The organism is Glutamicibacter halophytocola, assembly GCF_001302565.1.
Taxonomy (GTDB): Bacteria; Actinomycetota; Actinomycetes; order Actinomycetales; family Micrococcaceae; genus Glutamicibacter; species Glutamicibacter halophytocola.
Genome location: NZ_CP012750.1, coordinates 2,004,184 through 2,060,848, shown reverse-complemented (window position 1 = coordinate 2,060,848; position 56,665 = coordinate 2,004,184). Strand labels below are relative to the sequence as shown.

The 56,665-nt window shown below is 58.1% G+C and carries 55 protein-coding genes and 1 tRNA gene (1 of these 56 cut by a window edge); 38 read left to right on the top strand and 18 right to left on the bottom strand.

Features of this window, described 5'->3' with window-relative positions:
• The 3 genes in view from AOZ07_RS09490 to ndk are tightly spaced (at most 39 nt apart) and all read left to right on the top strand, a layout consistent with a single transcriptional unit that may run on beyond the window.
• Positions 1-352 carry the end of a bifunctional folylpolyglutamate synthase/dihydrofolate synthase gene (locus tag AOZ07_RS09490; protein WP_244652681.1) on the top strand. It extends 944 nt beyond the left edge of the window, so only the last 352 of its 1,296 coding nucleotides appear in the window; its start codon lies off the left edge, out of view; the stop codon is at positions 350-352.
• The gene (locus tag AOZ07_RS09485; protein WP_060701777.1) at positions 352-786 is read left to right on the top strand and encodes a DUF4233 domain-containing protein; all 435 of its coding nucleotides are present in this window, start codon (positions 352-354) and stop codon (positions 784-786) included. The genes AOZ07_RS09490 and AOZ07_RS09485 overlap by 1 nt, the downstream gene beginning before the upstream one ends.
• 39 nt (positions 787-825) lie before the next feature.
• A complete protein-coding gene (gene ndk, locus AOZ07_RS09480) occupies positions 826-1,242 on the top strand; it encodes a nucleoside-diphosphate kinase (protein WP_060701776.1) in 417 nt (138 codons plus the stop codon).
• 64 nt (positions 1,243-1,306) lie between these two features.
• Here ndk and AOZ07_RS09475 read toward each other — a convergent pair whose 3' ends face one another.
• The 4 genes from AOZ07_RS09475 to AOZ07_RS09460 all read right to left on the bottom strand — a co-directional run bounded on the left by AOZ07_RS09475 (position 1,307) and on the right by AOZ07_RS09460 (position 4,723).
• On the bottom strand, positions 1,307-1,513 hold the full coding sequence (locus AOZ07_RS09475; protein WP_060701775.1) for a hypothetical protein: 207 nt from the start codon (positions 1,511-1,513) through the stop codon (positions 1,307-1,309).
• A gap of 348 nt (positions 1,514-1,861) precedes the next feature.
• Positions 1,862-3,148 (bottom strand): AI-2E family transporter, encoded by a 1,287-nt coding sequence (locus tag AOZ07_RS09470; RefSeq protein WP_060701774.1) that lies wholly within the window; start codon positions 3,146-3,148, stop codon positions 1,862-1,864.
• 204 nt (positions 3,149-3,352) lie between these two features.
• A complete protein-coding gene (locus tag AOZ07_RS09465; protein ID WP_060701773.1) occupies positions 3,353-3,937 on the bottom strand; it encodes a GNAT family N-acetyltransferase in 585 nt (194 codons plus the stop codon).
• Between the two features lie 162 nt (positions 3,938-4,099).
• Positions 4,100-4,723 carry a vitamin K epoxide reductase family protein gene (locus AOZ07_RS09460; RefSeq protein ID WP_060701772.1) on the bottom strand — a complete coding sequence of 208 codons (624 nt, stop codon included), beginning with the start codon at positions 4,721-4,723 and terminating at the stop codon, positions 4,100-4,102.
• A gap of 604 nt (positions 4,724-5,327) precedes the next feature.
• On the opposite strand from AOZ07_RS09460, the gene AOZ07_RS09455 reads away from it, so the two are divergent.
• From AOZ07_RS09455 to AOZ07_RS09390, 14 genes are all read left to right on the top strand, one after another.
• Positions 5,328-8,168, top strand: a complete 2,841-nt coding sequence (locus AOZ07_RS09455) for an Rne/Rng family ribonuclease (protein WP_060701771.1) — start codon at positions 5,328-5,330, stop codon at positions 8,166-8,168.
• Between the two features lie 228 nt (positions 8,169-8,396).
• Positions 8,397-8,705, top strand: coding sequence for a 50S ribosomal protein L21 (gene rplU / locus AOZ07_RS09450; RefSeq protein WP_013349163.1), 309 nt, complete (start codon positions 8,397-8,399; stop codon positions 8,703-8,705).
• A gap of 49 nt (positions 8,706-8,754) precedes the next feature.
• Positions 8,755-9,009, top strand: coding sequence for a 50S ribosomal protein L27 (gene rpmA / locus AOZ07_RS18190; protein WP_022875303.1), 255 nt, complete (start codon positions 8,755-8,757; stop codon positions 9,007-9,009).
• 126 nt (positions 9,010-9,135) lie between these two features.
• Positions 9,136-10,725 (top strand): GTPase ObgE, encoded by a 1,590-nt coding sequence (gene obgE / locus AOZ07_RS09440; RefSeq protein ID WP_060701769.1) that lies wholly within the window; start codon positions 9,136-9,138, stop codon positions 10,723-10,725.
• 3 nt (positions 10,726-10,728) lie between these two features.
• A complete protein-coding gene (proB, locus tag AOZ07_RS09435) occupies positions 10,729-11,886 on the top strand; it encodes a glutamate 5-kinase (RefSeq protein WP_060701768.1) in 1,158 nt (385 codons plus the stop codon).
• Between the two features lie 10 nt (positions 11,887-11,896).
• Positions 11,897-13,189, top strand: a complete 1,293-nt coding sequence (locus tag AOZ07_RS09430; protein WP_236995160.1) for a glutamate-5-semialdehyde dehydrogenase — start codon at positions 11,897-11,899, stop codon at positions 13,187-13,189.
• Between the two features lie 118 nt (positions 13,190-13,307).
• Entirely contained in the window at positions 13,308-13,520 is a 213-nt protein-coding gene (locus tag AOZ07_RS09425) for a hypothetical protein (RefSeq protein WP_060701766.1), read from the top strand.
• A gap of 2 nt (positions 13,521-13,522) precedes the next feature.
• Entirely contained in the window at positions 13,523-14,128 is a 606-nt protein-coding gene (gene nadD / locus AOZ07_RS09420) for a nicotinate-nucleotide adenylyltransferase (RefSeq protein ID WP_075972469.1), read from the top strand.
• Positions 14,129-14,210: 82 nt separating this feature from the next.
• Positions 14,211-15,704, top strand: a complete 1,494-nt coding sequence (locus AOZ07_RS18795) for a hypothetical protein (RefSeq protein WP_194943634.1) — start codon at positions 14,211-14,213, stop codon at positions 15,702-15,704.
• Positions 15,705-15,761: 57 nt separating this feature from the next.
• Positions 15,762-16,142, top strand: a complete 381-nt coding sequence (rsfS, locus tag AOZ07_RS09410) for a ribosome silencing factor (protein WP_060701764.1) — start codon at positions 15,762-15,764, stop codon at positions 16,140-16,142.
• A gap of 72 nt (positions 16,143-16,214) precedes the next feature.
• A tRNA-Ala gene (locus AOZ07_RS09405) sits at positions 16,215-16,287 on the top strand.
• Positions 16,288-16,594: 307 nt separating this feature from the next.
• Complete coding sequence (locus AOZ07_RS09400) at positions 16,595-17,686, top strand: magnesium and cobalt transport protein CorA (protein WP_060701763.1); 1,092 nt, start codon at positions 16,595-16,597, stop codon at positions 17,684-17,686.
• 30 nt (positions 17,687-17,716) lie between these two features.
• Positions 17,717-18,334, top strand: a complete 618-nt coding sequence (locus AOZ07_RS09395; protein ID WP_060701762.1) for a GyrI-like domain-containing protein — start codon at positions 17,717-17,719, stop codon at positions 18,332-18,334.
• An 8-nt stretch (positions 18,335-18,342) separates the two neighbouring features.
• Positions 18,343-19,044: a DNA alkylation repair protein gene (locus AOZ07_RS09390; RefSeq protein ID WP_060701761.1), complete on the top strand. Its 702-nt coding sequence runs from the start codon at positions 18,343-18,345 to the stop codon at positions 19,042-19,044.
• 48 nt (positions 19,045-19,092) lie between these two features.
• On the opposite strand, the gene AOZ07_RS09385 is transcribed toward AOZ07_RS09390, so the two are convergent.
• The 3 genes from AOZ07_RS09385 to AOZ07_RS09375 form a co-directional block, all read right to left on the bottom strand.
• A complete protein-coding gene (locus tag AOZ07_RS09385) occupies positions 19,093-20,478 on the bottom strand; it encodes an amino acid permease (RefSeq protein ID WP_060701760.1) in 1,386 nt (461 codons plus the stop codon).
• A complete protein-coding gene (hisC, locus tag AOZ07_RS09380) occupies positions 20,475-21,548 on the bottom strand; it encodes a histidinol-phosphate transaminase (protein ID WP_060701759.1) in 1,074 nt (357 codons plus the stop codon). The genes AOZ07_RS09385 and hisC overlap by 4 nt, the downstream gene beginning before the upstream one ends.
• 208 nt (positions 21,549-21,756) lie before the next feature.
• Positions 21,757-22,266 carry an Lrp/AsnC family transcriptional regulator gene (locus AOZ07_RS09375; protein ID WP_060701758.1) on the bottom strand — a complete coding sequence of 170 codons (510 nt, stop codon included), beginning with the start codon at positions 22,264-22,266 and terminating at the stop codon, positions 21,757-21,759.
• 660 nt (positions 22,267-22,926) lie between these two features.
• Between AOZ07_RS09375 and AOZ07_RS09370 the strand changes: the two genes are divergently transcribed.
• Genes AOZ07_RS09370 through AOZ07_RS09360 form a run of 3 tightly spaced genes read left to right on the top strand, consistent with a single transcriptional unit; the run spans position 22,927 to position 25,465 of the window.
• Positions 22,927-23,802, top strand: a complete 876-nt coding sequence (locus AOZ07_RS09370) for a VOC family protein (protein WP_060701757.1) — start codon at positions 22,927-22,929, stop codon at positions 23,800-23,802.
• Positions 23,803-23,816: 14 nt separating this feature from the next.
• Positions 23,817-24,824, top strand: coding sequence for an epimerase (locus tag AOZ07_RS09365; protein WP_060701756.1), 1,008 nt, complete (start codon positions 23,817-23,819; stop codon positions 24,822-24,824).
• Positions 24,825-24,835: 11 nt separating this feature from the next.
• The gene (locus AOZ07_RS09360; RefSeq protein WP_194943633.1) at positions 24,836-25,465 is read left to right on the top strand and encodes a pentapeptide repeat-containing protein; all 630 of its coding nucleotides are present in this window, start codon (positions 24,836-24,838) and stop codon (positions 25,463-25,465) included.
• On the opposite strand, the gene AOZ07_RS09355 is transcribed toward AOZ07_RS09360, so the two are convergent.
• Positions 25,449-26,375, bottom strand: a complete 927-nt coding sequence (locus tag AOZ07_RS09355) for a LysR family transcriptional regulator (RefSeq protein ID WP_060703397.1) — start codon at positions 26,373-26,375, stop codon at positions 25,449-25,451. The two genes, AOZ07_RS09360 and AOZ07_RS09355, sit on opposite strands and share 17 nt — an antisense overlap.
• A gap of 77 nt (positions 26,376-26,452) precedes the next feature.
• Between AOZ07_RS09355 and AOZ07_RS09350 the strand changes: the two genes are divergently transcribed.
• The 8 genes from AOZ07_RS09350 to AOZ07_RS09315 all read left to right on the top strand — a co-directional run bounded on the left by AOZ07_RS09350 (position 26,453) and on the right by AOZ07_RS09315 (position 33,648).
• Positions 26,453-28,177 (top strand): FAD-dependent oxidoreductase, encoded by a 1,725-nt coding sequence (locus AOZ07_RS09350; RefSeq protein WP_060703396.1) that lies wholly within the window; start codon positions 26,453-26,455, stop codon positions 28,175-28,177.
• A gap of 402 nt (positions 28,178-28,579) precedes the next feature.
• Positions 28,580-28,882 carry an urease subunit gamma gene (locus AOZ07_RS09345; RefSeq protein WP_060703395.1) on the top strand — a complete coding sequence of 101 codons (303 nt, stop codon included), beginning with the start codon at positions 28,580-28,582 and terminating at the stop codon, positions 28,880-28,882.
• A 27-nt stretch (positions 28,883-28,909) separates the two neighbouring features.
• On the top strand, positions 28,910-29,245 hold the full coding sequence (locus AOZ07_RS09340) for an urease subunit beta (RefSeq protein ID WP_060701754.1): 336 nt from the start codon (positions 28,910-28,912) through the stop codon (positions 29,243-29,245).
• A 2-nt stretch (positions 29,246-29,247) separates the two neighbouring features.
• Complete coding sequence (gene ureC / locus AOZ07_RS09335; RefSeq protein ID WP_060701753.1) at positions 29,248-30,960, top strand: urease subunit alpha; 1,713 nt, start codon at positions 29,248-29,250, stop codon at positions 30,958-30,960.
• 33 nt (positions 30,961-30,993) lie between these two features.
• The gene (gene ureE / locus AOZ07_RS09330) at positions 30,994-31,467 is read left to right on the top strand and encodes an urease accessory protein UreE (RefSeq protein WP_060701752.1); all 474 of its coding nucleotides are present in this window, start codon (positions 30,994-30,996) and stop codon (positions 31,465-31,467) included.
• 76 nt (positions 31,468-31,543) lie between these two features.
• A complete protein-coding gene (locus AOZ07_RS09325) occupies positions 31,544-32,143 on the top strand; it encodes an urease accessory protein UreF (protein WP_335334205.1) in 600 nt (199 codons plus the stop codon).
• A gap of 51 nt (positions 32,144-32,194) precedes the next feature.
• Positions 32,195-32,806 carry an urease accessory protein UreG gene (ureG, locus tag AOZ07_RS09320; RefSeq protein ID WP_060701750.1) on the top strand — a complete coding sequence of 204 codons (612 nt, stop codon included), beginning with the start codon at positions 32,195-32,197 and terminating at the stop codon, positions 32,804-32,806.
• Positions 32,767-33,648, top strand: coding sequence for an urease accessory protein UreD (locus AOZ07_RS09315; protein ID WP_075972467.1), 882 nt, complete (start codon positions 32,767-32,769; stop codon positions 33,646-33,648). The genes ureG and AOZ07_RS09315 overlap by 40 nt, the downstream gene beginning before the upstream one ends.
• Here AOZ07_RS09315 and AOZ07_RS09310 read toward each other — a convergent pair.
• Genes AOZ07_RS09310 through AOZ07_RS09295 form a run of 4 tightly spaced genes read right to left on the bottom strand, consistent with a single transcriptional unit; the run spans position 33,645 to position 38,473 of the window.
• Positions 33,645-34,319, bottom strand: coding sequence for an ATP-binding cassette domain-containing protein (locus AOZ07_RS09310; RefSeq protein ID WP_257720405.1), 675 nt, complete (start codon positions 34,317-34,319; stop codon positions 33,645-33,647). The two genes, AOZ07_RS09315 and AOZ07_RS09310, sit on opposite strands and share 4 nt — an antisense overlap.
• 8 nt (positions 34,320-34,327) lie before the next feature.
• A complete protein-coding gene (locus AOZ07_RS09305) occupies positions 34,328-35,887 on the bottom strand; it encodes an ABC transporter permease subunit (protein ID WP_194943632.1) in 1,560 nt (519 codons plus the stop codon).
• Positions 35,880-36,878 carry an ABC transporter permease gene (locus AOZ07_RS09300; RefSeq protein ID WP_060701747.1) on the bottom strand — a complete coding sequence of 333 codons (999 nt, stop codon included), beginning with the start codon at positions 36,876-36,878 and terminating at the stop codon, positions 35,880-35,882. The genes AOZ07_RS09305 and AOZ07_RS09300 overlap by 8 nt, the downstream gene beginning before the upstream one ends.
• A complete protein-coding gene (locus AOZ07_RS09295; RefSeq protein ID WP_060701746.1) occupies positions 36,863-38,473 on the bottom strand; it encodes an ABC transporter substrate-binding protein in 1,611 nt (536 codons plus the stop codon). The genes AOZ07_RS09300 and AOZ07_RS09295 overlap by 16 nt, the downstream gene beginning before the upstream one ends.
• Before the next feature lie 117 nt (positions 38,474-38,590).
• Between AOZ07_RS09295 and AOZ07_RS09290 the strand changes: the two genes are divergently transcribed.
• Entirely contained in the window at positions 38,591-38,935 is a 345-nt protein-coding gene (locus tag AOZ07_RS09290) for an ArsR/SmtB family transcription factor (RefSeq protein WP_060701745.1), read from the top strand.
• Positions 38,936-39,066: 131 nt separating this feature from the next.
• Here AOZ07_RS09290 and AOZ07_RS09285 read toward each other — a convergent pair whose 3' ends face one another.
• Together AOZ07_RS09285 and AOZ07_RS09280 are read right to left on the bottom strand one after the other, a co-directional pair.
• Positions 39,067-40,749 (bottom strand): ABC-F family ATP-binding cassette domain-containing protein, encoded by a 1,683-nt coding sequence (locus AOZ07_RS09285; RefSeq protein WP_060701744.1) that lies wholly within the window; start codon positions 40,747-40,749, stop codon positions 39,067-39,069.
• Positions 40,750-40,803: 54 nt separating this feature from the next.
• Positions 40,804-41,649 (bottom strand): 3-hydroxyacyl-CoA dehydrogenase, encoded by an 846-nt coding sequence (locus AOZ07_RS09280; protein ID WP_060701743.1) that lies wholly within the window; start codon positions 41,647-41,649, stop codon positions 40,804-40,806.
• Between the two features lie 310 nt (positions 41,650-41,959).
• Between AOZ07_RS09280 and AOZ07_RS09275 the strand changes: the two genes are divergently transcribed.
• Positions 41,960-44,377: an esterase-like activity of phytase family protein gene (locus tag AOZ07_RS09275; RefSeq protein ID WP_236995158.1), complete on the top strand. Its 2,418-nt coding sequence runs from the start codon at positions 41,960-41,962 to the stop codon at positions 44,375-44,377.
• Between the two features lie 87 nt (positions 44,378-44,464).
• Here the strand turns inward: AOZ07_RS09275 and AOZ07_RS09270 are convergent, their stop codons facing one another.
• Both AOZ07_RS09270 and AOZ07_RS09265 read right to left on the bottom strand, forming a co-directional pair.
• On the bottom strand, positions 44,465-44,815 hold the full coding sequence (locus tag AOZ07_RS09270) for a hypothetical protein (RefSeq protein WP_060701741.1): 351 nt from the start codon (positions 44,813-44,815) through the stop codon (positions 44,465-44,467).
• Positions 44,816-44,897: 82 nt separating this feature from the next.
• Entirely contained in the window at positions 44,898-45,638 is a 741-nt protein-coding gene (locus AOZ07_RS09265; protein WP_060701740.1) for a hypothetical protein, read from the bottom strand.
• Between the two features lie 98 nt (positions 45,639-45,736).
• Here AOZ07_RS09265 and AOZ07_RS09260 point away from each other — a divergent pair, with 98 nt between their 5' ends.
• Positions 45,737-46,810: a PLP-dependent cysteine synthase family protein gene (locus tag AOZ07_RS09260; protein ID WP_060701739.1), complete on the top strand. Its 1,074-nt coding sequence runs from the start codon at positions 45,737-45,739 to the stop codon at positions 46,808-46,810.
• On the opposite strand, the gene AOZ07_RS09255 is transcribed toward AOZ07_RS09260, so the two are convergent.
• The gene (locus AOZ07_RS09255; RefSeq protein ID WP_060701738.1) at positions 46,811-47,173 is read right to left on the bottom strand and encodes a cupin domain-containing protein; all 363 of its coding nucleotides are present in this window, start codon (positions 47,171-47,173) and stop codon (positions 46,811-46,813) included.
• 201 nt (positions 47,174-47,374) lie between these two features.
• On the opposite strand from AOZ07_RS09255, the gene poxB reads away from it, so the two are divergent.
• From poxB to AOZ07_RS09220, 7 genes are all read left to right on the top strand, one after another.
• Positions 47,375-49,099: a ubiquinone-dependent pyruvate dehydrogenase gene (gene poxB, locus AOZ07_RS09250; RefSeq protein ID WP_060701737.1), complete on the top strand. Its 1,725-nt coding sequence runs from the start codon at positions 47,375-47,377 to the stop codon at positions 49,097-49,099.
• Between the two features lie 75 nt (positions 49,100-49,174).
• Complete coding sequence (locus AOZ07_RS09245) at positions 49,175-49,909, top strand: YggS family pyridoxal phosphate-dependent enzyme (protein WP_060703393.1); 735 nt, start codon at positions 49,175-49,177, stop codon at positions 49,907-49,909.
• Between the two features lie 525 nt (positions 49,910-50,434).
• Entirely contained in the window at positions 50,435-50,665 is a 231-nt protein-coding gene (nrdH, locus tag AOZ07_RS09240) for a glutaredoxin-like protein NrdH (RefSeq protein ID WP_060703392.1), read from the top strand.
• Positions 50,666-50,709: 44 nt separating this feature from the next.
• Positions 50,710-51,195 carry a class Ib ribonucleoside-diphosphate reductase assembly flavoprotein NrdI gene (gene nrdI / locus AOZ07_RS09235; RefSeq protein WP_060701736.1) on the top strand — a complete coding sequence of 162 codons (486 nt, stop codon included), beginning with the start codon at positions 50,710-50,712 and terminating at the stop codon, positions 51,193-51,195.
• Entirely contained in the window at positions 51,192-53,330 is a 2,139-nt protein-coding gene (gene nrdE / locus AOZ07_RS09230) for a class 1b ribonucleoside-diphosphate reductase subunit alpha (RefSeq protein WP_060701735.1), read from the top strand. The genes nrdI and nrdE overlap by 4 nt, the downstream gene beginning before the upstream one ends.
• 222 nt (positions 53,331-53,552) lie before the next feature.
• Positions 53,553-54,527 (top strand): class 1b ribonucleoside-diphosphate reductase subunit beta, encoded by a 975-nt coding sequence (nrdF, locus tag AOZ07_RS09225; protein ID WP_060701734.1) that lies wholly within the window; start codon positions 53,553-53,555, stop codon positions 54,525-54,527.
• Between the two features lie 581 nt (positions 54,528-55,108).
• The gene (locus AOZ07_RS09220; protein ID WP_060701733.1) at positions 55,109-56,326 is read left to right on the top strand and encodes an FAD-dependent oxidoreductase; all 1,218 of its coding nucleotides are present in this window, start codon (positions 55,109-55,111) and stop codon (positions 56,324-56,326) included.
• A 77-nt stretch (positions 56,327-56,403) separates the two neighbouring features.
• On the opposite strand, the gene AOZ07_RS09215 is transcribed toward AOZ07_RS09220, so the two are convergent.
• On the bottom strand, positions 56,404-56,607 hold the full coding sequence (locus AOZ07_RS09215) for a cold-shock protein (RefSeq protein ID WP_013349123.1): 204 nt from the start codon (positions 56,605-56,607) through the stop codon (positions 56,404-56,406).
• Positions 56,608-56,665 lie beyond the last annotated feature (58 nt).

Here is a 56,665-nt window from a genome sequence, read left to right as displayed (position 1 = left end):
GGAATCCTTCGGCTTTACCCGGCTGGTTCTGATGGTTGGCATCCTGGCGGAGAAGGACGCAGAAGCAATGCTCTACACCATGCGCGAGGAGTACGGCGATATGGTCGAAGATCTGTGCATCACCCAGTCCTCGTCGCCGCGAGCTATCCCTGCCGGCGAATTGGCCAATCTGGCCATGAATGCCGGATGGCCTGAAGAAGATATCCACGTGACCGAGGATCTGGAAGACGCGGTGGAGTGGTCGGTGGGCCGAGCCGAAGCTGGCGAGGACCTCGGTGGGGGCGTGCTGGTCACCGGTTCGATTACACTGGTGGGCGAGATTTCCCTGCTGCTCAAGAAAGGCGACTCCTAATGGCCAAACTCACCCGTGCCCAGCGCGAGTGGCGTCCGGGCATGAAAAAGAAGCTGCGCTCGACCAAGATGATGTTCGCGTCAACCGTCCTGGTCTGCGAGGCGCTCCTGGCAGTATTCGTCACGCTTGCTGCCTTTGGGCTGAAGCGCGGGGGAGAGCCGGTGGTCGTCCTCGCCCTCGGCGCTGTGGTTGCACTGTTGTGCATCCTGAACTGTGCCTTGCTCGGCAAGAAAATCGGCTACATCATCGGCTGGATTCTGCAGGCGGTCTTCTTCCTCACGGGATTCATTCTCGTGGACATGTTCTACCTGGCCGCCGCCTTTGCGCTGTGCTGGTGGTACGCCTTGTACAAGGGCGAAGAAATCGACGTGGAAAATAAGCGCCGTGCCGCAGCCCAGGAAGCCTGGGAACAAGCCCATCCCGAACAAGCCTGAAAACCTAGAAATACATCAACGATACGAAGAGGTAGTCAAATGACTGAACGTACCCTGATCCTGGTCAAGCCAGATGGCGTCAAGCGCGCCCTGACCGGCCAGATTCTCGCCCGCATTGAAGCCAAGGGCTACACCATTGCCAAGCTGCAGCAGCTGGAAGCAACTCGTGAGCTCCTGGCCGAGCACTACGCCGAGCACGAGGGCAAGCCATTCTACGAGCCGCTGGTCGAGTTCATGCTCTCCGGCCCGGTTGTCGCCATCGTCGCAGAGGGCCAGGGCGTTATCCCGGGCTTCCGCTCGCTGGCTGGCACGACCGATCCAACCACCGCAGCTCCAGGCACCATCCGTGGCGACTTCGGCCGCGACTGGGGCCTGAAGGTGCAGCAGAACCTGGTGCATGGTTCAGACTCGGCTGAGTCCGCAGAGCGCGAGATTGCGATCTGGTTCGGCAAGTAAGCCAAAAGCCGAAGAACCCCGACAGTTTAAAACTGTCGGGGTTCTTCGCGCGTTAATGCCGGTTTCAGTACCAGTCATCCAGGCTTTCGGCATCTGGCCCAGGAGCCTGGGCCGCGCGGTCCACAAGCGGGTAGGAAGTTTGAGGATCATGAACCGAATTTCGTCCGAGGTCTTCGACCGAGCCGATCCTGACGACCTGATGATGCCCTGCCGTTGCGTCGACCAGGTGCGACAAATCATCGTCCATGTTCTCGTTGCTGAAACTCAACATTCTCAGTCCTTCCAGGCTTGTTGCGTATCGGCCGCTATTTTGCGGGGCTATGGGTCCGGGGTGAGAGCTCGTCCCGGCAGAAGACCGGGTGCTGCCGGTCAACCGTTTTCACTTCAGTCACATTAAACACACTGGGCACTTCCGTGACAACGCCATCCAGCTGATTTCGAGCTGTGACAGCGAATGAATCGAAAGCCGATCAGCCGCAAATTACGCTGGATCAGCCCGTTTCGAAATCATGCTAGCAATCGCATCTGGCGTTTTAAAGAATTTGCTCCACAGAAACAAGCCGGGTGTCTGCTGTGAATCTGTGGAGCACCATATTCTTCAAGCTATCGAGGGCCGCGGCTAGCCTTTGCCTTCCCCAGAAGTGCTGTCCTGGCCAGCCTCGAGCTTTTCGAGGGCCTTCTCGTCTTGGTCGGATTCAACTTCCGACTTGATCTCGGCACTGGCATCAGGGACCGGATCATTTCTTTCCCGACCCGTCCAGACCTTGATCACTGCCCACGATGCGGCAACCAGCGGAACCGAAAGCACGGCGCCAACGATGCCGGCCAGGACAGTGCCTGCGGTCAAGGCCATCAAGACCACCAATGCGTGCAGGTTCAGGGCGCTGGCCATGACGACCGGCTGCAGGAAGTTTCCTTCAAGCTGGTTCACCAGAATCACGGACGCCAGGACAATCAAGGCAACGATGGGCCCGTTGGTTACCAGGGCAATCAAGGTCGCAAGAACACCGGCGACCGTGGCTCCAACCATGGGCACGAACGAACCGAGGAACACGATAATGCCCAACGGAATCGCCAGCGGCACGCGGACGATCAGCAGGGTCGCCGTGATGCCAATGGCGTCTACGGCAGCAACGGTAGCGGTGCCGCGAATGTACCCGCCAAAGGTGCGCAGGGCCCGGTCTCCTGAGAGGATCCACTTGTGGCGGTAATGCTCAGGAGTCCATGAAACAGCAAAGGCCCAAATCTTGTCGCCGTCCTTCAAGAAGAAGAACAGGATGACCAGCAGCAGTACCAGGCCTGTGAGGAAGCTTCCGGCTGCGCTAAGGGTGTTCAGCGCACCAGTTCCGAACTGCGAGCTGGTCAAGAAGCCGGTGACCGTGTCAACAACGCTATCGATCTGCGCTTGGTCAATCGCGATCGGCAAATTGCCCATCAGGTCCTGGACCATGTCGTTGAGCTGATTGAAACCCTGGACGGCTTTGTCAACGAGTTTTGGCCACTCGTTAATAACGGAGAAGACCAATCCGGTGCCGATTCCACCGAGAATCAGCAATGAACCGAGGAACACGATCCAGGCCGAGAGCATCGGCGAGAAAACCTTGCGCAGTTTCACTACCAGCGGCCACAGGGCGCAGGAGATGATCACGGCGAGCAGGGTGGGGATGACGATCATCGTCAAGCGCAGCATTCCGATGACGAGGAAGGCGCCCAATGCGCCGACAACGAGCAGCTGGGCGCTGCGGATCCCCAGCCGGCCGAGAAGATCAGTCCACAGCCCGCTGACCGTGAAGTCAGGTTTTGCCTCCGTGCCGGCCAGCGTGGAGCCCGTTGCCGAAGCTGGAATGGCTTCCGGTGCGTGCTGTTTCTTCGGCGCTTGGGATTTACCCTTGCGGAAAAGGGCCATGGTTACTCCTTGTCGCTAGTAATAATTAGTTCTAAGACTAGGCTAGCTAGTTCGGCTGCTGCGCAGGCAACACCGAAAGGATGATTTAATCCAGCTCAAGGCTGAATATCGGCTTCCAGTGCCGAGGTTCCCCAGCCGTGCCAAAAAGAAGTGGCCGCCCGCGATCGCGGACGGCCAGCACGCCCGAACGGCGTGAGCTAGGCGCTACTTTCTGAAATATTCCTCGGCGAGCAGCCCCATGATGATCTTGTCGTGGAACGATCCGTCATGGAAGCCGGCTTGCCGAATGCGCCCTTCTTCCCGGAAACCGGAACGGATGAACGTGCGCAGCGCCCTTTCGTTGTAGGCCCAGACGGTCAATCCAATGCGGTTCAATCCCATTTCACGGAAGCCGTAGTCAATGATCATCTTGGCGGCCAGGGTTCCATAGCCCTGTCCGACATTTGATCCGCCAATCATGATCATGAGTTCTGCGGACCGGGCAGGCGCGTTGTAGTCATATAGCGCGGTGTGCCCGATCAACGTGTCGTCGGGCAGGGTGATCGATAGGCCAACACCGTCGGTGGTGCCACGATTCAGGCTTCGGGACTTGAAGAGGGCGGCCGCTTCGTTGACCGGATGGGGGAGCACCAGGCTTCCCTGCAGTGCCATGAATTCCGGGCTGTTCCACCATTGCGTGAGGAAAGGCAGATCATCTTCCTGGAGTTCGCGCAGGCGCAGTTGTTCCGAGATCAGAAGATCGATCCCGTAGTTTTGGGCATTTTCTGTGTTCCATTTGTCACTTGCCATGTTCCCAATCTAGCGGTCTTAGCTGGGCAAGGACGGCAAAATCGCGACGCGCGCAGCCAAATCACTGGAAATCAAACGCGCTGGCACAGCTATCCGATGGCTGCAGGCAAAAGAAAAGCCGGTTCGTTCCCAAGGCAACGAACCGGCAATCGATAGCGGGGCTTAGCCGAAAAATGCGTTCGGGAAGCGAAGCACCACTGTAGCTGCAACCAAGAGCCACAGGATGGCAGTGACAATCCAGCTCCACTCGGTGAAGAACTTTTTCACCGCTGCGCCAGCGGGGATCACGCCCGTGACCACATTGCGAGCCGTAGTGAAGACAAAGAGCGGTATGGTCATGGCCCACACGACCATGCAGTAGGGGCACAGCGCGTTGATCTCGTAGAGGGCTTGCGACCAGAACCAGATGACCAGGCCCATGGCGGCGGTAACACCAATCTGGAAGCAGATCCAGAACCAGCGCTGCAGCTTGTTCGCGCCGGCAAGCAGCACCACGCCGATGGTGATGACGATCGCGAAGCAGACGATGCCGAAGAACGGGTTGGGGAATCCGAAGATTCCAGCCTGCTCCGACCTCATCACGGTGCCGCAAGAGATCCATGGATTGATATCGCAGCTGGTGACGTAGTCGGGGTTCTTGTAGAGCTCGATGCGTTCCAAAACGAGAGTTCCGGCTGCGAGCCACGAAATGAAACCTGTGGCGATGAGAACCAGCCCGAAACCGCGATCCTTTGCCCACCATGGCAACACGCCCGGGTTGGGGCTCTTTTCTAGTGATGAAACCATGTTTCGACTATTCCATAAATTTGTAGGAAAGCGGGAGATTCCGCTTCGAGCGTTTTCATCTTAGGAAGCAATTCTGTGCAACGGATGAGAAGCAATGAACAAGGCATGAACTAAATATGAGAGAATGGAAATGGTTGTTCGCGGATCCACAGTCTGCTTTCAACCCGACGACAGACTTTTGAAACAACAGATCGCCAGGCGATGCATCGCTTCGGTTGAGTGCCCAATATGTGCGCCTCCCGAGGGAATACCGCGGATCGTAGGGCTGCAAAGGAAAGCAGCCGGTTTTCTTAGGCCACGTTGATCCGCAGGAATTGCGTCCGGCTCAGTCATATGAGCCAGTGGCAATCTTGCGGAAAATAGCGAGCTTTTGTGTCTGGCCGATTTAAAGCAATCGGCCAAGGGACACGTGATGATTGTAGTTTCAGCTGAGGCGCCGTCTGTGGAGGATGCCAAAGCGGGACAAAGTAGGAGTACGCGAATTTAAATGAGCGCAGCAAATCAACGAAAGGGTGGGGCGCAAGGTAGCAAGCGAGGCAATCGTTCAACGCGAGCCCGTCGTACCAGCGTTTCAACCACCCCTGCGCGGCCATTGCGCCGCGCCATGACCCTGGCTGAACTCAATGCCGCAGCCGGCATTGAAGAAAGCCCATACCGTTGGCGAGCTACACGCCGCACCCAGGTTTCCACCCCTGATTCAGCCCAGCGCGCCAGCCGCCAGGCAGAGCGCCGTGCGCAGGTGGCACGCCATGCTGCCAGCGACGAAGCAGTCGAGCAGGCAGCTGCCAAGCAGGAGACCACCGAACAGGCCAGCGAAGAAATCGCCAACCCGGTGGCAGAAGAGAACACTGAGCCGCAGGACGCCCCAGAGGTTGTAGAAGACCACACCGGCCAGCTGCTGGCCGAGCACGGCAGCTCGATGATCTTGAACCCTTTTGCCATTCCAGAAACCGCTCAGGCGGTTCTGGCGCAGGTCGTTGCCAAGAAGCACGAACCAGCGCGCAAGGAAACTCCTGAAGCCGAGAGCGATGACGTGACCTCGCGCCGTCGCCGTCGCCGCCGCCGCGGCGATGTTGATCTGGAACTTGAGGGCGGCTCGCAGGACGATCCACCCAACACCGTGACCCGCGTTCGCGCACCGCGCGGCAGCGTCGAAAGCCATGGCTCGGTCAGCGACAAGGTGGCCTCCGTGCGCGGTTCGACCCGCCTGGAAGCCAAGCGCCAGCGCCGCCGCGAATCACGCGAGACCGGCCGCCGCCGCCAGGTGATCACCGAGGCAGAGTTCTTGGCCCGCCGCGAATCCGTGGAGCGCAAGATGATCGTGCGCCAGCGCGAAGACCGCATCCAGATTGGCGTCCTGGAAGATGGGGTGCTCGCCGAGCACTTCGTGTCCAAGACCCAGCAGGATTCGCTGATCGGCAACGTGTACGTCGGCAAGGTGCAGAACGTGCTGCCTTCCATGGAAGCTGCTTTCGTGGATATCGGACGCGGCCGCAACGCCGTGTTGTACGCAGGCGAAGTCAACTGGGATGTTGCTGCCCTCGAAGGCCAGCCGCGCCGCATCGAGAACGCGCTGAAGGCTGGCGACTCGGTGCTCGTGCAGGTCACCAAGGACCCCGTAGGACACAAGGGTGCCCGCCTGACCAGCCAGATCTCCCTGCCGGGCCGCTACCTGGTCTACGTGCCGGGCGGCTCGATGACCGGCATCTCCCGCAAGCTGCCCGACGTTGAGCGCCAGCGCCTGAAGAAGATCCTGAAGGACCACCTTCCGGAAAACGCAGGCGTGATCGTGCGCACCGCCGCCGAAGGCGCCTCCGAGGAAGAGCTGACCAACGATATCAACCGGCTGCGCGCGCAGTGGGAAGGCATCGAAGAACAGGCCAACTCCACCAAGACCCTGGCTCCGGAACTGCTGTACTCCGAGCCGGACCTGACCATCAAGGTGGTCCGCGACGTCTTCAACGAAGACTTCACCAAGCTGATTGTCTCCGGCGAGCATGCCTGGGACACCATTGAGGCCTATGTCATGTATGTGGCGCCGGACTTGATGGGGCGCCTGGAGAAGTGGGAATCCGACGAGGACATCTTCGCCGACTTCCGCGTCGACGAGCAGATCGCCAAGGCGCTGGACCGCAAGGTCTTCCTGCCATCGGGTGGTTCGCTGGTGATCGACCGCACCGAAGCGATGACGGTCATCGACGTGAACACCGGCAAGTTCACCGGCTCGGGCGGCAACCTCGAAGAGACCGTGACCAAGAACAACTTGGAAGCGGCCGAGGAAGTCGTGCGCCAGCTGCGCCTGCGCGATATCGGCGGCATCATCGTCATCGACTTCATCGACATGGTCCTGGAGTCCAACCGCGATCTGGTGCTGCGCCGACTGGTTGAGTGCCTGGGCCGCGACCGGACCAAGCACCAGGTGGCCGAGGTCACGTCGCTGGGCCTGGTCCAGATGACGCGCAAGCGCATGGGCACCGGTTTGCTGGAAGTCTTCGGCGAAGAGTGCGAGCACTGTGCTGGAGCCGGTGTGATCACCCACGAAGAGCCGGTGGAATCCCGCCGCACCTTCAATTCGGCCGGTGAACCGCACGCCAAGAAGTTCAACGAGAAGCCATCTCGCAATTCCCGCCGCCGCCGCGGTGGCGAGAAGGACGAGGCCAAGCCGGTTGCCAAGCAGGAGGCTGCCGCCACGGGCGAGAAGGATGAAGCCACCCGCAATGCGCTGGCAAGTATTGCTGCCGCATCGCATTTGGAGCCACACGCTGAGAACGCTGTGAGCATCGAAGGCGAGCAGATTCCAGTGCTGAAGACCGGCACGCCAGTGGCCGCCGACGTCTCCGTCACCCTCGAAGCGCTCGAAGCTGCCCTGCCGGGCAAGGACGAGACCGAGGATGAGGGTGGCGAGGGCAACCGCAAGCCGCGCCGCCGTTCGCGCTCCCGTGGACGCAACCGTTCACAGGCAGACGCCGAGCAGCAGGGCGCCAAGGCTGAGGAAGCTGGCCAGGACATCGAAGCGGAGCAGCCAGCGGCTGTTGCCGTGGAGGATGAGCCGAAGCAGGTTGAGCAGCCGCGCAAGCGTTCCCGCCGGGCATCACGTCCACAGGGCTCGGGAGCTGCCTCAGCGCAGGACCAGCCGGTACTCACCGGCCTGGCCATGCCTGCATCGAGCGCTCCAGCAGCTGCAGAGGCCACGGCCCCTGCAGCAGCATCGGCTGCCGCTAGCGCGGTGGCCCCACAGAGTTCCACGAAGCCAAAGCGGCGCAGTCGTCGAGCCACCTCGGCTCAGGGCGACGCAACCGCAGAGGTTCTCGTGGCAGAGGTATCCGCTGCTACCGGTTCGGTAGTTCAAATGGATGCCTCCAGTTCGCACAACGAAAAGCCAGCTGAGCCTGCCGGGCAACCGGTAATGTTCGGTGTCGGCGTTCCGGTGCGCGAACTGAAATAGATGAACTTGATCACGCTTCACCCGCTGGGGCAGTTTGTATTTGCCCCAGTGGTGTGGACTAGCGTAATCTAGTTGATCGGTGCTAAACGCCAAGATCACGGACTTTCCGTCCGCTCGGCGTCAAGGCACAAGCGCATGAGATCCCCGTTCATTGCACTCATTTATGGGTGTTCGGGTCGATATCTGCGCCGGTAAGACAATAAACGTCGAGTAGAAGTGAGTACCCACGTGGTGTACGCAATTGTCCGCGCAGGCGGCCACCAGGAGAAGGTTTCCGTTGGAGACCTCATCACCGTTGACCGTCTTCAGGCTGCCCCAGGTAGCTCCATCGAGCTTCCTGCTTTGCTGTTGGTAGATGGCGAGAAGGTAACTTCCGCAGCTGCCGATCTGGCTAAGGTCACGGTTACCGCTGAGGTTGTAGAAAACCTTCGCGGCGAGAAGATCGTTATCCAGAAGTACAAGAACAAGACCGGTTACAAGAAGCGCCAGGGCTTCCGTGCCGCTCTGACCAAGGTCAAGGTCACCTCGATCGCCTAATTCAGGCTGATCGTAATATCCATTTTTGTAGCGAAAGAGGCTAAAAGGCATGGCACATAAGAAAGGTGCGAGTTCCACTCGCAACGGTCGCGATTCCAACGCACAGTACCTAGGCGTAAAGCGCTTTGGTGGTCAGGAAGTCAAGGCAGGCGAAATCATCGTTCGCCAGCGTGGCACCCACTTCCACCCAGGCGCCGGCGTAGGCCGTGGCAAGGATGACACCCTGTTCGCCCTGGCTGCTGGTGCAGTCGAGTTCGGCACCCGTCGTGGTCGCCGCGTGGTGAACATTGTTGCTGCTGCCTAATTCAGGCATCAGGCAAATTTTTTAGTACAGAAGGGGTGGGCCGTTATTCGGTCCGCCCCTTGTGTGCGTAGATAGACTTTTTCTGCGAGAGCTTCTCGCAACCCCGTTCTAGGAGAAGATGGCCCCGTGGCTGCATTCGTTGATCGCGTAACCCTTCATGTCACCGCAGGTAATGGTGGCCACGGTTGTGTGTCCATCAAGCGCGAGAAATTCAAGCCGCTTGGCGGACCCGATGGCGGCAACGGTGGCAAGGGCGGCGACATTATCTTGCGCGTTGACCCGCAGGTCACCACGCTGCTGGACTTCCACCACCTGCCGCACCGCAAGGCCGGCAACGGCGAACCCGGAAAGGGCGGACTGCACCCAGGCAAGCACGGCGAAGACCTGATCCTCGGCGTGCCCGCAGGCACCGTGGTGAAGACCAAGGACGGGGACATCCTGGGGGACCTGGTCAACACCGGCGACGAATACATTGCCGCCATCGGCGGCATGGGCGGCCTGGGCAACGCGGCGATCTCCTCGGACAAGCGCAAGGCCCCGGGCTTCGCGCTGCTCGGTATTCCCGGAACCAGCCAGGACATCGTCCTGGAGCTGAAGTCCATGGCCGATATCGCGCTGGTGGGCTACCCTTCGGCTGGCAAGTCCTCCCTGATTGCCGCGGTCTCCGCAGCGCGTCCGAAGATCGCGGACTACCCGTTCACCACCCTGGTGCCGAACCTCGGCGTGGTACAGGCTGGCGAGACCCGCTTCACCGTAGCCGACGTCCCAGGGCTGATTCCTGGCGCTTCCGAGGGCAAGGGCCTGGGCCACGAGTTCCTGCGCCACGTTGAGCGCTGTGCCGCGATTGTGCACGTGCTGGACTGCGCATCGCTGGAGTCCGACCGCGATCCGATCAGCGACCTGGACACCATCGAAGCCGAGCTGGCGAACTACGAAGCCGACTCGACCTTCGCGGGCACCGACGGGACGATCGTCCCGCTGATCGAACGCCCCAAGCTGATCGCCCTGAACAAGGTCGACATGCCAGACGGTGCGGAAATGGCCGAATTCGTGCGTCCTGAACTCGAACAGCGCGGATATCGCGTCTTCGAGATCTCAGCCCTGTCACGTAACGGATTGCGTGAACTGTCCTTCGCTATGGCTGAATTGGTAGAACAAGCGCGAGCCGAACAGGTCGTTGAAGCACCGGTAGTCGAGGTGCCTGTGATCCGTCCGCGCTATAGCAACAAGGAAGAGTTCTACATTCGCCGCGAGGAACAAAACCTTGAGCCTCTGTGGCGCGTTATTGGCGAAAAGCCAGAACGCTGGATCATGCAGACCGACTTCCGTAATGATGAGGCCGTCGGCTACCTCGCTGACCGACTGGCCAAACTGGGGGTAGAAAACAAGCTATTCAAGGCCGGGGCCAAGCCGGGCGACGCTGTCGTCATTGGTTCCGAAGAAGATTCGGTGGTCTTTGACTGGGAGCCAACCATGGCTGCCGGCGCTGAATTGCTCGGCGGCAGCCGCCGTGGCGAAGACGTGCGACTCGAAGACCGCGGCAATCGAAAGACCCGCGAAGAAAAGCGTGCCGAACACGAAGACCGGAAGTCCGCCAAGGCTGCCGCTCGAGCAGAGCTGGAAGCCGAACGCAAGGCTGGCATCTGGACTGAATCGGTCAACGCCAAGAACGCAAAAAAAGCTGCTGGGAAGAAGGCAGCACAGGAGGAAGAATAAAGTATGAGTGAAAGTGCCACCAAGACTATTTCAGCCATTGCCTCTCCTCACGAATTGCCGGATGCACGGCGGCTCGTTGTAAAGGTTGGATCCAGCTCGCTGACCACGGTCAGCGGGGGGATATCCCATGAGAGACTGAAGTTTTTGGTGGACACTCTCGCCGAAACCGTGAACAACGGCACCGAGGTCATCCTCGTTTCCTCCGGCGCAATTGCCGCCGGCCTGGCCCCGCTGGGTTTGCCCAAGCGTCCCAAGGACTTGGCAACCCAGCAGGCCGCCGCGGCCGTCGGCCAGGGGCTGTTGCTGGCCCAATACACGCAGCTCTTTGAAGAACATGACCTGCGTGTTGGCCAGGTATTGCTCACGGCAGATGACTTGATGCGCCGTTCCTCCTATACCAACGCATTGCGTTCCCTGGTCAGGCTCTTGAACCTTGGCGTGCTGCCCATCGTCAACGAAAACGATGCGGTCGCAACCCGTGAAATCCGCTTCGGCGATAACGACCGCCTTGCATCTTTGGTAGCGCACCTTGTTAAAGCTGATGCGCTGCTGCTTTTCTCAGACGTCGATTCCGTTTATGACGCGCATCCTGAAGAGGGCGGAAGCCGCATTACCACCATCGAGCACCCCGATGAGCTTGAAGCGGTAGACCTGGGGACGCCTGGTGCTGCTGGCGTGGGCACCGGCGGCATGATCACCAAGGTTGACGCCGCAACCATGAGTTCTTCGGCCGGCATCCCTACCCTGGTGACCAGCACCGACAACGCCGCCAAGGCGCTGCGGGGCGAAGACGTGGGTACCTGGTTTGCCGCTAGAAACTCCCGCCGCTCTGCACGCGATGTATGGCTTGCCTACTTGGCAAGCATTGAAGGCCGCCTGATCCTTGACGAAGGCGCGGTCCAAGCAATTTCCCGAGGCACCAACTCGCTGCTTGCCGCCGGCATCATCGATGTAGAGGGGGCCTTCGAGCCCGGAGATGCCGTGGAAATCTGCGGTTCAGACCGCGTGCCTTTCGCCCGCGGCCTGGTGAATTACAGCTCTGAAGAGCTGCCGGAGATGCTTGGGCAGAACACCGGCGACCTGGTTGAGCAACTTGGCGAAGGTTACGATAAGTCGGTCGTGCATGTCGATGACCTAGCTTTGATCGAACCTATTTTCTAGGATGGAAACTATGAGTATCGACGCAGTACGAACAGAAGAACACCTCTCCGACGTCACTGGTTCGGTTTATCAGCTCGCTGATCGAGCACGCCGTGCCTCGCGAGTGCTCAAGCGCGCCAATCGCGACTGGAAAGACCGTGCACTGCTTGCGATCGCAGCAGGAATCCATGAGAACCGCTCCAAGATCTTCCTGGAAAATAAAAAGGACTTGGAGGCGGGGCAGGCTAATGGTACATCCGTGGCCATGCTGGATCGCCTGAAGCTTGATGACAAGCGCGTTGACGGCTTGGTTTCCGCATTGCATGAACTCGCAGGCCTACCGGATCCTGTCGGTCGCGTGGTTCGCGGCGAGACCTTGCCTAATGGTTTGCGGATGCGGCAGATCAATGTCCCGATGGGCGTCATCGGAACCATTTATGAAGCCCGTCCCAACGTCACGGTTGATATCGCCGGCTTGTCGCTGAAGAGCGGCAACGCAGTCTTGCTACGTGGCGGAACTGCTGCATTGCACTCGAACCAAGTCCTCGTTTCGATCATTCGAGACGCCTTGGAATCCGTTTCGCTTCCGCGAGATCTGGTGACCTCAATCGATCAGTTCGGTCGCGAGGGCGCCGACGCCATGATGGGTGCTCGCGGCAAGATCGACGTGCTGATCCCTCGCGGCGGCCGCGACTTGATTCAGCGTGTTGTCACCACCGCCAAGGTGCCGGTGATTGAGACCGGTGAGGGAAATGTCCACATTTTCTTGGATTCCTCGGCTGAAGAGCAAATGGCTATCGATATCTTGATGAACGCCAAGACCCAGCGCCCAAGCGTGTGCAATACCGTGGAAACCCTGCTGATTCATAAGGACTCGAAGGTTGCCTCGCCAGTTCTCAAGGCGCTTTCCGATGCAGGTGTCACTTTGCATGTGGATGCACGCGCTGCAGCCCTGGTACCTGATCTCAAGACCGTTCCAGCTCAGGACGAAGACTGGCGCGTTGAATACATGGATATGGATCTCGCAGTCAAGGTCGTCGACGACATTGACGAGGCCTTGGATCATATCCGCCAATACTCAACCGGGCACACCGAGGCGATCGTTACGTCGTCCTTGGCTGCTGCTGAGCTCTTCATTGCCGAGATCGAGTCGGCTGCTGTCATTGTGAATGCGTCGACCCGCTTCACCGATGGCGGACAGCTGGGCCTTGGCGCCGAAGTAGGCATCTCCACACAGAAGATGCATGCGCGAGGTCCTATGGGTTTGACCGAACTTACGACCACCAAGTGGATTGTTCAGGGCGACGGGCACGTTCGCAAATAGTTTCTGACCGCCGTTTTCGGTAGGATGTAGAAGAAACGTACCGTTACTTTTCGGACCGCTGGATCTTCGATAGAAATTGAAGATCCGGTGTCTTCCGTGGATACGACTGGAGATTTACTTGAACGCGCTGATTATGGCCTCCGAAGCCGCTGCCCCTGGCTTGAGTGCACACACTTGGTCCCTGCTGATCGGTGGCGGCATTTTTGTTGCATTGATGATCTTGCTATTGATCACCGTTTCCTACACCAATGTTGGCAACCGCCACTCGGTCAAGGACGAAGAACAAGATATTCACCGCCAGTTCAAGACGCACCAACCACATAGCCACTAGTCTTGAGCGAGCGGCAGCACAGTGACCGCCCATTACGCCTCGGCGTGATGGGCGGTACTTTTGACCCCATCCATAATGGCCACTTGGTCGCCGCGAGCGAAGTTGCGGCCGAGTACGACTTGGATGAGGTAGTTTTTGTACCCACCGGGCATCCTTGGCAGAAGGCCGACAAACAGGTTACCAGCGCGGAACACCGCTACCTGATGACCGTCATTGCCACGGCTTCCAATCCCCGGTTTACGGTAAGCCGGGTCGATATTGACCGTGAAGGTGCCACCTTCACTCGGGACACCTTGCTTGATCTGCGGGCACAACGGCCTGATGCGGAATTGTTCTTCATCACCGGTGCCGATGCGATGAGCCAGATCATGAGCTGGCGCGACATCGACCAGGTCTGGGACCTCGCTCATTTTGTTGGCGTGAGCCGTCCTGGGTACGTAATGAGCGATCTTGGCAGGGACAATGTTTCCCAGTTGGAGATCCCGGCGCTGGCGATTTCGTCGACGGATTGCCGAGTACGAGTCGCTCAGGATAAGCCAGTTTGGTACCTTGTGCCCGATGGTGTGGTGCAGTACATTGCAAAATATGGGCTGTATACCGAGTCGTAACCTCACATTAGGTGACGTAACACGGCATAATCTCTAGGTAAGGGTGACGGTATTTGTCTATGCGGTCGGGGAGAAGTACAGGATGAGCGATAACTCGCAGCCGGTTTCTAGCAGGCGAGCTCTGCGCGAAAAGCGACGTGCCGAAATGGAAGCATTGCTGGCAAGCAGCAAGGCAGAACAAGAAGCAAAAGAACTCGCAAGTGAGAAAAAGGCGGGAGAACCCGAGCAATCGGCAACGCCAGCGAAAGCTGATGCCGCTCCCGCAGCAAAGCCAACTCCGAAACCGGAAGCGGCCAAGCCACAGGCCGCAAAACCGACCCCGAAACCCGCACCGGCAGCTAAGACCAGCGCAGCAGCCCAGAAGCCTGCTCAGCAGCCCACTTCAAAGCAAGCCGATGAAGCGCCGCAAAGCCCAGGCAAGCCTGCAGCAGCGCCTGGCGTTCAAAAGCCAGCTCCGTCGAAGGACAATGACGAGCAGGCGGCCAAGCCTAAGCCAGCGCCGCAGGCCAAGGCTGCTGCGAAGAATGATTCGCCGGCCACTGAGCCGGCTAATGAGGAACCGGTGGGGGAGCGCGCATCGCTTCGTCGTGCCCGGAATCGTGAAGCTTTGCGTGAGCGCCGTCGTCTTGAAGGCGAAGTAGATGCGTTGACTAGCCACATTCCAACGGTTGAACCTGCGGACGACCCCAAGCCCCTGACTCGTCGCCAGCTTCGGTTGCAGGCATTGGCCGAACAAGGCAAAGCCGATCCGGCAGTCGCGCCAAAACCGGCAGCGAAGCCAGTCAATAAACCAGCTGCTGACGAAGATTCACCCGAAACTACGGTGATGAGCGTTGAGCAAGCACTTGCAGCGCGACGCGCGCATGCTCCGAAAGCGCCAATCGACCCGAACCTCTTGGGCGAAGATGACTCCGAGATTGATCTCGAAGTACTTGCCCATCAGCGTGAAATGGCAGCTCGTGCCGCCATTATTTCCCGCCGTGCCGCAGAACGCGAGCGCTTGCGTGTAGAAAACGCCAAGCAGGGCAAGGATGACAAGTCATCTGATCCTTTCACCGGCGCAATGGGGAATATTCGCGAGGTAGAAGACCGCATTGCCAAGACTGGCGTCCAGGGCCCCAAGACGCAAAGCGTGTCTCTCAATCTTGATTCTGACGGCAAAATCAGTTCCAAGAAGGATGAAGCTGCACCGGCTGCAAAAAAGCCTTCGGCTAAAACGGCTGACCCTGCCAAGCCAGCGCCAAAGCCAGCTGCGGCGAAGCCGGCGCCCAAGCCCTCTGCCAAGACTGCACCTAAACCTGCACCGAAGGCAGCTCCCAAAGTGGCCGCCAAGCCGGCAGCCAAAGCGCCAGCTAAGCCAGTTGCGGAGGCAAAAAAGCCAGCCGCGGCTCCTGAAGCCTCCCCAGAAGTTCAGATGCCGCGAATTGATGCTGTGAATGCCCAGGGGCTTGAGCCGTTGGATGTTCAAACACATGGCGTTCGTCGCGCCAACAATATGCTTATCGCCATGATCGTGGCACTGAGCGTCGGCGGTGCAGCGCTGATCGCCGGGCTGATCATGTTGCTCGGCAACTAGTTTCGTTGCAAAATTAAGTTCTCGATCTACACCTCTAACAAGGAGACACCCCACTCAATGGGAGCACACGCAGATTCAATTGCCCTCGTGAAGATTGCAGCACAGGCTGCATCTGAAAAGTTGGCAGAAAACATGGTCGCGCTAGATGTAGCGGACCGCCTGGGCGTCACCGACGCCTTCTTGATTGTCTCTGGTGGATCAGAACCGCAGGTGAACGCAATCGTTGATGAAATTCAGGCCAAGGTCCTGGAAGAATACAGCATGCGCCCGGTCCGCCGTGAAGGTTTTGGCTTGGGCCGTTGGGTCCTTTTGGACTACGGAGATGTTGTAGTCCACGTACAGCACCAGGAAGACCGCGTTTTCTACGCGCTGGAACGTCTCTGGGCTGATTGCCCGGTGATCGAGCTGCCTGAGGACCCGAAACAGCAGAACCAGTAATCGTGAATTTGCATCCTGATCAGGTAGTCATCTATGATTATGGAGTTGCCTGATCAGGGTAGCAATCCTTTTGGGGGTATGGCGCAGTTGGTAGCGCGTCTGCATGGCATGCAGAAGGTCAGGGGTTCGAATCCCCTTACCTCCACAAATTAAATCCTGGAATTCTTGAGAAAGAATTCCAGGATTTTTTATATTCAGGGCTTATTTTTTGGGTTCTTTGTATTCCCGGTTTTGCCTCGGCGCCGCTTTGCAGATTTAGAGCAACGTGCAACTTATGCCACCTGAATGAGGGGGACCGCGGTCGCACCCAACGTCGTGGTTCCATGCCTCGATCGGTTCCCCTGATGGGAGTGGTAATTAAGCCAAATCTCACGGCGCTTTGACTCAGTATGTGCGCCACAATTTGCTACTCACTTGCGATACTTGAACAAAATCGTTCGACCGGGAGCAACATGGCACGTATACAGCGACGGGCAATCCGAGCGCGGCAGGCCGGTAATGGCCAGGGCCCTGCGCATAGTTCCAAGCGCGTGCGCTATATCGATGACGGATCGGTCGAACTGGCGCCTTTAGGCGTTACCGCCGCAGAAGCGCTGGATTTCTGCCATAGCGGTGAGAACCGCATTGCCTTGTCGCTGTATCCCACCCCGGATGAAGCAGACATCCAGGAACTTGCAGAAGCCTGGGACCTGCATCCGGTACTCGTGGAGGATCTCCTGCACGCGCGACAGCGTCCAAAGCTTGAACGCTATGGTGATGTCCTATTGCTAGTTGTTCGGTCAGCCTTGTATCTCGACTCGGCCGAGGAGGTCGAACTCTCCGAATTCCACATCCTTGTTCGGCAAGGTTCGATAGCCGTCCTTTGCCAGGACCATCGCTGGATTGACGGAACCGATGGGCATGAATTTGCCGAGTCGATAAGCAACGGCAGCCTTCAACAACATCAAATGCTGCTCAAAGATCCACAACTGCTTCGGCTGGGCTCCGAGGCGGTCCTCTACCGGATCCTTGACGAGATTGTTGATGGCTACGCTCCAGTACTGCATGGCCTGGGAATAGACAAGGAACAGATCGAGCGCCAGGTATTCAGTGGAGACGCGGCAGTGACCGAACGCATTTATCGATTGAGCCAAGAAGTGATCGACGTGCTCCACTCCACTGCCTCGCTCCTGGAAGTCGTAAGGTCCCTCGATGACGGATTTAAGAAGTACCCGGTTCCCGAGGAACTGGAAACTTATTTGCAAGATGTCACGGACCATCTCACCAGGGCTAATGCCCAAGCACTCGAGTATCGTGACGCGTTGTCTCAAATCCTGAATGTGAACGCCACGCTGGTGGCTCAACGCCAGAATGAGGATATGAAGAAAATTTCAGGTTGGGCCGCAATTTTGTTTGCACCCACCTTGATAGCCGCGGTCTACGGCATGAATTTCGACAATATGCCGGAGTTGCACTGGGCCTTTGGCTATCCAGCTGCAATATTGCTCATGGTTGGTTTCGCCGCCGTGCTTTATGGTGTTTTCAAATGGCGCAAGTGGTTCTAGCCGGCGGGCAACGCGGGGGGAGAAGAAGCCATGGCAGAAAAAATTGATTTCAAAAAGGCGACCGGCAGCTACCGTGCCAAACATGGGGAATTCCGTATTTTGCAGGTTCCAGCGATGCACTATCTCATGATTGATGGACAGGGCGATCCCAACCTCGAGCGAACATATACCGAGGCGTTGGAAACGATCTATCCCGTAGCCTACAAGCTCAAATTCGCCAGCAAGCAAAACGGGCAAGACTACGTGGTCCCACCCTTGGAAGGATTGTGGTGGGCCGATGACATGAACTCGTTCACGACTGAACGCGATAAATCGAAATGGTCCTGGACTCTCATGCTGATGGTTCCCGAATGGCTCAACGCCGATGATATTCAAGCCGCTGTTGAAGCAGCTAAGTCGGGGCGAGACCTGCCAAGCATCGAAAGGATGCGGTTCGAGTTGTTGGATGAAGGCCAGTGCGTACAGACGCTGCATCTCGGATCATATGATGAAGAAGGGCCCGTGCTTCGAAAGATGCATGAGAATTTTATTGTCGGGCATGGCTTGCGGCTTACCGGCAAACATCATGAGATATATCTTGGAGATCCGCGGAAAGTAGCGCCAGATAAGCTGCGCACTATTCTGCGGCAGCCTGTGGAATCGCTGTAATTGAACCAATGATGGAGGAGACGTTGAGCAGTCAGCTCGGACCTGAAAGTACAGTGGCAGAAATCCAGCATGCACTGGCGGAGCTGGAAGATCCCAAGGCGCGAGCAGTCAATGAACGCCACGGTGATGATTTCGGGGTCAACCTTGGCAAGCTCAGGGCGATAGCCAAGGCCCTGAAGACCAACCAGGACCTGGCCCAGAAGCTGTGGGATACGAAGGAAACCCCCAGCCGCCTGGTAGCCCTCCTGATTGCTAAACCCCGCAGCTTCACATTGGAACAATTGCAGGCCTGGAGCAAGGAAGCCAGCACGCCAAAAGTGCAAGCCTGGTTCCTCAGCTACATAGTAAAGAAAACCAAGCTGCTTGAAGAGCTGCGCGAAGAGCTGATGCGGGAAAACGACCCGGTTCAGTTGGCGGCAGGGTGGGAACTCACCGCACACCAAGTCGCCAAGGACCCGGGAAGACTCGACCTGCCAGGGCTGCTGGATATCATCGAAGACCAGATGCTCGATGCACCGGATCGCCTGCAATGGGCAATGAACACAACCCTGGCCCAGATCGGTATCGAGCATGCAGCCTTGCGCGAACGCGCACTGGCAATTGGCGAAAAGCTCCAGGTGCTTGCCGATTATCCAACTTCGCCCGGATGCACCTCGCCATTTGCGCCCATCTGGATCAACGAAATGGTGAAGAGAAAAGCCCAGGCCTGATTCACAGAAGTGAATCAGGCCCAGGCTCGGTCAAACCACGTTCGCTGGCTACAGGCCGCTGTCCTGTTCAGCATCTGCCTCTTGGCGCAGGAGCAATTTGGATATAACCCAAATTGCGGCAGTCAGGCCACCGGTCAACAGCAGCTGGGTACGAGCCGCAGGATCGGTCATCGCTACGACAACAATTGCCGCCAAGACCACGATCGTGGCGATGGACAAGCCAGGGAAGCCCCACAGCCGCAAGGGGAGTTTCTCGCCCTCGCGATCTGCCCGCCGGCGCAAGATCAGCTGGGTCACAGCGATGAATGACCAGATGAAGATGATGGTGGAGCCAACTACGTTGAGCAGGATCGGCATGACCGCATCTGGCCAAATCCAATTCAACCCGACCGCCAGGAATGAGAACGCCACGGAGCTGATCACTGCCTTGGCTGGAACGCCCTTCCCAGTTACGTGGGTGACGCTGCTCGGTGCAAGTTTTCGCTGCCCGAGTGAATACAGCATGCGTGATGAACCGTAGATGTTTGCATTCATTGCTGAAAGCAGTGCAACGACGACGACAGCATTCATCAGCAGGCTCACGCCTGGAATATGCATGACGGCCAGGGCCGCGGCGAATGGGCCTTCAACCACCGAAGGATCATTCCAGGGCACCAGGGCGATGATGATCAAGATTGAGCCGAGGTAGAAGAAGAGGATGCGCAGCATCACTGACTTCACTACTCGCTTGATGTTACCGGCGGGGTCCTTGGATTCGGCCGCAGCGATCGAAACGACTTCGGTTCCGCCGAAGGAGAAGATCACGATCAGCACGGCGGCGGCGATGCCAGCCATGCCTCCTGGCGCGAAGCCGCCGTGGGCTGCCAGGTTCGCGAATCCAACCGGTTCATCGGTAGGAATCACGTGGGCCAGCACGAGCGCGCCAAAGACCAGGAAAGCAATGATTGCTGCGACCTTGATGACCGCAAACCAGTACTCGAAGCGGCCATAGTTTCGAACGCCTAAGAGGTTGGCCCCGGTGAGCACCACGACGAAGCCCAGAACCCAGGCCCATTGCGGCAAGGCCGGGAACCATGCAGCAGTGATCGCAGCGGCGCCAGTGGCCTCAGCGGCAATGACCACTACTAGTTGCACCCAGTAAAGCCAGCCCAAGGTGCTGCCCGCGCTGCGTCCCATGGCCTTGTGCGCAAAGGTGCTGAAGGCCCCCGAGGACGGATGCGCCGCAACCATCTCTGCCAGCATCGCCATGATCACGATGATGACCGTGCCGGCGAGCAGATAGGAAATAAGCACTGCCGGGCCGGCAATCGAAATCGCTTGACCCGAACCAACGAACAGGCCGGCGCCTATCGCACCGCCAAGCCCCATCATGGAAATCTGGCGTTGCGTCAGGCCGGTGTGCAGCTGGGCTTCGGTGTTTTTCACTGCCGTCATGCGGTGGCCGCCTCTGCAGATGCAAATGCAGGCAAAGCCGCCAGCACGCGATTGACGTCTTCTTCTGTACCGGAGGAGATGCGCAAGCCATCACCGGGGAAGGCGCGTACTACAACGCCGCCGGCGGCAAGCTGTGCTTCCAAGTCAACGGTGTCAGCCCCTGCGCCGACCCATACGAAGTTGGCTTGGGATTTGACTACCGGATAGCCTGCCTGGGCCAGCCCCTCATACATTCGTTCACGCTGAGCTACCACTTCCTCGATGCGCACAGCCAGCTCGTCGATCGCAGCCAGCGACGCGACAGCAGCACGCTGGGCCAAATCGGAAACTCCGAATGGCACAGCGACCTTGCGCAGGTTATTGGCGACTTCAAGGGGGCTGATTGCGTAGCCGATCCGCAGTCCAGCAAGACCGTAGGCCTTGGAGAAGGTATGGAGGACCGCAACGTGCGGGTATTTTCGGAATAGCTCGATGCCGTCAGCACGTACTTCGGACCGGTCGAAGTGCACGTAGGCTTCGTCAACAACGACGAGTATGTTCCGTGGCACCGCGTTGATGAACTGGTCCAGCGCGTGCGCCTCAACGACCGTCCCTGTGGGGTTGTTCGGGTTGCAGATGAAGATGAGACGGGTCTTGTCGGTGATGGCCTCCAGCATGGCTGGCAGGTCGTGGCGGGACTCGGCGTCCAGCGGAACCTCTACAGGTGTAGCTCCCGCAATGCGAACCAATGATGGATATGCCTCGAAGGAGCGCCACGCATACATCACTTCATCGCCTTCGGCGGCGACCGCATGGATGATCTGTGCGGCGACTTCAACTGAACCAGCACCCAGCGTGACATGCTCAGCGTCAATGCTGAACTGCTTGCTCAGTGCTGCGGTCAGCTGGGGCGCGGCAATGCTTGGATAGCGGTGGATGTTCGCCAGGCCCTCCTGGATGCTGGAGATCACTGAAGGCAAAGGGGTGTGTGGCGATTCATTCGATGAGAGTTTTGAAGCTCCAGCGGGTGCGGGCTTGCCCTGCTTGTAAGCGGGGACGTCCTGCAAGGAAGGGCGCTGGTGAAGGGTCATGAGTTTCCTCTCTGACTGCCACCACTGCATGATGCTGGCAATCGTTCAAACAGCAAGGACGTGCACTGATGTCTTCAGCCGTGGCCTTGCTCATATTCTCGCGTGTCGCGATTCACAAGCAATGACTGTAGATTGATCGAATCAGCGGTGCAATCGACATCCGCTGGCCTATGCAGGTTGCATAGCAGTAATTGCCCATCCCTCTATTTTACTGGTCAATCTGCATAGTCTTTTCCTGCTCCGGTTCAGTCTTAGCGCATGCGGCCACCAGCGGCAGTGTTCGCCCTTGGAAGTGTTCATGCAAGGCAAAGGAAGATGAAGTCCTGGCAACCCCGGACACGCGGTTGATCCGATCAAAAATGTCTTGAAGGTCCTCCGCCGTTTGCGCAACCACGCGCAGCTGCAAATCAGAATTTCCAGTCACGGTATACATATCGATGATTTCGGGGATCGTTTCTTCTAGGGCTGAAGCCACTGGCCCGTGTCCGTAGCGCTGGATGATTTCAACCTGGCAAAAGGCGACAAGCGAGTAGCCGAAACCTGCCGGTTCAATCCGCGGAATTATTCCGCGGATCACCCCTGCCTCATGCAGACGGGTCAACCGGCTGCTGACGGTACCGCGGGCAACGCCTAGGCGGCGTGCGCATTCCATCACCGGCAGCATAGGGGAGTCGGTGAGCAGCTCGATAAGGTCTGCATCCAGGCGATCAATGCGCACTGTGGTCCTTTCAGAGAATTCAGTCAGTCATCCAAGGCTAACTCTCCAAGCTGGGCGCATGGAGCAGCAGCTTCCCACGGTGCTTCTCGCCAGCCGGAACCCTGGACAAAATCCGAGCCGCGGGTCTTCTGGGGACAGGGGTTGGCTGGAATCAGCAGCCGTCCTGCACCAGCCGGCTCTCGTGAAGTGCAGGCCACGAGCAGAATTAACGAGTTGAGCAATTTGTCGTGAACACCAGTGGCCCCGATCTCCGGCCTAGGCGCACGGGCAATTACCGGTGCATCCCGCGAATGGCCCCCACTTCACGGTGCACCTTTGCCACGATTGGATGGCGCTGGCAACGCGTGGAAGCTGGCTACGACGACTCGATTAGGCCCGGCTCCATATGTGCCTTGTGCACTTCTATCGGTAAGTTTGCCGAGTCCCGGTCGACCTTGCGTCCCCAGAGCATCGGGACGCGAAGTTTTCCCTCGACCTGCCTGGGCAATTGTCGTAGGTAAGGCCCACGCAACAAGTCGAACGATGGACGAATTTTCCTGCAGGACAAACACGGAAAAACTCGGCGGTGAATCCGGGCTAAAAGTTCTCTGATGCATCTGTTTTTGTTGCATTCTTCGCGGTACCGTGAAAGCGTCATTCAGTTACCCGAGAGGTTTCGTCATGCAAAAGCTCACCGTCAACCTATGGATGCAGGGAACGGCCGGAGAAGCCGGGGAGTTCTACGCGGCAGCATTGCCAGAGGCCAAGACAGAGATTGAATCGCGCTACCCAACAGAAGGCCTGTTGGATTTCCAGCAACCGCTTGCCGGCAAGCCACTCACCGTCTCGGTGTGGGTCCGCGGCACAAAAATAACACTGATCAATGCCGGCGAAGAGTTCGCACCCAATGCTTCGATTTCGATGATCCTAAGTTTCAACACCGATGAACGCGATGTCCTGGATGCAACCTGGGCGGCCTTAGCCGAAGGGGGTAGCGTGCTCATGCCGCTGGACACCTACGATTTCAGTTCACGCTATGGCTGGGTGAGCGATAAATATGGTGCCTCCTGGCAGCTGATGGAATCCGCAGAGCCAGTGTCTGAAAATGCAAGGGTCATGCCATGCCTCATGTTTGGCGGACAGGCCCAGAACCGGGCAGCCGAAGCCATCGAGTTCTACGGTCAAGTGCTTGGCGCCAAGCTGGAAAGTGCCTTCCCTTATGGGCAAGCTACCGAAGTCGCCACGGCAGAATCGCTGATGTTCGCCCAGTTCTCCTTGGCTGCGGATGCCGTTGCGGCAATGGATTCGGGCGTGCGCCAAGACTTCTCATTCACGCCCGGTGTCTCGCTGGAGTGGCCGTGTGATGGCCAGGAAGAAATTGACCGCGTTTGGGAGGCGCTGTCGGCCGTGCCGGAAGCTGAAGCCTGCGGCTGGCTGACTGACAAATTCGGAGTCAGCTGGCAAATCGTACCGTCCAATATGGGCGAGCTCATGGAGCGCCCTGGAGCATTTGAGCATATGCTGAACATGAAGAAACTGGTGATCAACGACTTCTAGAAGGTGGAGGCGCGATGGACGGGAATGCGCGGCGGGCAGTTGTTGCTGGAGCCAGCGGGTTCATCGGCCAAAGGCTAGTGGCCGAGCTGCGATCAGCTGGCTATGACGTTTCCACCATTGGGCGTGGTCCCCATTCGTCGGTGCCGTGGGGTGATGCCCAGGGAATTTCCCGTCTTATTGATGGCGCGCAGTTGCTCATTAATTTGTCTGGGAAAAACGTCGGTTGCCGTTACACCGAGGCGGCGCGCGAGCAGATCTTGGCTTCACGTGTCGATACCACGCGAGCCTTGCATTCCGCCGTGGCCCAGGCAGCACTTCCGCCGCAGTTGTGGCTCAATGCATCAACGGCCACTATTTATGAGCACAGCATTCACAAGCCCAATACGGAGTCCACCGGGATCCTCGGCGAGGGGTTCTCGGTGGACGTTGCTCGCAATTGGGAAGACGAATTCTTCACGGGAAAACTGCCCAGCACTCGACGAGTGGCCCTGCGCATGGCGATCGTGCTTGGGGATGGCCCAGCCACGCGCAAATTGCTGGCTATTGCCCGCCTCGGCCTGGGCGGGACGCAACATGATGGGTGGTGGCCTTCACACCGCAGGTACCGCGGCATCGGACCGCATCCAAGCGGCCCAGTGTGTAGCGTCTGGTATCGCACCGCTGGACAACAGCGTTTCAGCTGGATACATGTCGATGACGTGCTCGGAGCCATCTGGCACGTGATTGAACATCAGGAGATTTCAGGGGCAGTAAATCTGGCAGCTCCGAACCCTGTAGTGAACCACGAACTCATGGCGAGCCTGCGTCAAGCTGTCGGACGGAAGATCGGGCTGCCCGTATATCGATGGATGCTGGAACCAGCGATGTTCCTGCTCCGGGTGGAACCTGAAATGCTGCTTAAGTCCCGATGGGCACTGCCGGAAGTTTTGCAGGCTACTGATTACCAATTTAAGTGGCCGCAGCTCGAAGCTGCCTTAGCTGATATTGTCGGAAGCCTTGGAAAAAAATCCGCATCGCATTAAGGATGTACCACTTGAACCCCAAAATTCGTCCGTTCACCTTGCCTGCATTGACAGCCGGATTTGCCGGGGATCTTGGTGGCGGCGAGTATGTGGAACTGCTGCACTTTGAGGGTATTGATACTCCGGTGCACGCGGATGATGCCAGGCTTGAGGAATGCCGGTTCACCGGGGTAGCGCTGGAAACGTTGCGCAACGCCCGGCTTTTGCAGTGTGAACTAAAACAGATTGGCGCCCCGTCGCTCAACGCCGCCGGAGCGTTCCTCAACGATGTGCGGGTGACCCACAGCAGAATAGGTTCGGGCGACTTTGCCGGGGCCGAGTTGGATGGCGTCGTGTTTGAAAACTGCAAATTCGGCTGGTTGAACCTGCGCCGAGCCAAGGTTCGCGACGTCGTCTTCCGCAACTGCCAATTTGAAGAGATCGATTTTGGCGGCCAGATCCAGAGAGTGAGTTTCACCGACTCGCGAACCTCGGTACTCAACTGCGTTGGCGCACAACTTCGCGATGTTGACCTTCAAGGCCTGGACTTCGCTCAAATCGAGGGGCTTGAGGCGATGCGAGGGACCCAAATCAGCACCCTGCAGCTAAGCCTGCTGGCCGAGGAGATGGCCGGCCATTTGGGGATCAAAATAGCGACGTAATTTGCTCATGTCGAGCAGACAGGAGTTTCGCGGTATTCTCAATCAATCCGTGCATGGCGGACGCAGCTCGGGTTAGCGATACATCGCGTCGGTGGGCGAGTCCGATGGTGCGGACCAGCTGCGGGTCGCGCAAGGCTATGGCGCGAATTCCCGGAGTTTCCAAGGCTACGGTCGCCGGCACCACAGCAACACCCAAACCCCGATGGACAAAGCGCAATACAGCATCCATTTCGCCGCCCTCCACTACGATATTCGGAACCAGTCCAGAGGCCTTATAAGCCTGGGCGGTGCTTGCGCGAAGGTCATAGCTGTGGGAGAACGCCAATTGCGCGATCGGTGCCAGATCCTTGAGAGCCAGGCAAGTTGCTTCTGCCAAATGCGGGCGCTCTAGCGAGTCGATCACTACCAACTGCTCTTCCAGAAGTGGCAGATTCTGCAGGTTCTTTTCGTTCACAGCGTGCTCTGACGTGACAATAAGTGCAAGATCCAGTTCTCCGCCGGCTAATTGCTCCAAGAGGCGGTGCGACCCTGCTTCGAAAATTTGCAGCTGCACGCCAGGGTAATTCTCGCGGTAAATCTCCAATACTTCCGAAACTAGCGAAACACACAGCGTGGGAGGTGCGCCGAGCCGTACACGTCCGCGCCTTAATCCGGCCAAATCCGCCATTTCGCTGCGAATGGTTTCTTCATCGGCCAGCATTCGCCGTGCTCGGGGGAGCAGCGCCTGGCCGGCCGCGGTAAGCGAGATATTCCCTCGGGCGCGATGAAAAAGTTCGGATCCCAGCTCTTGTTCGAGAGTGGAGATTTGGCGGCTCAAGGAAGGCTGCGTGAGGTGCAAAAGTTCGGCTGCGTGAGTGAAGTGCCCCACTTCGGCAATCGTAATGAAGCCGCGCAATTGCTCTAGATTCATGTGCATAGCATATCGCTATCGTAATCATGCCGATAATTCATTGGACGTATTCCCAATGCCGGCAGATGCTGGGAAACATGAGAAAAGAACAGCAGGTAACCACGTCAGTACTCGTCATCGGAACCGGTGGTTCTGGCTTGAGAGCAGCAATCGAACTGGCAGAAGCGGGCACCGATGTTTTAGCCGTAGGCAAGCGTCCAAAGCACGATGCACACACCTCCTTGGCCGCTGGCGGGATCAACGCGGCTCTCGGAACCATGGACGAGGAAGACAGCTGGCAGCAACACGCGGCGGACACCATCAAGGAAAGCTACTACTTGGCGGACCCGCGAACCGTACAGGTAGTTGCCCAAGGAGCACAGCGAGGGATCGAAGACCTTGAACGCTATGGCATGAACTTTGCCCGCGAACAAGACGGACGCATTTCGCAGCGCTTTTTCGGGGCGCACAAATTCCGCCGGACAGCTTTCGCCGGCGACTACACGGGACTGGAAATTCAGCGAACCCTGATCCGCCGCGCAGAACAACTGCAGATTCCGGTTCTGGATTCCGTCTACATCACTGAACTGCTCGTAGCCGAAGGCAAGATTTTCGGAGCCTATGGCTTTGATGTCAACGACGGCACCGGATACCTGATATACGCCGATGCCGTCATCCTGGCTGCGGGTGGGCATAACCGCATCTGGCGACGCAGCAGCTCCCGGCGCGACGAAAACACTGGCGATTCCTTCCGCCTGGCAGTCGAAGCTGGCGCACGGTTGCGTGACGCTGAGCTTGTCCAGTTCCACCCTTCAGGCATTATCGAGCCTGAATCGGTCGCGGGCACCCTGATCTCAGAGGCAGCTCGCGGTGAAGGCGGAATATTGACCAACGCGCTAGGCGAGCGCTTCATGGAACGCTACGATCCTGAGCGCATGGAACTATCCACGCGAGATCGGGTAGCCCTCGCGGCCTATACCGAAATCAGTGAAGGCAGGGGCACAGACAAAGGCGGGGTGTGGCTGGATGTTTCCCACCTGCCGCGAGAGACCATCATGTCCAGGCTGCCGCGGGTGTACCAGAGCATGCTTGAAGAGCAGATGCTCGATATCACCCAGGAGAAGATCGAGATTGCGCCAACAGCGCATTACTCCATGGGCGGTGTCTGGGTGGACCCTCTCACGCATGCAACGGAAGTTCCGGGGCTTTATGCCATTGGAGAGGCATCCTCAGGATTGCATGGGGCCAATCGGCTGGGTGGCAATTCGCTAATTGAACTATTGGTCTTCGGGCGCATCGTAGGGCAGGAAGCCGCTGGCTATTCTCGTGCACTGATGTCCCACCAGCGCTCACAGCAAGCCATTGACCAGGCACGGCATTCCGTGCAGTCACTGGTGTCAGCCGACGGTGAAGAGAATGTGCGCAGCTTGCAGCGAGCCATTCGCGACGTGATGACTGCGCATGCTGGAGTGGTGCGAAATGAAGCCGGGCTCCAGCTTGGCTTGGAAAAGCTGGGCGAAATTGAACAACGAATGCAAAATATCGGTATCCATCCAGACATCGCCGGTTTCCAGGATCTCTGCCACGCCTTCGATTTGAAGTCATCAGTCCTTGCCGCACGAGCCACCTTGGAATCGGCGCTGGAACGCAAGGAAACGCGCGGCTGCCACAATCGCAGCGACTATCCCATGACCGACCCCGAACTGCAGGTGAATCTGGTGTGGTCCCCACAGGGCATCGTGCGTGAATCCCTCCCGGAGATACCGGCCGAAATTTCATCGCTGATCGCCGAAGTATCCCAGGTGGGAAAACTCGTCGAATAAAGGCCGGTTTTCCTGCAGGGAAACTCTTCATTACTGCTCTTCGAATCTGAAGCGTCGCCATCGAGCGCCCCTTGGTATTCGGGGAGCAGTTTTGTCATGTCCTAGGTGCATCAGGTGCAAAGAGTTTTCAGGCGCAGGCAAAAATTGGAAGCAGATGTAATGCATTCTTAATTCGGTGGAAACGGACATGCCGATGACTCGCAATTTTGGGCCGATAAAATCGGCTCTGTCTTGGGGAAATAATTTAAGTCGATGAGTGTTTCATGGCCCGATTTTTTCCCTTCCGCGCACGTTGAGGAGGTCTGCTATTCTTGCCATATCCACACACCTCCCGGCGTATTCTGGCCGTTTCTGAGTACAAATGTGGAACCTCTAAGCAACTCTTGAATGGGGAATATGTCAATGCATTTAACGCCGAGGGAGCAAGAAAAGCTCATGATCGTCGTGGCTGCGGATCTAGCACGCCGCCGCCAATCACGGGGACTGAAGCTGAACTACCCGGAGTCCATTGCCGTCATTACCTATGAACTGATCGAAGGCGCACGCGATGGTCGTTCCGTGGCAGAACTGATGAGTTATGGCACCACTATTCTGCGCCGCGAAGACGTAATGGACGGTATTGCGGAAATGATCCATGACGTCCAGGTTGAAGCGACTTTTCCGGACGGGACCAAACTTGTCACGGTCCACAATCCCATTCGCTAGACCAGGCGGAAACGAAAGGCACGGACAATGATTCCGGGAGAGTACATTCTTCGAGGCGAGCCCATTGCTTGCAACCAGACGCAGAAAACGCTTGAGCTCAAACTCGTAAATCGCGGCGACCGGCCAGTGCAGGTCGGATCTCACTTTCATTTTGCCGAGGTCAACGCGCAGCTCGTATTTGATCGCGACTCCGCCAGGGGATTCCGCCTGGACATTCCAGCAGGAACCGCTGTCCGATTTGAACCGGGAGATGCGCGCACCGTAAATCTCGTGGAATTTTCAGGCGCCCGCCAGGTTCACGGTTTTCGCAATCACGTTGCCGGTCCACTGGACAGCACATCCATGAACGATCAGGAGCGCTAAGCATGAGCTTCGAAATGTCCCGCAAGCAGTACTCGGAAATGTATGGTCCGACAATTGGCGATGCCATCCGGTTGGCCGACACCGAACTGCTGTTGGAAATTGAACACGATTACACCACTTATGGAGAAGAAGTAGTCTTCGGCGGTGGAAAAGTCATTCGCGACGGCATGGGGCAAAACGGCCGGTTGACCAGGGACCAGCAGATCCCGGACACCGTCATCACGAACGTCGTCGTGCTGGACTATTCCGGCATCTACAAAGCAGACGTCGCACTGCGAGATGGCCATATCTTCAAGATTGGCAAGGCCGGCAACCCGGACATATCCGACGGTATTGACATCACTATCGGGGCCGCAACCGAGATTATCGCCGGCGAGCACAAGATCCTGACTGCGGGTGCCATCGATACCCACATCCACTTCGTCTCGCCAGGCCAGGTCGAGACCGCGCTTGCCAACGGCACCACCACCATGATTGGCGGTGGAACCGGACCAGCCGAGGGAACCAAGGCAACCAGCCTGACCCCGGGGCCATGGAACATCTCGCGAATGCTGCAAGCAGTCGAGAACCTGCCAATGAATATCGGGTTCCTGGGCAAGGGCCACGCCAGCGACGAAGCGCCGCTAGTCGAGCAAATCCGCGCTGGTGCTATCGGCCTGAAAATTCATGAAGACTGGGGCGCGACCACGTCATCCATCGACACCTCATTGAAGGTGGCCGACAAATACGACGTGCAAGTGGCAATCCACACCGATACCCTGAACGAATGCGGTTTCGTGGAAGACACCATCGAAGCCATCGCTGGACGAGTCATTCACACCTTCCACACTGAGGGTGCTGGCGGAGGGCATGCCCCGGACATCATTCGCATGGCCGGCTTGCCCAACGTTATCCCCGCCTCGACCAACCCGACATTGCCCTACACGAGCAATACGGTGGACGAGCATCTGGACATGCTGATGGTCTGCCACCACCTGAACCCCGATATTCCAGAAGATGTCGCTTTTGCCGACTCGCGCATTCGTCCTGAGACGATTGCCGCCGAAGACGTCTTGCACGACATGGGCGTCTTTTCCATTACTTCTTCCGATTCCCAGGCCATGGGCCGGGTCGGGGAAGTGGTGCTGCGAACCTGGCAAGTAGCCGATGCGATGAAACGCCAACGCGGAAAGCTGCCCGGCGACCCAGAAGTGGGCGATAACGAGCGCCTGAAGCGCTATGTTGCGAAATACACCATCAATCCGGCCATTGCCCACGGCATCGCTGACTCGATTGGAAGCATCGAGGAAGGCAAGTTTGCCGACCTCGTGCTGTGGGATCCGGCCTTCTTTGGCGTCAAGCCAGATTTGATTATCAAGGGCGGGCTGATTGTCCAGTCGATTATGGGGGACTCCAATGGGTCCATCCCAACACCGCAGCCACGCACGTTGCGACCTAGCTTCGGCTCGATGGGCAGTGCCGTCTATGAAAGCTCGATCACCTTCATGTCCCAAGCAGCCATTGAAGATGGAGTCCCGCAACGCCTTGGCCTGCGCAAAGTCATCCGACCCTGCCACGGCATTCGCGGTCTAACTAAGGCGGATTTGAAACTCAACGGGAACACCCCAGAGATCAAGGTTGACGCGCAGACCTACGAAGTTTTTGTCGACGGAGAATTGGCAACATGCGAGCCATCGACGCAATTGCCCATGACGCAGCGCTACTTCTTGTTCTAGCCGCTGAGGGAAAAGTTTTTGTGAAGGAGAACAATGATTATTGAAAAACTCGTGGGAAATATCCACGAGGATGGCAGCGGACTGCTCGACGGCCGGCATCACGAAAAAGTGATCCTGCCCAGCGCAGACCTGGTCAAGCGAATCCAACGGGTGAGCACTGATCATGGACGGGAATTGGGCCTGCGCTTAGCGCCGGGACCGGACCTGCGCGACGGCGATATTCTGCTCATTACCGATTCGGAACTCATTACGGTGTCGGTATTGCCCACGGATGTGCTGGTCATAGCACCGGAGTCGATCTTTGATATGGGTTTCATTGCCCACTCGTTGGGCAACCGGCATCTGCAAGCGCAATTTTTTGACCGCGAATCCGAATATGGTGCTGAAGTGATGGTGGTGCAGTACGACCACACCGTAGAGGACTTCCTCAAGCATCATCATGCACGCTACGAGCGGCAGGAACGCATCATGCCCGTTCCATTCCGACATGCAGAACACACCCACTAGCTCCGGTCACCTGCTCACCCTGCTGCAACTCTCTGACTCGGCACTGCCTACGGGAGCCTTCAGCCATTCTTTCGGGATGGAATCCTATTTGGAAACTGGGCAAGTGCATGACGAAGCGAGTTTTGCCCACTGGCTGCGCCTGTTTTTGGAGCAATCGTTGACCTACACCGATGGGCTGCTGCTGCGCCTTGCATTCGAAGCTGACAACGACCAGCGCATTATCGAACTGGACCGGCTGATTCATGCGTCGGCTTTGCCCCGCCAACTGCGAATTGCGGCACAGAAGATGGGTGCCCGAATGCTAGCCGTGGCATTGGCCGGTTTTCCCGTGCCACCACTGCGCAGCTATCAGCAAGCCGTCCAGGCAGGAACCGGCACCGGGCATCCGGCCATTGCCTATGCCCTGGCTGCACGCGGCGCCGGTGCGCCGCTTGCCGACGCGCTGAGCAGCTATTTGTTTTCCACCGCGACAAGCTTGACTCAAAACGCCATCCGCGCCATTCCGCTTGGACAGGATGCGGGCCAGCGTGTCATCCGGCAGATGCACGAGACTGTCAACGCTGCGGTTGCCAAAATTTTCACGCTGGATGATCAGGACCTGGGCGTGGCCACGCCCGGCTTGGAAATAGCGCAGATGCGCCATGAGCACCAGCGGGCCCGCATGTTCATGTCCTGATTATTCACCCCGGCCGTTTCTGCGGTCCCAACTGATTCGAGGAATATTAAAATGGAACCAATTCGCATTGGCATCGGCGGCCCAGTAGGAGCCGGCAAGACCCAGCTCATTGAGCGGATCACACGCGCCTTGGATGGCGAGATTTCCATGGCAGCAATTACAAATGACATCTACACGATTGAAGATGCCAAGATCTTGGCTGCCAATGGGGTCCTGCCATTGGACAGAATTGTCGGCATTGAAACTGGCGGATGCCCCCATACCGCCATCCGCGAAGACACCTCGATGAACGAAGCGGCAATCGAAGACCTCATCGCCAAGCACGAAGACTTGCAGGTTATTTTTGTCGAGTCGGGTGGTGATAACCTCTCGGCCACGTTCTCGCCCGAGCTGGTGGATTTTTCCATCTACATCATCGATGTGGCGCAGGGGGAGAAGATCCCGCGCAAGGCCGGGCAAGGAATGATCAAGTCTGATCTGTTCATTATCAACAAGACTGATTTGGCACCCTATGTTGGCGCAGATTTGTCGATTATGGAGTCAGACTCCAAGCAGTTCCGTGGAGATAAGCCGTTTTGCTTCACGAACCTGAAGACCGATGACGGCCTGCAGAAAGTGATTGCATGGCTCAAGCACGATGTGCTGATGACGGATCTTGCATAGTGGTTGGGCAACGGCTAACTGGCGAACTTGATCTGCACATTGAACGCAGGGCAGGCAAGGATATAGCCACTCGCCAGTATCATCAGGGGGCGTTGCGGGTGCTTCGCCCGCATTACCTCGATAGCACTGCGCAGGTTTGCTACTCGGTAGTCAATCCAGGTGGCGGCTACCTCGGCGCGGACAGGTATCGCATAGGCATTGGCGTTGGCTCCTCAGCGAGCCTGCTGCTAACGACTCAATCTGCGACAAAGATCTATCGAACGCCGCAGGGTGAAGCGAAGTCACAGCTGAACATCGAGTTGGCTGAAGACGCTGTGCTGGAGTATCTGCCGGATCAATTAATTGCCTATCGCGACGCCAGCTATCGCCAGGAAACGATCGTGCACATGCACGAGTCCAGTTCTTTGGTGATATGCGAAATCATCACTCCGGGCTGGAGCCCTGATGGCCAGCCCTTCAAATATCAGCGGATCCGCTTGCGGACCGAAGTGCATATCGGCGGTTGCTTGGCGGTGCTTGATAATCTCCTGGTTCAGCCGGATGACCAAGAAGTGGAATCCTTGCTCTATTTGCAGGGATTCAGCCACGTCGGGATGCTCTTGGCCGTAGATTCCCGCATCGATGCCGCCTTGGTTGATGACTTGCGCGTTCAGGCCTATGCCGTAGCGGCGCAACAAGGCGAACCGGTCCATGTGGGGGTTTCCATGACCGCTGCAGCCGGTCTTTCGGTGCGTACCTTGGGCACGTCGACGGAGTCGGCTGCCGCCGTATTGACGTGCATCGTTAATGAATTGCGCGGCCGGTTGCGCGCCCAGGCGCCCGTTGAATTGCGCAAGTACTAGCAAATAGAAGCTTGATGCAGGTCGGCTAGGGGGAGCACCACATCGCAGTATCGAGTCAACGAATTCCGATCGTGGGAAGCGATCAGCACCGCAGCCCCTTCGGCCGCCTTGGTGCGCAATACGCTCAATATGGCGTTGGTAGTAGTTGGATCCAGGGCAGAAGTTGGCTCGTCGCAGAGAATAAGCTTTGGATCCAGGCTCAAGGCCCGGGCCATCAAGGCGCGCTGCAGCTGTCCATCAGAAACTTGGGACGGAAATCGGCCCAACAGGGTTTTGGACAGTTGCACCTGATCGGTCAAGCGAAGCAATTGGTCTTGATAGCGTTGCGGAACAGGCCGGGATTTGCCATCTCGGAAAGCCAAGGGCGCGGTGATTGTTTCTGCCAGCGTCAGTCGTGGATCCGAAAAATTTCTAGGATTCTGGGGCAGCATGCCGATGTTTCTGCGGACTGCCACAGGGATTTTCGACGTGGCAAGCTCTGCGGCGATGGGAATCCCGTCGATGATGATGCAGCCCGCATCTGGGCGCTGTAACAGTGATGCAATTGAGAGCAAGCTGGTCTTGCCCGCCCCCGAAGGAGCAGTCAGGCCCATTATGTGGCCCGCAGGAACTATGAGGCTTGTTGGCGGAAGAATCTGGCGCCCTGCCAGACTCAGCTCTATCGATTCCATTCTCAAGGTCATGTGATGACCTCCCGGTGGTTGATAGGCACCTTTGTGGAAATCAATTGGCCATCCTCCATGGTGTGGATGACTCCGGCCAATTGCTCTGCCAAGTCAAAGTCGTGGGTAACCATTAGAACGATGGCGCCCGCATCGGCTGTTTTCCGCAGGATCTGCGCAACGATCAGCCGGGTATCCTCATCCAGGGCGCTTGTTGGCTCGTCGAGCACAACGCATGCTGGATCACCGGCTAGCCCGAGCGCCAGCAATGCACGCTGAGCTTGTCCGCCCGACAACTGATGCGGGTAGCGATCCAGGAGGTGGGCGTCCAATCCAAATTGCCGCCAGTAGGCCTCAAGGTTCCCGTCGGAGGCCTGTCGCGAATGTTCTCGAAAAGCCCGCGTGAGAGCCTTGCGAATCGTATGCACCGGATTAAGCGCCGTGGCTGCCGAACCGGGAATGAAGACCAGATCGCTGCCCAGGAATTTTCCAGTCCTGGCGTTGGAGCCTGATCGCCCATTGAGCGCCACCGTCGATGATGCCTCCAACAAATCTGGCAACAGCCCGGCAATCGAGCGCAGGAACAGGGTTTTGCCTGCTCCGGAAGTTCCCATCAGAACAGTGATGGTTCCAGGCTCTGCGCTGATTTCTACCTGCCTGACCAGTAGTTGTTCACCGGCCCGCACCGTTGAGCGAGCGCTGAATCCTTGAGTAGGCGTTGGCCCAAATTCAGGGCTGGAGCTGTGCGCTTTGAGCGCTTTCCCAGGCCGCCTGCGAGAAGGAGAACGGCGGCCATGATCTTGTTGGGCCAATTGGGCAACCGCCCAACAGGCAGTGATCAGCACGGTGGACGGGAAAATCAGCAACCACCAGGCACCGGCGAGGATTCCGCTGCGCGCATCCTCTAGAAGCAATCCGAGCGAGGCGGCCTGAGCGGGAAGCCCCACGCCAAGGAAAGACAGGGCTGATTCATGCCACATCGCGTGTGGCACCTGCAGTGCGAAGGCGATTCCAGCTTGCGGCAAAATGGCAGGAATAAGGTGGGTTCTCCATATGGCCAGCGAACTGGCCCCGGACGCTGCGCTGAGCCTGACATAGCCGTTTTCTCGTTCTGAGAGCAGCTTGGCGCGCAGTACTCGGGCCACCTGTGTCCAGTGGGTCAGCCCGATGGAGATGATTATCGCCCAAATCTGTCCGGGCCAAAGCGCCAGGATCACCACAGATAGAAGCAGGTGCGGAATCGCGTTGAGGCCGTCAATTGCACGGCTGATGACACCATCCACGAATTTTCCGGAGGTGGCCGCAATCGTTGCGGCAATGATTCCCATGAGCGTTGCGAAGGTGGCCGAGCCCAGGGCCATTAGCAAGGAAACCCGCAGCGCGGCAGCAGTGCGTACCCACAAGTCGCGTCCCAGCTGATCCGTGCCGAATATGCGCGTTGGACCAGGACGCTGGTAGACGGCGGAAAGGTCCACAGCGCCAACCGCGTTTGGGTTTAGGGCGGGAACAAGAAAGGCATAGGCGAGCAGTCCTGCGCACAACAGAGCGGCCGGCATCGAGACACGGAAATTACGCATGGGCCACCCGGGCATCAGCGATCAGATATGCTGCGTCGGCCAGGGCATTGCCAGCGAATACGGCAAGGGCTGAGCAAGCCGTCACGGCCGCTAGCAGGGCAAAGTCGCCCGCGATGGCCGAATCGATGACAGCCGAAGCAATTCCAGGCCAGGCGAAAATCGTCTCAATGATGAGAGCGCCGGTTATGAGCTCTCCTAATCGGGATCCGATGACGGTGATGAAGGGCAGCAAAGCTTGCGGCAGCGCTTCCTTCAGCAGTATTTGCGATGCTCCTCTGCCGCGGGCTGCGAGAACCGCATCGGAATCCAGCGCTTCAATTAGCGATGCCCGAAGATTCAGCAGCAGCCACGGCAGCAAGCTGAAGGCCAGGACGCTGGCGGGCAGAATGAGATGGACCATGACTGAACCGGGAGTTGGCCTCGTGCCAGCTGCTGCGATGCCTCCCGTGGGCCAGCCCAGGGGGAGGGCAATCATTGCGATTGCCAGCAAGGCCACCACAAATACCGGTACAGACTGAGCGAGCTGGGCGACAGCTTGGGCGAGACGGTCAAGGATCCCATGACGGTATTTGGCGGCGCCGAGGGACAAGAGCAAGGCAGCCAGGATCGCCGTAAGCAGTCCTGTTGCGGTGAGCAGCGCTGTCAGGGGAATACGCTCGGCCAGCACCTGCGTGACCGGTCGCGCAGCTATTACGGAGACTCCAAAATCCCCTTGCAGGGCATGGGAGATCCAATGGGTCCAAACCTGGAGCCAGGATTGGTCAAAGCCAAGTTCCGCGCGCAATTGGTCGCGCAGGTCCAGGCTGGTGTGGGCGTAGCTTGAACCGAGGTAGCTGGCCAAGGGGTTGAATGGCGCAATGCCGGCCAGTGCAAAGACCACCGCTGTGAGGGCGGCAGTTGCCGGTAGCGCGACGAGCATGCGGCGGATCAGCAGCGTGCCAACCAGATTCCAGCGGTGTGCTGCGAAGCGCGCTTTCACTTGTTGGTCCACTGTCCAATTTGCGCCCATGGGCCCCAGGCAGTTCCGTGTTCGTGGGGCTCGAGCAGTGTTCCGGTCGTGTTCCACCGCTGGTGGACGTTGCTGCGCTGGACATAGCTGTGATCCACAAAGGCTATGAGCAGCATGGAGGGATCTTCGATGTAGAGTTCCTGCACTTTTTGGTAGGCGCTGGCTCTGGTTTTCGGGTCCGTGCTGATGCGTCCGGTATGCAGCGCCTGATCCATCAGCTTGTTGGAGTAGTGGCTTGGATTGTCGTAGTAAGCGCCGGCATCGGGGTAGCTCGAGTGCAGCATTTTATACAGCTGGGTATCCACGTCGTATGGCGTATCGCCACCGCCAAGCATGATCGCATCCTTGCCCACTCGGGGTTCCGCCTGATCAAAGGTTGCAGGATTAACAATAACTTTGATTCCATATGCTTCTAATTGCGCAGCGAGGGCCAGCGACAAGTCCCGGCGGAGCGTATCGCCGGGGTTGTAGAGCAGGGTGAATTCCGCGCGTTCTCCGTTTTTGCTGCGCACTCCATCGGCCGCTACGGTCCACCCGGCTTCATCAAGCAGTTGCTGGGCGCGCATCGGATCATGCTCGAAAACGGCCTGCGAATTGTAGTACTTTCCGTATTCTGGGGGAATGAACGTGTACGCAGGGCGCCCGGCACCGGCCAATACGCCAGCAACGATCTCGTCGCGGTCTATCGCAAGGTTCAGTGCCAGCCGGACCTTGGGGTCCTTGGTTAGCGGGTGATCGGAAGGCAGTGAAATGCCACGCCAGTCAGCACTGGTAGCGGTCACCACCTCAAGGCCCTCGCGCTGCGCAAATCCGGCTGCGAGGCGAGCAGGCAAGACGGTGCCGGTGTAGTCAGATCCCGCCATCACTTGTGTGCGTGTATTGTCGTCGGCGGATTCGGTGTAGGAGACTTTCCGGACCGCAGGGGCTCCATCCCGGTAGTTTTCATTAGCGCTTAGCACCAGGGACGAGCTGTCGAAGCTTTCAAGCACGTAGGGGCCGGTGCCTATGGGCTCGCGGTTCAGCGATGACTCGCTGACAGGTGTCCGCTCCTGGATTTTTTCGGACGGGGCGATGCCGATGAGCAGAGAAGTCTTGAAGGACACCTGTGGCTCGTGCAGAATGAAGCGGACGCCATCTGGTCCATGAGCCTCCACGGTCGCGAGGTTTTCCAGGGTTCCGGCTAGGGGAGAAGCGGTGCGCGGCTCCTTGATGGCCCGGTAGCTCGCAACGACATCAGCCGGGTCAAATGGCGTTCCATCGCTGAATTCGATCCCTTCTCGCAAGGTGATGTCCCAGATGAGCCCGTCTGCGGAAATCGAGGGCTCGTCTTGTGCGAGCAGCGGCACGATCCCAGGCAAGGCATCCGGCTCGCCTTGGAGGGTGAAGAGGGATTCATTGATTTTCCCGATGCCGTTGTTATCAAAACCCGCCAGCGGATTGAGCGTGGACGGCAGCGCCGGGGTGAGCAAATTTACGCTGGAATGGACCGATGCGTCCGTGCTGGCTACCTGGCACCCGCTGCAGACAATTACGATGGGTAGGAGAATCGCTGTGGCCCGGGAAATCGGCTGGCGCACGGTGCATGGGTCCTTTCGGAAAAGGTGGGGTGCTTGATGTTCTCAGAATACATGTGTTCGTTCAGACAGATGTCTGTGTGACCCGATGTTTTCCCATCAGAACAGGAGCGGAGAACAGTGGCTGAGATAGAACTGGAAAAAATAGGTTCCGAGGCGCTCTCAAAGGTTCAGGCAACGATTCCCGAGTGGATTGAGGTATTTTCCCTGTGCGCTGATGAAACGCGCATCAGGCTTCTCATAGCGATGCATGCCGCGCCCGGCTCGTCTGTCACCCAGCTGGCTGAAGCGGCCGGCCTGTCGCCGAATACGGTCACCCAGGCCCTTTCGACGCTTCATCGCGCTGGCGTCATTCAAGTGGAGCGGGATGGGAAGTACCGGCGCTGGCGGCTAGTGCACCCGGGAATTCATCAATTGCTGCATCAGCTGCAGGCGCCGCACTCGGTGCTGCACCCCGAGCACTAGCCGTGGGTGCACTAGCCGGCGGTGCACTCACCCGGCGTTGCAGCGAGGCGCAAAAAGCCCTGGCCGCCGATCAACGACACCTTGGTGCTCTTGATCGGCGGCCAGGGCCGCCTTTGACTCGACCTTGTAGCCTAGCGCTTGCGCACTACGCGGGTCTCGTCCCATACCGGTTCTGCTGATTCGTAGACCTTGCCGTCCGAACCGAAGACCAGGAACCGGTCGAAGCTCTTGGCAAACCAGCGGTCGTGGGTGACCGCTAGAACCGTTCCTTCAAATGCATTGATGGCTCGTTCAAGGGCTTCGCCGGAGTGCAAGTCCAAGTTGTCGGTCGGCTCGTCCAGGAGCAGCAAGGTCGCCCCGGAGAGCTGCAGCAGGAGAATTTGGAAGCGGGCCTGTTGTCCACCGGAGAGCGACTCGAACTTCTGCTCGGACTGTCCCGCCAGCCCGTAGCCGTCCAAAGCGCCGGCCGCGGCCTCACGAGGCAAACCGGAGCGATGCTCATCGCCGCGATGCAAAATCTCAAGCAGCGTCCGGCCAAAAAGGTCCGGGCGCGTGTGGGTTTGAGCGAAATAGCCTGGTCTGATCCTTGCGCCGAGTTTAACTGTGCCCTCGTGTTCAACCTTGTCGATCACGATGTCCGAAACTGGCAAGTGCTCGCGCTCCGGGTCGCTGCCGCCGCTGGCAAGCAAGCGCAGGAAGTGGGACTTGCCAGAACCGTTGGAGCCCAGAACCCCCACCCGGTCGCCAAACCAAATCTCGGCGGAGAAGGGCTTCATCAGGTCGGTGAGTTCAAGCTTTTCCGCCACCACGGCGCGTTTGGCTGTGCGTCCTCCCTTGAGCCGCATATTCACATTCTGTTCCAGCGGAATTGCCTGTGGAGGACCAGCCTCCAAGAACTTTTCCAAGCGGGTGGTGGCCGCATGGTATCGATTGGCCATGTCTGAGCGGAAGGCGGCCTTGGTCTTGTACATGTTGACCAGTTCCTTGAGCTTGGCATGCTCTTCGTCCCAGCGCTTGCGCAGTTCCTCGAAGCGTTCGTTGCGTTCTTGCCGGGCTTCAACATAGCTGCCAAATGAGCCGCCATGGATCCAAGCCGTAGCTCCGCCATGCCCTGGTTCCAGGGTGACGATGCGGGTCGCGGCATTATTCAGAAGTTCACGGTCGTGGCTGATGAACAGCACCGTTTTGGGGGAGTTGCGCATCTTCTCTTCGAGCCAGCGCTTTCCGGGGACATCAAGATAGTTGTCCGGTTCATCGAGCAGCAGCAGGTCATCGTTGCCTTCGAAGAGCGCCTCGAGAACGAGGCGCTTTTGCTCGCCGCCGGATAAGGTTCGGGCCAGGCGATGCGAAGCGGCGTCGAATTCCACGCCGAGAGCTGCCATGCAGACCTTGTCCCAGGTGGTTTCCAGCTCGTATCCGCCGGCGTCGCCCCATTCGATAATGGCTTCGGCGTAGCGCATGTGGACTTTTTCGTCCTCGCTGGTGAGCATCAGCTCCTCGTACTTGGCCACCTTTTCCGCTGCTTTGGCCAGCGCGGGAGCTGCGGTGGAAAGCAGGAGTTCCTTGACCGTTGTCTCGTCGCGCACCTGGCCGACAAACTGGCGCATGATCCCCAGCGAGCCGGTGCGGTTGATCGAGCCTTCGTCGGCCTTGAGGTCACCCGCGATGATTTTGAACAGCGTGGTTTTACCCGTGCCGTTGGGCCCTATCAAGGCTGTCTTGGTTCCTGCGGAAACCTTAAAGGTGACACCGCCCAGCAGCTGGGTGCCGTCGGAGAGGAAATACTGGATGTCAGTCACGTCAATATGAGCCACCGAACCATCCTATCCGAGGGGCAGGGTCGTGTTCTGCCGGGCGGTGCGTGCAGGTCAGTTGTACTTGTAGAATCCTTCGCCCGTGGCTACGCCAAGTTTGCCGTGATCGATGTATTCGTTTTTCAACAGCTCGGCGAACTTCTTGCTGGTTTCATCTCCATGGCTGGAGATGTGATAGGCGGTATTCAATCCAACGATGTCGTAGATTTCAAAGGGTCCGTAAGGGGCGCCAGTACCCAGTTTCCAGGTCGTGTCGATGGTGGCGGCGTCGGCAACTTCGTTGACCAATAGGTGGCTGGCGGACTCCAGGAATGGAACGAGCAGCGAATTGAGCACATAGCCTGGTTGTTCCTTGAGCACACGGATGGGGACCAGCCCGGTGCGTTCTGCAAAATCGACCACAGCCTCGTAGGCTTCAGCGCTGGTGCTGGCTGTGCCCATGACTTCGCCGGTGTTGTTCTTCCAGATGTTGTTGGCGTAGTGCAATGCCAAGAATTTTTCAGGCCGGCCGGTGAACGGCGCGATGTCCGAGGGCAGCAATGTTGAGGAATTGGTCGCAAAGATCGTGTGCTGAGGAGCGAGCGCGGCCAGCTTTTGGTAAGTCTGTTCCTTGATTTCCAAGTTTTCCGGAACAGCTTCGATGACCAGGTCTGCGCCTTTGACGGCTTGGGCCAGGTCTGTGGTCAGCTGGATTGATTCCCGAGCCGCTTGGGCCTTGGCAGGGTCGCCAAAAAACGAGGCATATTCGGCTACCAGTGCATCGAGGCGTCCGGAGGCTGCGTGAAGGGCTTCATCGCTGATGTCGAAGCCAATGGCTGGCAGCCCGTGGTAGGCGGTTTGGAAGAGGATCTGTGAACCGAGAACCCCAGTGCCCAGCACGGTTGTATTTGTCAGTTGCATGTTAATCTCCTTGAAAATTGAAGTTTCATTGTGAGTCTGCGCTTTTAGTTGAAGCGATGCAACTAAATGTGAGGAGCGGAACCATTCGACATGTACCGTCCTGCCGGTGTCCGCTTTTCGTTCATCAGCAATTAGCCCGCTACTGAGAATCTTGGGAGGAAACAGCTAGAACTTCATAAGGGAGAAGCCGGTGCATCGCGCTGCAGGTAAAAGTATTGGATTAGTCGCGGCTGCGATCCTAGCCGCCAGCATTAGCACCCCCGCCAGCGCTGACAGCAGTGAATATTTTGAGCGGGTCGCCACATATCCGGTGTACGAAAACCATCCGGATGGCGCCGAAGGAACCACGGCGGCAGAAATTTCCACCGTTTCCGAAGATGGCAATACCCTGATCTATTCGGACGCACTCTCGAGAAGTGTCGGTTTTGTCGACATTTCTGATCCGTCGAAACCTCAAGGCCTGGGACTTCTGGGATTGCACCAACTTGGCAGTGCCGAAGACGAGCCAACGAGCGTTGCAGCCTACGGGCCGTACGTGTTTGTTGTCGTCAATACCTCCGCAAGCTACAGCGAACCCTCCGGACGGGTGGACGTTGTGCGCATCGCAGACCGCTCGCTCGTGCATAGCTTCGAGTTGCCCGGACAGCCGGATTCCATCGCAATCTCCAAAGGCGGCGCGTATGCGGGCATCGCCATTGAGAACGAACGCGATGAGGATGCCGGCGACGGAGGGCTTCCCCAAGCGCCTGCCGGTTCCGTGGCCATCCTGGATCTCAAGTCAGGCAGCCCAGAAGAGTGGAATCTGCGCGAAGTCCCATTGACTTCTGGAACACCAAGCGATCCCCAAGCCTTGCCGCTCTTGGCAAAAGCCGGCCTGGACACCCCACAGGACCCGGAGCCAGAGTATGTGAGCATCAATTCTGAAAACCAGCTGGCGGTAACCCTCCAAGAAAACAACGGCATGGTGCTTATCGACATGCCAAGCGGCAAGCTCACGCGGGCTTTCAGCACCGGCACTGTCGACCTTCAAGGGATCGACTCGACCGACGATGGCCAACTCGATGCCAAGGGTTCTCTGCACGATGTTCCGCGAGAACCGGATGCTGTTGCCTGGCTCCGGGACCGCTATTTGGCCACCGCCAATGAAGGCGATTGGAAGGGCGGGAGCCGCGGCTTTTCGATCTTTGATTCACGCACGGGAAAGGTTGTTTGGGACTCCGGAAATGCCCTTGAGCAACTCGCGCTAGCCCAGGGCCTCTTCCCCGAAAGCCGTGCGGACAAAAAGGGCGTCGAGCCTGAAGGCCTTGCTATTGCACAGTTCAACGGCGTCGACTACGGATTTGTTGCCGCAGAACGGGCGAACTTTGTCGCCGTCTATGACCTGTCCAATCCAAAGTCTCCGCGTTATGTACAGATTTTGCCCAGTACCAACGGGCCAGAAGGGATCCTGCCCATTCCAGAACGCGGACTGCTTGCGGTTGCTTCTGAAACCGATGAGGACGATGTGCGTTCCGCGCTCAGCCTCTACTCCTTCGGAGCCGACGAGGCGCAATTCCCGCAACTTGTATCAAACCGGAATTCGCTAGTCCCCTTTGGGGCGCTCAGCGGGCTGAGTCCTGACCCGAAAGATCCAGGCAAGCTCTATGCGGTCAGCGATAACGCCTATGCGGCACAGATTTATGGCATCAGCCTTGGCAAGCCGGCAACCGTCGACCTCTCGATTTCCGTCACCGGTGCAAGCGTGGAACTGGACCTTGAAGGTCTGGCTGCACGTGAAGACGGCGGTTTCTGGGCAGCTCATGAAGGAGCCGAGGGAACTGGGAACCTGCTGGTGAAAATCGATGATTCTGGTGCGGTGGTTGAAGAAGTCGCATTGCCGGAAGATGTTGTCGGGCCGCTTCAGAAGCAAGGCCTGGAGGGCGTGGCGGTGCGGGGAAGCGGTGATGATGAGCAGGTGATCTTCGCATTGCAACGCGAAGTCCCGGGCGAGTCATTTGTCCGCCTTGGCAAATATCTTCCTGCCACCGGCTCGTTTAGCTGGTATGGGTACCAGTTGGATCAGCCAGCCGAGGATTCCTGGAATGGGCTCTCGGAGATCACAGCGCTGCCGGACGGCTCCTATGCTGTCATCGAACGTGACAACCAGGTAGGTCCAGCAGCTCAGCACAAGGCGGTATACCAAGTGGAACTGCCCGGGAGTGAAGCCAAGGGTGCCGGTGCAGGCGTAGCCATGGTGGACAAGAAGCTTGCTTTCGATGTCTTGCCGGTGCTTGAAGCAACCCGCGGATGGACCCAGGAGAAGCTTGAAGGCCTGGCCGTGGCAGGGGAAGAAGTCTATGTTGCCACTGACAACGATGCGGTAGATGACGCCACCGGCGAAACTGTCTTCGCCTCTCTGGGCAAAGCATCAAGCGTCTTCGACCTTGAATCCGATAGTCCAGCCCCAACGCCGGAACCAAGCGAATCATCGCCAGTGCCGTCGCCTTCGGAGGATGAAGCAGAGCCTGGGCCGTCGCAGCCTGCGCAAGAACCCGAGACGGAAGACCAGGATTCGACCTCGGGAGAATCAAGCAGCGTTGATCCGGAAAAAGTTGTGCAAGCCGAACCAGAGGGGAATCTGGCAGATACCGGTGCCGATAGCTTGTGGCTGATCCCAGTCGGACTGGTGGTCGCATTGCTCGGTGCGGCCGCGGCATTCAAATCAGCGCGTGAACGCAGAGCCAAATAGCTCGGAGGGAAAATAGCGCAAAAACGCCTCAAGGCGTGGCATCCATGGATGCCACGCCTTGAGGCCATAGCCCTGGGGCTGGAAAACCTAGTTCTTCTTCTGCGCCTGGGAGAGAACCACGGCCGCTACTGCCGCGACAATCAGCGAGACAATCAGGAACTTGCCTCCCTTGCAGGACTTCTCCTTCGGCGCCAGATTCTTCTGCGCGGTCTGGACGGCATTCTGCACAGAGGTGCGTGCACGCTGGGCAGCCTTGGAATTTCCGGTGACGTTTTCGATCAGGTGGGAACCTGCCTTGCTGATGGCATCAGCATTGACACTGGAAACAGCCTCCGTCCAGCCGCCACGGATTTCCTTGGGCAGCTCTTCCTTGGCAGCCTTGGCGAGTTTCGCCAACGACTTTTCAACTTCTTTAAAGCTCTTAGCAGTCTTCGACATGTTTTCCTCTCTGATGGACCTTTGGGCCTCGCCTTCCACACTATCCAGACAGGGGATGGCTCTCAAGCGTACGGCGTTGCGCTCAGTGAGAACTCAGGATTCGCCGGATGCGGGTGCGCAGTGCGCTGAGCAGGCATATCAGCATCAGGGCTGCGGCGACGAGGCAAACGGTGGCAAACACCGGAGAAGTGTCGTGTCCCGAGTATCGATCAAGAATGATCCAGGCCAGAACCCACAGCGCTCCGGCATTCAGATAAATGCCCATCGGGTTCTTGAAGGTGACCGCGCACAAAAACAGGGCGAGCAGGATCAACGCCAGCGCGCTGGCCCCCTTGAACATCAACGCATCCGGGTTGCCATGGTGCATTGCGGCGAAGGCCAGTGCCTCGGCAACGATAATGACCGACAACCAGCCGGCGAAGAGCCCGAAGCACGCCCTGGTGACCCAGCGGTCAATGTGCTGCACCAGAACGCTGCGGTCAATGGCCAGCACAATGCGGGCCAATACCGCCAGCAGCGCCAGGCCGGCAATCAGGCTCACGCCGATCAATCCGCGTTGCAGGCACAAGACCCACATCGCGTTGAGCAGCACCATGCCCAGGACCCAGGGGCGGATCTTCCGGTGTATTTCGATGTGCCAGCGCGATAGTCCCTGCCAGATTGCATACGCGCCCAGCGCCGCCATCAACCCAAGCCAGGGGATCTGCCCGATGAGCGGCACCGAACTGGCAGTTGCGTCCTGGCCTAGCCAGCCGCCGGCAATATCCTCAAGGGCGGGAGCGGTGAGCACCGCCCAAACGGCCCAGCCTAGTCCAAGGAGCATGAGCGCGGCATAACCACCAGAAACCAGCTTTAATTCCACAATTTTGAATTTATCACGCCGGCTGTGTTCTGGCACGATGCCACCGCTACAGTGGAAGAATGACTGATCTTTGGGTGCGACATGCAATTTCCCAGCTCAACGCCGACGCGAATCGCAGCGCCGACACTCACCTGCTCCGCTTCGAACTGCCCGCCTCGTGGGGGATCGAACTGTATTTGAAGGATGAATCGGTGCACCCCACCGGTTCGCTCAAGCACCGGCTGGCCCGCTCGCTGATTCTCTATGGCCTGGTGAACGGGCGGATCACCGAGGGAACCACCTTGGTGGAAGCCTCCAGCGGCTCAACAGCGGTCTCCGAGGCCTACTTCGCCCGGATGCTGGGACTGGATTTCATCGCCGTGGTTCCGGCCTCGACGAGCACCGAGAAAATTAATCTCATCGAGTTCTATGGCGGACGCTGCCATTTGGTCGACGGGGCCGGGCAGGTTGATGCCGCGGCTCGCGAATTGGCCGCAGAATCCCAGGGGTACTATCTGGACCAGTTCACCTATGCCGAACGGGCCACCGACTGGCGCGGCAACAACAATATCGCCGAATCGGTGTACGCGCAGATGTCCGCCGAGCCGCATCCGATCCCCAGCTGGATTGTCGTGGGAGCTGGCACCGGCGGCACCAGCGCGACCTTCGGCCGGTACGCCCGCTACAAGCAGCATGAAACACGCATCTGCGTCGCCGATCCCGAAGGCTCCTCCTTCTATGAAGGGTGGCGGACCGGCAACCTGGCGTACGCCACCGGCACCGGGTCGCGGATCGAAGGCATTGGCCGGCCCAAGGTTGAAGCCTCCTTCATGCCCGGGGTGATCGATCACATGGTGCAGGTTCCCGACGCTGCCTCGTTGGCGGCCATGCATTTCCTGCGGGCCACCACGCGCTACTTCGCTGGCGGTTCCACCGGCACCAATCTGTATGCCGCCTTCGGGATCATCGCCCAAATGCTCCAGCGCGGGGAACAGGGCAGCGTGGTCACGCTGATCTGCGACTCCGGCGAGCGCTACGCGAACACCTATTACAACCAGCAATGGCTCGAGGAGCAGGGCTTGGACCTGGCGCCGTATACCGGCCAGCTGGAGCGGTTCATCGAGAAAGGCGTGTGGAACAGCCCAGAACGCTAGCTAGCTGGTGCGGGATGCGGGCATCAGGCCGGTGGTGTTCTTGCGCTGGTGCACCGAGAAATAGCCCAGGCCGCCGTCGCCGGCGATGAACTGGCGCTGGCTGTGCGCGGGCAGGTAGATGATGTCTCCGACCGCCAGGTCGATCTGCCCGCTGTCGGTGCGCAGCACCCCCGAGCCGGCGAGGACATGCAGCAGCACATCCAGCGCTGGCCCTTGATGCTGCCCGATCTGCTCGCCGGGAGCCAGCGAGATGACGTTGGCATCCAGGCCCCGTTCTGCCGGCTCCAATTTCCACAGCGCCCCATTGTGCTTTCCGATGGGAAGTTCAGCGGTGTTGGCCATGCGGCGCGGTTCGTTGCTCATGGCACCAGCCTAGCCATGCGGCGGCGCTCTTTTGCGCCATGGGCCAGCTGGATCGTGGGCCGCACCGGTGATGTGTGGCGCGACACCTGGGAGTGTGTCTGGCGGAACCCGGCTTGGCGCCGCAAATCCATGGCACAAGGCAGAACCGCGCAGTAGGGTGGGCAATAGACCCACTGGAAAATTGTGTGCAGGAGGAATGTTTTGCCTAACGTAGCCGACCACCTGATTGAACAGCTCGACACCCAGGGGGTGCGCCGAATCTACGGCATCCCGGGCGACTCGCTCAATGGCCTGACCGATGCCTTGCGGGAGAACGGGCACATGGAATGGGTGCACCACCGCCATGAGGAAGCTGCCGCCTTCGCCGCCGCGGCTGAAGCCGAAATCACCGGGGAGCTGGCAGTCTGCGTGGGCTCATGCGGACCGGGCAATCTGCACCTGATCAACGGGCTCTACGACGCGAATCGCTCCCGGGTTCCGGTGCTGGCCATTGCGGCGCAGATCCCCACCGAGGAGATCGGCTCCAACTATTTCCAGGAAACCAATCCGGTGGAAGTTTTCCGCGGCTGCTCGGTCTACGCAGAGCAGGTTTCCGACGTCAAGCAGATGCCGAGGATCTTGCGCATCGCCATGCGCGAGGCCATCGAAAAGCGCGGGGTCGCCGTGCTGGTGATTTCCGGAGATGTCGCCCTGTCGGAAATGGAGCGCACCGCCACCCAGCGCATCGCCAAGACCAGCCCCCGGGTCCTGCCCAATGAGCAGGAGCTGGAGCAGGCCGCGGAGATCCTTGAGGAGTCGCGGAAGGTCACCATCCTGGCCGGCGCCGGGGTGGCCGGTGCCCATGACGAGGTGATCGCGCTGGCGGACAAGCTGGCGGCCCCGATCGTGCACGCCATGCGCGGCAAGGATCATATCGAGTACGAGAACCCCTTTGATGTGGGGATGACCGGCCTGCTGGGCTTTGCCTCAGGGGCCAAGGCCATCGCGGAGTGCGATGTGCTGCTCATGCTGGGCACCGACTTCCCGTACCAGCAGTTCTATCCGCAGGATGCCACGATCATCCAGGTGGATATCCGCGGCGAGCAGATTGGCCGCCGCACCCGGGTGGATGTTCCGCTGGTGGGCACGGTGAAGGACACTGCCGCCGCGCTGAATGCGCTGCTGCCGGTGCAAACGCATCGCAAGCACTTGGATAATGCCTTGGAGCATTACCGCAAGACCAGGGCCAAGCTCGATGAATTGGCCACCGGATCCAAGCCGGGCGCGGCCATTCATCCGCAATACCTGGCCAGGCTGATCGACCAGGCCGCTGATGAGGACACGATCTTCACCGCGGATGTCGGCTCGCCGGTGATCTGGGCGGCCCGTTACCTGACGATGACCGGCAAGCGGCGGGTCCTGGGCTCCTTCAACCATGGCTCCATGGCCAACGCGCTGTGCCACGCGCTCGGCGCCCAGGCGATCGACCGCAAACGGCAAGTGATCGCCTTTGCCGGCGATGGCGGGTTGTCGATGATGCTCGGCGAGCTGCTGACCGCGACCCAGAACAAGCTGCCGGTGAAGATCGTGGTCTTTAATAATTCCTCGTTGAACTTCGTCGAGCTGGAAATGAAGGCGGCCGGATTCGTCACCTATGCCACCGACCTGCACAACCCGGATTTTGGCGCCGTTGCCACCGCCGCGGGGTTGAAGGGGTATCGGGTGGATGACTCCGCCCAGCTGGAATCCACCATCAGGGAGTTCTTGGCGCACGATGGGCCCGCGGTGCTCGACGTTGTCACCGACCGCCAGGAGATGTCGATGCCGCCGAACATCAAGCTGGAACAGGCCAAGGGCTTTGCGCTCTACGCCATCCGCACGGTGCTTTCGGGACGCGGAGACGAATTGCTGGATCTGGCGAAGACCAATTGGCGGCAAATGTTCTAGGCGTTTATGCCTATGCTTGTTGCTGGCGCCTTTTTGGCGCCAGCAACACTTTTGCAGATCGAGAAAGTTGGCGTTTTGACTTCGCAACCAGCTGCCGCCCATGCGGCTACTACCGAGGATTTCATTCGCAACCTGGCAGCGGTCAACCAGCGCATCGCCGCCGCGTGCACTGTTGCGGGCCGCGAGGCCGGCTCCGTGCGCTTGCTGCCGGTGACCAAGACCATCGGCGTCGAACGCCTGGAACTGGCTATTGCCGCCGGGGTGGATACCTTGGGGGAGAACAAGGTGCAAGAGGCGCAAGGCAAGTACGAGAGCTTCCATGAGCGTTTCCCGCACCTGCGCTATGCCGTCATCGGCCCCCTCCAGACGAACAAGGCGAAGTTCGTGGCGCAGTTCGCCGACGAATTCCATGCCCTGGACTCCTTGAAGCTTGCCCAGACGCTGCAACGCCGCCTGGAGCTGGAGGATCGCACGCTGGAAGTCTTCATCCAGGTCAATACATCCGGCGAGGAAAGCAAATCGGGGGTTCTGGCTTCCGAGGCCGCCGGGCTGCTGGCCTCCTTGGCGCCGCTGGATCGGCTCACGCCCGTGGGGCTGATGACCATGGCGGCCAACACCACCAACGAGCAGCAGGTTCGCAGCAGCTTCGCCTCCTTGCGCCACACCTTGCAGCAGCTGCAGCCAGAAGCCCCTGAGGGCTTCAAGCACCTGTCGATGGGCATGAGCGGCGACTATGAGCTCGCTATCGCCGAAGGCGCCACCGTGGTGCGTGTGGGCCAAGGGATCTTCGGAGCACGCAACTACGCCTGAATAACGGGTGGCCTGGCGTCCACCTAGGTGCAGCGCAAAGGGCGGACAGCTGGAAACAGCTGGCCGCCCTTTGCGCTGCGTTGTGCACAGTGCGAGCGCAGGGCGCTCAAACTGTCGGTCGTGCGAGCGAAACTATATGTAGTGGCAGCCCATGGGAGGGCGCAACTAGATATGGGAGTGGAACACGCCGAGGAACATCTCACAACAAGAATTTTTAAACCACATGCGCCAGCGGCAGGGCTGTGGACAAAGTTCGGCAGACCGCGAGAAATCGCGGTTTAAACGGGGTCGAATATCCACAGTTCCTGTGGACGTTGTGGGGGAAGAATGACATACTTGTAATACATCATGTTGTGGCCGCTTGACCGGCAAAACACAACATGTAGTATTGAACCCGTTGGTGCGGCTCGCACCAGTAGCACCTCGGAAACCGTGTTTTTGAGGCATCCGAAAGGACAGCTGGGACTTTCCCTCAACAAGAGGGAATCCGGCCAACATCAAGAATTTCTAAAGGGGATCAGGGACATGGCCATCACGGTTTACACGAAGCCTTCCTGCGTTCAGTGCAACGCTACTTACCGCGCGTTGGATAAGAAGGGTGTCGAGTACAACAAGGTTGACATCTCACAGGATGCCACTGCCTTGGAGCACGTACGTGGCTTGGGGTACATGCAGGCACCTGTCGTCGTTACCGACGATGATCACTGGTCGGGCTTCCGCCCAGACAAGATCGAATTGCTGGCTCCAGCCAACTAGAGCACGAGCCCATTCCGCTCACTTTGCAGTGGAGGCGAAAGAGGATGTCACCCACAGCTCTTGCTGACAAGCAGAACGCTGAGGCCCGCGAACCAGTCGAGTTCACGAAATCGAATCTGATCTACTTTTCATCGGTTTCGGAGAACACCAAGAGATTCGTGGAAAAACTTGAGATGGATGCGGCTCGGATTCCGGTTTTTGCGACCGAACCGCAGCTCATCTCCACTGCTCCGTATGTATTGCTCATCCCCACCTATGGTGGAGAACGAGGCAAGCATTCAATTGTCCCGCAAATTATGAAGTTCCTGCGGCATGACGAAAATCGGGCAAACCTTCGCGGTGTAATCGGCGCGGGAAACACAAACTTCGGCGAGTACTACTGCATCGCGGCTAAGCGTATTGCCCAGAAATGCAGCGTACCCGTACTTTATACATTCGAACTTATGGGAACCTCGGAAGACGTTCTCAACGTCAAAGAAGGGCTTGAAACCTTTTGGACACCAGCGTCGCAGAATTGGCAGGAACGATGACGAGCTCAAAGGAGCTCCCAGCCCAGTTCCAGGGCTTGAGCTACAACGATCTGAACGCCATGCTGAACCTTTACGGTCCAGATGGAAAGATCCAGTTCGAGGTGGACCGCTATGCAGCCCGCCAGTACTTCCTGGATCACGTGAACAACAACACCGTGTTCTTCCACGATCTTGACGAGAAGCTCGAATACCTCGTGAAGCACGAATACTACGAGCGCGAAACGCTTGACCAGTACTCGATGAACTTCATCCGCGACTTGTTCAAACACGCCTTCAACAAGAAGTTCCGATTCGAAACCTTCTTGGGCGCGTTCAAGTTCTACACCTCGTACACCCTGAAGACTTTTGATGGCAAGCGCTACCTGGAACGCTACGAAGACCGCGTATGCATGGTTGCCCTGCACCTGGCTCGTGGCGACGAGAAGCTGGCTACCCAGCTGGTTGATGAAATCATCGACGGCCGCTTCCAGCCTGCAACCCCTACCTTCCTCAACGCCGGCAAGGCGCAGCGTGGCGAACTGGTTTCCTGCTTCCTGCTTCGCATTGAAGACAACATGGAATCGATCGCCCGTGCAGTGAACTCCTCGCTGCAGCTGTCCAAGCGCGGCGGCGGCGTGGCCCTGTCGCTGACCAACCTGCGTGAGCACGGTGCACCGATCAAGCAGATCGAGAACCAATCCTCCGGCGTCATCCCTGTAATGAAGCTTCTGGAAGATTCCTTCTCCTACGCTAACCAGCTTGGCGCACGCCAGGGTGCCGGTGCCGTGTACCTGAACGCACACCACCCTGATATCTACCGCTTCTTGGACACCAAGCGCGAGAACGCGGATGAGAAGATCCGCATTAAGACCCTGTCGCTGGGTGTTGTCATCCCGGATGTCACCTTCGAGCTGGCTCGCAAGAACGAAGACATGTACCTCTTCAGCCCGTACGACGTGGAACGCGTTTACGGCGTGCCATTCAGCGAAATCTCGGTAACTGAGAAGTACTACGAGATGGTCGATGACTCGCGGATCAAGAAGACCAAGATCAGCGCGCGTGAATTCTTCCAGACCCTGGCAGAGATCCAGTTCGAGTCCGGCTACCCGTACATCATGTTCGAGGACACGGTGAACAAGGCCAACCCGATTGCTGGCCGCATCACGATGTCGAACCTCTGCTCGGAGATCTTGCAGGTTTCCTCGGCTTCCGAATTTGGCGACGACTTGAGCTACTCCAAGATTGGCAAGGACATTTCTTGCAACTTGGGCTCGATGAACATTGCCAAGGCCATGGACGGCAAGAACCTTGCCGGTTCGGTGGAAATTGCCATTCGGGCATTGAGCGCAGTGTCGGACATGTCCTACATCGCTTCGGTACCTTCGATTGCCGACGGCAACAAGAAGTCGCACGCTATCGGCCTGGGCCAGATGAACCTGCATGGCTTCCTTGCCCGCGAGCACATCTACTACGGTTCCGAAGAAGGCATCGATTTCACCAACATCTACTTCTACACGGTCCTGTTCCACGCCTTGAGCGCATCGAACAAGATCGCCATGGAACGTGGCGAGACCTTCGATAATTTCGAGAACTCGAAGTACGCGTCGGGAGAATTCTTCGACAAGTACACCGATCAGCAGTGGGCGCCGGCCACCGAGCGCGTGCGCGAACTCTTCGCAGACATCCACATTCCTACCCAGGAAGACTGGAACGCTCTGAAGGCTTCGATTATGGAGCACGGCATCTACAACCAGAACCTGCAGGCTGTGCCTCCCACCGGTTCGATCTCGTACATCAACAACTCGACTTCCTCGATCCACCCGGTCGCAGCGAAGATCGAGATCCGCAAGGAAGGTAAGATCGGCCGCGTTTACTACCCGGCTCCTTACATGAACAACGAGAACATCGATTTCTACGAGGATGCCTACGAAATCGGCTACGAGAAGATCATTGACACCTACGCCGCTGCAACCCAGCACGTAGACCAGGGCTTGTCGCTGACCTTGTTCTTCAAGGACACCGTCACCACTCGTGACATCAACAAGGCCCAGATCTACGCATGGCGCAAGGGCATTAAGAGCCTGTACTACATTCGCCTGCGCCAGATGGCTCTGGAAGGCACCGAAGTTGAGGGTTGCGTTTCCTGCGCACTGTAACCCGGAACTTCAGGCTGCGGCCAAGGCCTTAGCCAATTGAGCAACCAGCTGCCAATTCTCCAAGAGAATTGGCAGCTGGTTGTATTTAAATGCCTAGTCAAAGGCGATAAGACGGCAAGAATCACAGAGTCAAAGGTTATGTTTTAAGGCGCAGAAGCGGTAGGATTTAAGCCAGTCTGACTGTATATTTTTTGCATATTTTCTGCTGATCGATGAGGGGCAATGACCGAGAAGATTCAGCTCACCCACAAGGTTGAAGCTATCAACTGGAACCGTATCCAGGACGAGAAGGACGTGGAGGTATGGAACCGCCTCGTTAATAACTTCTGGCTTCCCGAGAAGGTGCCGCTGTCCAACGACATCCAGTCGTGGGCGACCTTGACCGAAGATGAAAAGCTGCTGACCATGCGCGTGTTCACCGGCTTGACCTTGCTGGACACCCTGCAGGGAACCGTTGGCGCGGTCTCGCTGATCCCGGATGCGATCACCCCGCATGAAGAAGCCGTGTACACCAACATCGCCTTCATGGAATCGGTGCACGCCAAGAGCTACTCCTCGATCTTCTCGACCTTGGCCTCGACCAAGGAAATCGATGAGGCTTTCCGCTGGTCCACGGAGAACGTGAACCTGCAGAAGAAGGCGCAGATCATTGAGAGCTACTACCACGGTGAAGATCCGCTCAAGCGCAAGATCGCCTCGACCCTGCTCGAATCGTTCCTGTTCTACTCGGGCTTCTACCTGCCAATGCACTGGTCCTCGCACGCGAAGCTGACCAACACCGCAGACTTGATCCGCCTGATCATCCGTGACGAGGCTGTTCACGGATACTACATCGGCTACAAGTTCCAGAAGGGCTTGGAAGGCGCCAGCGAAGAGCGCAAGCAGGAACTGAAGGACTACACCTTCGAGCTGATGTTCGAGCTGTACGAAAACGAAGTCCAGTACACCCATGATCTTTATGATCCAGTAGGCCTGTCCGAGGACGTCAAGAAGTTCCTGCACTACAACGCCAACAAGGCCCTGATGAACCTGGGCTACGAGGCAATGTTCCCTGCAACCGTCACCGACGTCTCGCCAGCCATCTTGGCTGCGTTGAGCCCGAACGCCGACGAGAACCACGATTTCTTCTCGGGATCCGGTTCTTCCTACGTTATCGGCAAGGCAGTGAACACCGAGGACGAAGACTGGGATTTCTAGTTCAGAATCCTAGAATGGCCTGAATCGGCCAACCAGCGGCCAGGACTTGCAGCATTCTGCAAGTCCTGGCCGTTTTTATGCCCATTTATTGGCAGCGGTGAACCAATAGTATTTTGTGAAAATTCAGGAAGATCTGCGCGGGTATCCTTGGCACCTTTGTGCGGAGGAAGAAACGGGGAAAACACCCGGCGATGCACGATTTGCGGCTAGTCAATCAGCGGTTGGGCCCGGCACCTAGGCTTTCGCCTGCTGGCTAAGACGCAAAGATGTTGCGGCTTCAATGCCGTCTATTCCGGCCTGGTGGAAGCTTGAACCATTTCTCCATATTAAAAGAGGGCAACGGATCGCTGCCAGAGACGAGCGATATGCTGTTGCGGGAGCAGTCGAGTCCCGTCGTATTAATGCGCCCGCCGTCGAATAATGCTGTTTGAGCCACCCGCTGTGCCACGCTCACGGGTAGGGCACGGCAATTCCTCTGCAAGTCCCAGGCCAACTCATCCTGAAAGCGCTGTGTGCACTATTCAGGCGAGGGAATTGGTGACAAGGTGGAAGCCAGTAGACAGCTTCCGAAAGGAATACCGATGAAGTCCGCCACCAGTTGCATCATCGTTGGGGGAGGGCCTGCCGGGATGGTGGCAGGCCTCCTGCTGGCACGATCCGGAGTTCCCGTGACGGTATTTGAAAAACATGCTGATTTCCTCAGGGACTTTCGTGGAGATACTATCCACCCATCTACATTGCTGTTGCTCGATGAACTTGGATTGATGAATCAGTTCGAGCAGATCAAGTTCAATAAGGTTACGCAGGCGCAATTTCCCGCTCAGGACGGTTCACCTGTCACAGTGGTGGACTTGTCGAAGCTGCAACACCCGTATCCATATATCGCCATGGCTCCCCAATGGGATTTTCTGGATCTTTTAGCGCGCGCTGGTGAGGCAGAAGAGCTTTTTGAACTTCGCTTGAATTGCGAGGTCACCGATGTGCTGAGCGAATCGGGAAAAATCGTTGGGGTTCGATATTCTGGGCCAGATGGCGATCACGAGTTGAGGGCCGGGCTGACTATTGCAGCAGACGGCAGGTGGTCGCGTGTTCGTGATTCTGCTGCTATTGCGATGAAAGAATTTTCGGTCCCGATTGATGTTTGGTGGTTCAAAGTCCCTGGCAAGTTGAAACGCCAATATACGTTGTCGCCAGCATTCGTGAAGGGCCGAATGTTCGTTTTGATCCCGCGAACCGGTTATGTGCAGACTGCAATGATCTTGCCTAAGGGCAAGGATGCTGAATTGCGAAGCCTGGGTGTTGATCCTTGGCGCCAATCGATCACGAAGGCTGCCCCAGAGCTGGTAGAGGGAGTCGCTGGCTTGAGCCTCGAAGATGCGAAATTATTGGACGTTAAACTGAATCGAGCGCGAAAGTGGTGGCAGCCAGGGCTGTTATGCATTGGGGATGCGGCGCATGCGATGAGTCCTGTCGGGGGAGTAGGCGTGAATTTGGCTGTTCAAGATGCAGTAGCAGCAGCACGTCTTCTGGCAGAGCCACTACGCACGTCAACGCTGGATGATCGGCATCTGGCCAGAGTGCAGCGTCGGCGAACTGTGCCCACCTTTGTTGTGCAGGGCATGCAACGAGTAATGCATAGAGGGCTGAAGCAAGTACTGCGGGGAACAGCCGAGATAATCTTGCCAGCTCCGGCAACTATGATTTTTCGGCGTTTTCCTCGGCTGTCGGCGATACCAGCCCGTTTGCTTGGCGTAGGCGTTCTGAGGGAACGACCGCCGGCCAGGGCACGCCGAAACTGAATGAATGGCCGGGGTTAAATGCAACAAAGGTGCAGTTCCAGCCCTTGCGGGGGAACTACACCTTTGAAGAAAGTCTCTTAGCGAGCCTGAATGTTGGTAGCCTGTGGGCCCTTTGGACCAGCTTCCAGGGTGTACTCAACGGTCTGGCCCTCTTCGAGGCTACGGAAACCGAAGCTCTGGATAGCGCTGTAGTGTGCGAAAACGTCAGCAGATCCATCCGAAGGAGCGATGAAGCCGAAGCCCTTTTCAGCGTTGAACCATTTCACGGTGCCAGTGGCCATAGTGTTATTTCCTTATTTATTGATTGGCCACGTTGTGGCCCGGTTGCCGATTCGAAGT

Excerpts from the sequence above, each read along its gene's own strand:
- AOZ07_RS09485 (WP_060701777.1), top strand. The coding sequence starts at position 352 with ATGGCCAAACTCACCCGTGCCCAGCGCGAGTGGCGTCCGGGCATGAAA.
- ndk (WP_060701776.1), top strand. The coding sequence starts at position 826 with ATGACTGAACGTACCCTGATCCTGGTCAAGCCAGATGGCGTCAAGCGC.
- AOZ07_RS09475 (WP_060701775.1), bottom strand. The coding sequence starts at position 1,513 with ATGTTGAGTTTCAGCAACGAGAACATGGACGATGATTTGTCGCACCTG.
- AOZ07_RS09470 (WP_060701774.1), bottom strand. The coding sequence starts at position 3,148 with ATGGCCCTTTTCCGCAAGGGTAAATCCCAAGCGCCGAAGAAACAGCAC.
- AOZ07_RS09465 (WP_060701773.1), bottom strand. The coding sequence starts at position 3,937 with ATGGCAAGTGACAAATGGAACACAGAAAATGCCCAAAACTACGGGATC.
- AOZ07_RS09460 (WP_060701772.1), bottom strand. The coding sequence starts at position 4,723 with ATGGTTTCATCACTAGAAAAGAGCCCCAACCCGGGCGTGTTGCCATGG.
- AOZ07_RS09455 (WP_060701771.1), top strand. The coding sequence starts at position 5,328 with ATGACCCTGGCTGAACTCAATGCCGCAGCCGGCATTGAAGAAAGCCCA.
- rpmA (WP_022875303.1), top strand. The coding sequence starts at position 8,755 with ATGGCACATAAGAAAGGTGCGAGTTCCACTCGCAACGGTCGCGATTCC.
- proB (WP_060701768.1), top strand. The coding sequence starts at position 10,729 with ATGAGTGAAAGTGCCACCAAGACTATTTCAGCCATTGCCTCTCCTCAC.
- AOZ07_RS09430 (WP_236995160.1), top strand. The coding sequence starts at position 11,897 with ATGAGTATCGACGCAGTACGAACAGAAGAACACCTCTCCGACGTCACT.
- AOZ07_RS18795 (WP_194943634.1), top strand. The coding sequence starts at position 14,211 with ATGAGCGATAACTCGCAGCCGGTTTCTAGCAGGCGAGCTCTGCGCGAA.
- rsfS (WP_060701764.1), top strand. The coding sequence starts at position 15,762 with ATGGGAGCACACGCAGATTCAATTGCCCTCGTGAAGATTGCAGCACAG.
- AOZ07_RS09400 (WP_060701763.1), top strand. The coding sequence starts at position 16,595 with ATGGCACGTATACAGCGACGGGCAATCCGAGCGCGGCAGGCCGGTAAT.
- AOZ07_RS09395 (WP_060701762.1), top strand. The coding sequence starts at position 17,717 with ATGGCAGAAAAAATTGATTTCAAAAAGGCGACCGGCAGCTACCGTGCC.
- AOZ07_RS09390 (WP_060701761.1), top strand. The coding sequence starts at position 18,343 with ATGATGGAGGAGACGTTGAGCAGTCAGCTCGGACCTGAAAGTACAGTG.
- AOZ07_RS09385 (WP_060701760.1), bottom strand. The coding sequence starts at position 20,478 with ATGACGGCAGTGAAAAACACCGAAGCCCAGCTGCACACCGGCCTGACG.
- hisC (WP_060701759.1), bottom strand. The coding sequence starts at position 21,548 with ATGACCCTTCACCAGCGCCCTTCCTTGCAGGACGTCCCCGCTTACAAG.
- AOZ07_RS09370 (WP_060701757.1), top strand. The coding sequence starts at position 22,927 with ATGCAAAAGCTCACCGTCAACCTATGGATGCAGGGAACGGCCGGAGAA.
- AOZ07_RS09365 (WP_060701756.1), top strand. The coding sequence starts at position 23,817 with ATGGACGGGAATGCGCGGCGGGCAGTTGTTGCTGGAGCCAGCGGGTTC.
- AOZ07_RS09355 (WP_060703397.1), bottom strand. The coding sequence starts at position 26,375 with ATGAATCTAGAGCAATTGCGCGGCTTCATTACGATTGCCGAAGTGGGG.
- AOZ07_RS09350 (WP_060703396.1), top strand. The coding sequence starts at position 26,453 with ATGAGAAAAGAACAGCAGGTAACCACGTCAGTACTCGTCATCGGAACC.
- AOZ07_RS09345 (WP_060703395.1), top strand. The coding sequence starts at position 28,580 with ATGCATTTAACGCCGAGGGAGCAAGAAAAGCTCATGATCGTCGTGGCT.
- AOZ07_RS09340 (WP_060701754.1), top strand. The coding sequence starts at position 28,910 with ATGATTCCGGGAGAGTACATTCTTCGAGGCGAGCCCATTGCTTGCAAC.
- ureC (WP_060701753.1), top strand. The coding sequence starts at position 29,248 with ATGAGCTTCGAAATGTCCCGCAAGCAGTACTCGGAAATGTATGGTCCG.
- ureE (WP_060701752.1), top strand. The coding sequence starts at position 30,994 with ATGATTATTGAAAAACTCGTGGGAAATATCCACGAGGATGGCAGCGGA.
- AOZ07_RS09325 (WP_335334205.1), top strand. The coding sequence starts at position 31,544 with ATGGAATCCTATTTGGAAACTGGGCAAGTGCATGACGAAGCGAGTTTT.
- ureG (WP_060701750.1), top strand. The coding sequence starts at position 32,195 with ATGGAACCAATTCGCATTGGCATCGGCGGCCCAGTAGGAGCCGGCAAG.
- AOZ07_RS09315 (WP_075972467.1), top strand. The coding sequence starts at position 32,767 with ATGGCTCAAGCACGATGTGCTGATGACGGATCTTGCATAGTGGTTGGG.
- AOZ07_RS09310 (WP_257720405.1), bottom strand. The coding sequence starts at position 34,319 with ATGGAATCGATAGAGCTGAGTCTGGCAGGGCGCCAGATTCTTCCGCCA.
- AOZ07_RS09305 (WP_194943632.1), bottom strand. The coding sequence starts at position 35,887 with ATGCGTAATTTCCGTGTCTCGATGCCGGCCGCTCTGTTGTGCGCAGGA.
- AOZ07_RS09280 (WP_060701743.1), bottom strand. The coding sequence starts at position 41,649 with ATGCAACTGACAAATACAACCGTGCTGGGCACTGGGGTTCTCGGTTCA.
- AOZ07_RS09270 (WP_060701741.1), bottom strand. The coding sequence starts at position 44,815 with ATGTCGAAGACTGCTAAGAGCTTTAAAGAAGTTGAAAAGTCGTTGGCG.
- AOZ07_RS09265 (WP_060701740.1), bottom strand. The coding sequence starts at position 45,638 with ATGCTCCTTGGACTAGGCTGGGCCGTTTGGGCGGTGCTCACCGCTCCC.
- AOZ07_RS09260 (WP_060701739.1), top strand. The coding sequence starts at position 45,737 with ATGACTGATCTTTGGGTGCGACATGCAATTTCCCAGCTCAACGCCGAC.
- AOZ07_RS09255 (WP_060701738.1), bottom strand. The coding sequence starts at position 47,173 with ATGAGCAACGAACCGCGCCGCATGGCCAACACCGCTGAACTTCCCATC.
- nrdH (WP_060703392.1), top strand. The coding sequence starts at position 50,435 with ATGGCCATCACGGTTTACACGAAGCCTTCCTGCGTTCAGTGCAACGCT.
- nrdI (WP_060701736.1), top strand. The coding sequence starts at position 50,710 with ATGTCACCCACAGCTCTTGCTGACAAGCAGAACGCTGAGGCCCGCGAA.
- nrdE (WP_060701735.1), top strand. The coding sequence starts at position 51,192 with ATGACGAGCTCAAAGGAGCTCCCAGCCCAGTTCCAGGGCTTGAGCTAC.
- nrdF (WP_060701734.1), top strand. The coding sequence starts at position 53,553 with ATGACCGAGAAGATTCAGCTCACCCACAAGGTTGAAGCTATCAACTGG.
- AOZ07_RS09220 (WP_060701733.1), top strand. The coding sequence starts at position 55,109 with ATGAAGTCCGCCACCAGTTGCATCATCGTTGGGGGAGGGCCTGCCGGG.
- AOZ07_RS09215 (WP_013349123.1), bottom strand. The coding sequence starts at position 56,607 with ATGGCCACTGGCACCGTGAAATGGTTCAACGCTGAAAAGGGCTTCGGC.